The 43,118-nt window shown below is 47.8% G+C and carries 34 protein-coding genes; 26 read left to right on the top strand and 8 right to left on the bottom strand.

Translation table 11 applies throughout. From position 1 onward, the window contains the following. Positions 1-186 (bottom strand): LacI family DNA-binding transcriptional regulator (locus tag C805_RS26035; protein ID WP_016216025.1); only part of this gene is annotated, 186 nt, incomplete at its 3' end. 286 nt (positions 187-472) lie between these two features. Between C805_RS26035 and C805_RS21005 the strand changes: the two genes are divergently transcribed. From C805_RS21005 to C805_RS20995, 3 genes are all read left to right on the top strand, one after another. Further along, the gene (locus tag C805_RS21005; RefSeq protein WP_016216024.1) at positions 473-2,476 is read left to right on the top strand and encodes a thioredoxin domain-containing protein; all 2,004 of its coding nucleotides are present in this window, start codon (positions 473-475) and stop codon (positions 2,474-2,476) included. A 137-nt stretch (positions 2,477-2,613) separates the two neighbouring features. Further along, positions 2,614-3,405, top strand: coding sequence for an RNA polymerase sigma factor RpoD (locus C805_RS21000; protein ID WP_016216023.1), 792 nt, complete (start codon positions 2,614-2,616; stop codon positions 3,403-3,405). A 2-nt stretch (positions 3,406-3,407) separates the two neighbouring features. Beyond that, positions 3,408-3,596 (top strand): hypothetical protein, encoded by a 189-nt coding sequence (locus tag C805_RS20995; protein WP_016216022.1) that lies wholly within the window; start codon positions 3,408-3,410, stop codon positions 3,594-3,596. A gap of 25 nt (positions 3,597-3,621) precedes the next feature. Here the strand turns inward: C805_RS20995 and C805_RS20990 are convergent, their stop codons facing one another. Genes C805_RS20990 through C805_RS20980 form a run of 3 tightly spaced genes read right to left on the bottom strand, consistent with a single transcriptional unit; the run spans position 3,622 to position 6,535 of the window. Beyond that, complete coding sequence (locus C805_RS20990; RefSeq protein WP_016216021.1) at positions 3,622-4,998, bottom strand: MATE family efflux transporter; 1,377 nt, start codon at positions 4,996-4,998, stop codon at positions 3,622-3,624. 60 nt (positions 4,999-5,058) lie between these two features. Then, complete coding sequence (locus C805_RS20985) at positions 5,059-5,673, bottom strand: dipicolinate synthase subunit B (RefSeq protein WP_016216020.1); 615 nt, start codon at positions 5,671-5,673, stop codon at positions 5,059-5,061. Continuing rightward, positions 5,663-6,535: a dipicolinate synthase subunit DpsA gene (locus C805_RS20980; protein WP_016216019.1), complete on the bottom strand. Its 873-nt coding sequence runs from the start codon at positions 6,533-6,535 to the stop codon at positions 5,663-5,665. The genes C805_RS20985 and C805_RS20980 overlap by 11 nt, the downstream gene beginning before the upstream one ends. 197 nt (positions 6,536-6,732) lie before the next feature. Here C805_RS20980 and C805_RS20975 point away from each other — a divergent pair, with 197 nt between their 5' ends. From C805_RS20975 to ptsP, 10 genes are all read left to right on the top strand, one after another. After that, positions 6,733-7,473 carry a M48 family metallopeptidase gene (locus C805_RS20975; protein WP_016216018.1) on the top strand — a complete coding sequence of 247 codons (741 nt, stop codon included), beginning with the start codon at positions 6,733-6,735 and terminating at the stop codon, positions 7,471-7,473. 56 nt (positions 7,474-7,529) lie between these two features. Further along, positions 7,530-7,910 (top strand): DUF3783 domain-containing protein, encoded by a 381-nt coding sequence (locus tag C805_RS20970; protein WP_031201610.1) that lies wholly within the window; start codon positions 7,530-7,532, stop codon positions 7,908-7,910. 1 nt (position 7,911) lies between these two features. Next, complete coding sequence (locus tag C805_RS20965; RefSeq protein WP_016216016.1) at positions 7,912-9,375, top strand: deoxyguanosinetriphosphate triphosphohydrolase; 1,464 nt, start codon at positions 7,912-7,914, stop codon at positions 9,373-9,375. A 76-nt stretch (positions 9,376-9,451) separates the two neighbouring features. Continuing rightward, the gene (locus C805_RS20960; RefSeq protein ID WP_016216015.1) at positions 9,452-13,711 is read left to right on the top strand and encodes an InlB B-repeat-containing protein; all 4,260 of its coding nucleotides are present in this window, start codon (positions 9,452-9,454) and stop codon (positions 13,709-13,711) included. Then, positions 13,698-13,823 carry a hypothetical protein gene (locus C805_RS27370; protein ID WP_016216014.1) on the top strand — a complete coding sequence of 42 codons (126 nt, stop codon included), beginning with the start codon at positions 13,698-13,700 and terminating at the stop codon, positions 13,821-13,823. The genes C805_RS20960 and C805_RS27370 overlap by 14 nt, the downstream gene beginning before the upstream one ends. Before the next feature lie 87 nt (positions 13,824-13,910). Continuing rightward, positions 13,911-14,666 (top strand): DeoR/GlpR family DNA-binding transcription regulator, encoded by a 756-nt coding sequence (locus tag C805_RS20955; RefSeq protein ID WP_016216013.1) that lies wholly within the window; start codon positions 13,911-13,913, stop codon positions 14,664-14,666. A 21-nt stretch (positions 14,667-14,687) separates the two neighbouring features. Beyond that, positions 14,688-15,599 carry a 1-phosphofructokinase gene (gene pfkB / locus C805_RS20950; protein ID WP_016216012.1) on the top strand — a complete coding sequence of 304 codons (912 nt, stop codon included), beginning with the start codon at positions 14,688-14,690 and terminating at the stop codon, positions 15,597-15,599. Positions 15,600-15,670: 71 nt separating this feature from the next. Then, entirely contained in the window at positions 15,671-17,599 is a 1,929-nt protein-coding gene (locus tag C805_RS20945; RefSeq protein ID WP_016216011.1) for a PTS fructose transporter subunit IIABC, read from the top strand. 91 nt (positions 17,600-17,690) lie between these two features. Further along, positions 17,691-17,948 (top strand): HPr family phosphocarrier protein, encoded by a 258-nt coding sequence (locus C805_RS20940; RefSeq protein WP_016216010.1) that lies wholly within the window; start codon positions 17,691-17,693, stop codon positions 17,946-17,948. A 107-nt stretch (positions 17,949-18,055) separates the two neighbouring features. Next, the gene (gene ptsP, locus C805_RS20935; RefSeq protein WP_016216009.1) at positions 18,056-19,684 is read left to right on the top strand and encodes a phosphoenolpyruvate--protein phosphotransferase; all 1,629 of its coding nucleotides are present in this window, start codon (positions 18,056-18,058) and stop codon (positions 19,682-19,684) included. 71 nt (positions 19,685-19,755) lie between these two features. Here the strand turns inward: ptsP and asnA are convergent, their stop codons facing one another. After that, a complete protein-coding gene (gene asnA / locus C805_RS20930; RefSeq protein WP_016216008.1) occupies positions 19,756-20,766 on the bottom strand; it encodes an aspartate--ammonia ligase in 1,011 nt (336 codons plus the stop codon). 153 nt (positions 20,767-20,919) lie between these two features. On the opposite strand from asnA, the gene C805_RS20925 reads away from it, so the two are divergent. Together C805_RS20925 and larE are read left to right on the top strand one after the other, a co-directional pair. Further along, complete coding sequence (locus tag C805_RS20925; protein WP_016216007.1) at positions 20,920-21,609, top strand: MgtC/SapB family protein; 690 nt, start codon at positions 20,920-20,922, stop codon at positions 21,607-21,609. A 54-nt stretch (positions 21,610-21,663) separates the two neighbouring features. Then, positions 21,664-22,485 (top strand): ATP-dependent sacrificial sulfur transferase LarE, encoded by an 822-nt coding sequence (gene larE, locus C805_RS20920; RefSeq protein ID WP_016216006.1) that lies wholly within the window; start codon positions 21,664-21,666, stop codon positions 22,483-22,485. 108 nt (positions 22,486-22,593) lie between these two features. Here the strand turns inward: larE and C805_RS20915 are convergent, their stop codons facing one another. From C805_RS20915 to C805_RS27195, 3 genes are read right to left on the bottom strand one after another with little or no spacing between them, the layout of a single operon-like run. Further along, the gene (locus tag C805_RS20915) at positions 22,594-23,007 is read right to left on the bottom strand and encodes a response regulator (protein WP_016216005.1); all 414 of its coding nucleotides are present in this window, start codon (positions 23,005-23,007) and stop codon (positions 22,594-22,596) included. Then, positions 23,004-24,122 (bottom strand): response regulator, encoded by a 1,119-nt coding sequence (locus C805_RS27200; protein WP_242832705.1) that lies wholly within the window; start codon positions 24,120-24,122, stop codon positions 23,004-23,006. Before C805_RS27200 ends, C805_RS20915 begins: the two co-directional genes overlap by 4 nt. Next, positions 24,029-25,651: a histidine kinase N-terminal 7TM domain-containing protein gene (locus C805_RS27195; protein WP_016216003.1), complete on the bottom strand. Its 1,623-nt coding sequence runs from the start codon at positions 25,649-25,651 to the stop codon at positions 24,029-24,031. The genes C805_RS27200 and C805_RS27195 overlap by 94 nt, the downstream gene beginning before the upstream one ends. Positions 25,652-25,840: 189 nt before the next feature. Between C805_RS27195 and C805_RS20900 the strand changes: the two genes are divergently transcribed. From C805_RS20900 to cas2, 11 genes are all read left to right on the top strand, one after another. Further along, a complete protein-coding gene (locus tag C805_RS20900; protein WP_016216002.1) occupies positions 25,841-27,583 on the top strand; it encodes a phosphoadenosine phosphosulfate reductase domain-containing protein in 1,743 nt (580 codons plus the stop codon). Between the two features lie 11 nt (positions 27,584-27,594). After that, positions 27,595-28,494, top strand: coding sequence for a DUF4007 family protein (locus tag C805_RS20895; protein WP_016216001.1), 900 nt, complete (start codon positions 27,595-27,597; stop codon positions 28,492-28,494). Between the two features lie 30 nt (positions 28,495-28,524). Next, on the top strand, positions 28,525-32,097 hold the full coding sequence (locus tag C805_RS20890; RefSeq protein WP_016216000.1) for a hypothetical protein: 3,573 nt from the start codon (positions 28,525-28,527) through the stop codon (positions 32,095-32,097). A 38-nt stretch (positions 32,098-32,135) separates the two neighbouring features. Continuing rightward, entirely contained in the window at positions 32,136-33,296 is a 1,161-nt protein-coding gene (locus C805_RS20885; protein WP_031201603.1) for an aminotransferase class V-fold PLP-dependent enzyme, read from the top strand. Between the two features lie 37 nt (positions 33,297-33,333). Continuing rightward, the gene (locus C805_RS20880; RefSeq protein ID WP_016215998.1) at positions 33,334-35,172 is read left to right on the top strand and encodes a DUF262 domain-containing protein; all 1,839 of its coding nucleotides are present in this window, start codon (positions 33,334-33,336) and stop codon (positions 35,170-35,172) included. A 39-nt stretch (positions 35,173-35,211) separates the two neighbouring features. Then, positions 35,212-35,364 (top strand): hypothetical protein, encoded by a 153-nt coding sequence (locus C805_RS26840; protein WP_016215997.1) that lies wholly within the window; start codon positions 35,212-35,214, stop codon positions 35,362-35,364. A 55-nt stretch (positions 35,365-35,419) separates the two neighbouring features. After that, a complete protein-coding gene (locus tag C805_RS20875; RefSeq protein WP_016215996.1) occupies positions 35,420-37,438 on the top strand; it encodes an AAA family ATPase in 2,019 nt (672 codons plus the stop codon). Between the two features lie 3 nt (positions 37,439-37,441). Beyond that, positions 37,442-37,960, top strand: coding sequence for a hypothetical protein (locus C805_RS20870; protein WP_016215995.1), 519 nt, complete (start codon positions 37,442-37,444; stop codon positions 37,958-37,960). A 219-nt stretch (positions 37,961-38,179) separates the two neighbouring features. Further along, entirely contained in the window at positions 38,180-41,581 is a 3,402-nt protein-coding gene (gene cas9, locus C805_RS20865) for a type II CRISPR RNA-guided endonuclease Cas9 (protein ID WP_016215994.1), read from the top strand. A 91-nt stretch (positions 41,582-41,672) separates the two neighbouring features. Next, entirely contained in the window at positions 41,673-42,578 is a 906-nt protein-coding gene (cas1, locus tag C805_RS20860) for a type II CRISPR-associated endonuclease Cas1 (protein ID WP_016215993.1), read from the top strand. Further along, positions 42,571-42,891, top strand: coding sequence for a CRISPR-associated endonuclease Cas2 (gene cas2 / locus C805_RS20855; RefSeq protein ID WP_016215992.1), 321 nt, complete (start codon positions 42,571-42,573; stop codon positions 42,889-42,891). The genes cas1 and cas2 overlap by 8 nt, the downstream gene beginning before the upstream one ends. Positions 42,892-43,118: the final 227 nt, after the last annotated feature.

The raw sequence follows: 43,118 nt of genomic DNA, 5'->3' as shown, positions 1-43,118 counted from the left end.
CATGCCTTTCGACGACCTGCCGCCGAAGGGAAGCGAGGGGCGCCACCACTTTCGGGCTGTTTCGATTACTTTTCTGCGGGTTTTGTCTGAAATTTTCTGATTTGGATTCTTATTCAGCACATAAGATACGGTAGTGTGTGAGACGCCTGCGGCAGCGGCGATATCTTTAATGGTTGTTCTTTGCATGTTTTATTCCTTTATTTGATTAGGATGTCAAAAGGGTGCAACGCACCCGCTCTATACCATATATTAATGTGCAAATTTATTTGCAATAACAATATATGGTATGAGCGTAGCACCAAAGGTGCTTTTGACACCCTAATCTTTATTTATAATATAGAACTTTCTTTGATAATATCATTTTTTGGACGCGCTTTCAAGTGATTTTGCAGGAGAATTGCGCATACAGGCTAAAAGTACCATAACTTTACAGTTTTGGAATTACAGAAAAAACAGATACTAAAAAGCAGGTATGACCGAAGTATTTCAGACTGGGGTGATAAAACTGAGAAATCATTTAAAAAATCAGACAAGTCCGTATTTATTGCAGCATTCCGAGCAGCCGGTAGACTGGTATCCCTGGTGCGAGGAGGCCTTTGCACGGGCGAAAACAGAAGATAAGCCGGTTTTTCTGAGTATTGGCTACAGCACCTGTCACTGGTGCCATGTGATGGCCCATGAGAGCTTTGAAGACAAAGAGGTGGCGGAGGAACTGAACCGGAATTTTATATCCATAAAAGTGGACCGGGAAGAACGCCCGGATGTTGACAGTATTTATATGGAAGCATGTGTTATGTTTAACGGAAGCGGCGGCTGGCCTGCCAGTGTTTTCCTGACGCCGGAGCAGAAACCTTTTTATGCGGGAACGTATTTTCCGAAATATGGCTCTTACGGGCGAATCGGGTTCCTGGATTTGCTGCGTGCGGTGAAAAACCGCTGGCAGCAGGACCGGGAAGGACTGCTCCGGTCGGCCGACGCCCTGAAAGGACAGCTTCAGGAGGAGCAGGCGTTCAGAAGCTCGGATCTGTCCTGGCAGCATCTGTCCCTTCAGGCTGTTCGTTGGTTTAAAAGAAATTTTGATGAGATAAACGGGGGCTTTGGAGATGCGCCCAAATTTCCCATGGCTCATAATCTGCTGTTTCTGATGGAATATTACCGGGTGAACCGGGACAGACGCGCCCTTGAAATGGCGGAAAAAACCCTGATACAGATGTATCGGGGCGGGATTTTTGACCATATTGGAGGCGGATTTTCCCGGTATTCCACAGATAAATATTTTCTGGTGCCCCATTTTGAAAAAATGTTGTATGACAACGCACTGCTGCTTATGGCATATACCCAGGCTTATTCCCTTACAGGAAAGGAAATTTACCGGGAAGTGGCGCGGAAAACAGCCCAGTATATTCAGCGGGAAATGACGGATTCTCACGGAGGGTTTTATTCCGCGCAGGATGCGGACTGCCAGGGTGTGGAAGGGAAATATTATGTATTTGCCTGTGAGGAGCTTACTTCTCTGCTGGGAGAGTCTGCCGGAAAAAAATTCAATGAATATTTTAATATTACCGGAGAAGGAAATTTTGAAGGGGGAAGTATACCAAACCGCCTGAATGATGATCTGGAAGAAGAAATGCTGCAGGAGGCAGAAGGGGATTACTCCCACACAGAGCCGGAACGGCTTCTGCCCAAAGTATATGCCTATCGGAAACATCGTCACAGCCTGTTTCTGGACGATAAAATTCTCACCTCCTGGAATGGGCTGATGATTGGGGCTTTTGCCAGAATGTACCGGGTATTCGGACAGGAAAGCTATCTGCGTCAGGCCAGGGCGGCCCTGGAATTTCTGGAACGGAAAATGACGGGAAAGGATACTCTGTTTGTGAGCTGCCGTCAGGGCAGATGTCAGGGGAAAGGCTTTCTGGCAGATTATGCTTTTTATATTTTCGGTCTGATTGAGCTGTATGGCGGGGCGCTGGAGCAGAAATATCTGGAGCAGGCGGAACTATACTGCCGGAAGGCTCTGGAACTTTTTGAAGATCGGGAAAAAGGGGGATTTTATTTCTGCGGAAGGGAAAATGAAACATTGATTGCCAATTTTAAGGAAACTTACGACGGGGCTGTTCCCAGCGGCAATTCCGTTATGGCATGGAATCTGGTGAAATTATGGCAGATTACCGGAAAAGAAACCTTCCGGGAAGCGGCAGTCCGCCAGCTGGGCTATCTTTCCGCTTTTGCGGAGAAATATCCGGCGGGGCAGTGTTTTTCCCTGCTGGCAGCGCTGCAGTATCAGAATCCGCCGGAACACATCACAGGGGTACTGAAAGAAGAAGCAGATTTGAAAAAACTGCGGAAACAGTACGGGAGAGAGGCGGATATTGTGGTACTGTGGGAAGAAAGCCGGGAATATGAAAGGATTAATAACCGGGCCACTCTGTATATCTGCCGGGACGGAAGCTGCAGACCTCCGGTGAATCTGTAAGCAGAAGGCAGCTGCACGGGCATCCAGGCCAATTGCACTCTTGTTATGAAATTTCCAATATGTTACTATAGTATAAAACTCAGATTTATGTATTACAGGGAGGATTGTATCAGATTTGACAGAATCAGGAGGGAGTTATGGTAGACAGAAACATATTCATGGAAACGCTTCGTTCCGTACAGGAGATTGCAAAGGCTGCTCCGGAGCCAATGACGCGGGAGGAAATACAGGATTATTTCAGGGACATGGAATTGTCTTCCGAGCAGCAGGAGATGATTTATCAGTATCTGCTGAGGCCGCAGGAAGATTCGGAGCAGGAGGGAGCCATTGAGGAAGCCGGGAAGGAGAAACAGCCAAAAGGGCGGAAATCTGCAGGAGGCGGAAAGAAGGCTTCCCATTCCCGTCATTTTCAGCTATACCTCAGTGAAATCGGGAAAATCCCGGATTTGCCTGAGGAAGGGAAAATGGAACTGTACCGGAAATTGCTGGCCGGGGAACGGAATGCGGTTTCAGATATTTCCACCCAGTGGCTGAAAAGGATTACGGAGATTGCCGCAGATTACGTTACGGGCCGGGTACTGGTGGAAGATCTGGTGCAGGAAGGAAATATGGGACTGCTGATTGGGATGGAAGAACTGCTGGGAACAGGGGAACAGAACGAAGAACTGCTGCATGACAGGCAGGCCCTGGAGGACAGGCTGGAATCCTTTGTGCGGGAGGCCATGAAACAGTATCGGCAGGAAACCGAAGGCATGGATAACAGCGAACATACCATTCTGGCCAAAGTCAATCTGCTTCATGAGGCACGGAAAGCGCTGGCTGAGGAGAATGGTACCATTCCGGCCATGCAGGAGCTCAGTGAGTATACCAGGCTTCCTCTGGAAGAAGTTCGTGATATTATGGCCCTGTCTCAGAAGAAAGGAGAATAATCATGAATTTTGGCCCCATAGATTATAAAGTAGCCCGTATTGACGGAGATTATGCCTATCTGCAGCAGGTGGACAATCCCCAGGAAGAACTGAAATGTGTGGCGCGGGCGCTGCTTCCGCCGGAAATTGCAGAGGATTCCATGCTCCGTTATGAGATGATGGAATATACATCTGCCGCCGGCAGAGACTGAAACAGCATCTGCAAAAAGTGCAGGCTCAGCCCTGCCACTGAAACCGCTGCTGCCGGAAGACCAGCAGCAGTCCCCGGACGCACAGCTCCACACACATGGCGAACCAGACGCCCTGGAGTCCCCACTGCCTTACCAGCAGGACAGAAAGGGGCAGACGCACGCCCCAGATACTGGCCAGATTTAAAAGGCATGGAATCAGAGAATCTCCTGCACCGCAGAGGGCTCCGGAGGCCACGATGGACGCGGCAAAGAGAGGTTCTGCAAATAATTCAATCCGCAGTACCTCTGCAGCCAGCTGCTGTACCTGAAGGTCCGGCGTCAGCATACGGAAAATAGCCGGACATAGAAAATACATCAGGATTCCCGCCGCTGTCATAATCAGGCAACCCAGCAGGATGGATAAACCGGAAAAACTTCTGGCCAGATTTTTTCTTCCTGCGCCGATGCTCTGGCCCGTCAGAGCAGTTGCCGCTGCGGCAATGCCGTAACCGGGCATATAGCAGATGCTTTCGGCTGTCACTGCAATGGAATTTGCCGCTATGGCAACGGTACCCAGGGGAGCAATAATACGGGTGGAGGCAATCATGGCTCCGCAGATGGCAATATGCTCAAAGCCCATGGGAAGTCCGATGCGGACCATACGGTACAGAATGTTTTTCTGAAACATCCGGGGTTCTTTTCTTCGGATATTCAGCGTGGAGGAACGGAAAGTTACAATCCACAGTTTTACGGTACATATGACAAGGGTGGCAAGAGCAGTGCCCAGAGCCGCTCCAGGCACGCCCCAGAGCCAGATAAACAGCAGATTGAACAATACGTCAAGGCCGCACATAACAGCATCCAGTATGGCCGGGGTCCTCATGTTTCCGCTGCACTGCAGCATGGAACCGGCCAGGCTGTTCAGCTGAAAAGCCGGAAGGGAGCAGGCGTAAATCAGAAAATAGCCGGAGGCATTTTGCCGTATGTCTTCTCCTGCACCCAGCCACAGAGGCAGAGAACCGCTGACTGCAATACCTGCTGTCATCAGTATTCCGGAAAAAATCAGTGCGGTAATCAGTGCATGTTTTAAAATCAGTCTGGCTTCCTGTTCCTGTCCGGCTCCGATTTTCTGGGCAGCCTGAACGGAAAAGCCGGTGGACAGGGCGCTGCACAGGCCGTTTAAGAGCCATGTGGTGGTAGAAACCAGACCAATAGCCGCTGAAGCTCCTGCGCCCAGATTTCCCACCATGGCAGTGTCGATGTACTGCATCATAATGGAAGTAAGCTGTGCCAGAATGGCCGGGATACTCAGACGCCAGACCACGGACAGCTTCTGTGCCCTGCCGGGTTCTTCCTGCTGCCTGAGTATGGCAGCAAGGAGTTTTTCGTTATCTGTGTTCTTTTTCATATCTGTATTTTTCATTCTGTTCCTTTTGAAATTTTTTCTGATACAGTTTCATTATACATAACAGGAATCAATAATTCAAATTTTTACGGGATTCAGTCCATGGGGACTGCGGATAACCGGCTGAATCTGTTTGCCCAAAAGGGCGCAGTCAATGGTTTCTGCCAGAAGTTCGGTGAAAGCAGTCATGGAATTGGGTTTTGCCTGATAGTCATCCTGTCCGAAGGGGACGAAATAGATGTTCTTGGTGTTCAGCAGGATACCGATGTTTTTCAGGTTCATGCCCAGCGCGTCGTTGGTGGACAGGGAGAGTACCAGAGGCCTGTTGTTGCGCAGATGGGATTTGGCCGCCATCAGCACCGGGGTGTCGGAAATTCCGTTGGCCAGTTTGGATAAGGTATTTCCGGTACAGGGAGCAATCACCAGGATATCCATCAGACCTTTGGGGCCGATGGGTTCTGCACCCGGAATGGTGGTAATGGGCTCCTTTCCGGTGAGGGCGCGGGCCCGTTCCAGAAAAGAGGCGCTGGTGCCGAATCTGGAATCCAGACTGGAAGCATTTGTGGAAAATACCGGGAGCAGGCTGGCTCCAGTGGTTTTTAACTCTTCCAGTGCGGTGAAAATTTTTTCGTAGGTGCAGAAGGAACCGGTAAAACCGATGCCAATGGATTTATCATGAAAATCATAAGACATAATCTGTGATCCTTTCTAATATTTTTCCCATAAGCTGTCCGGAGGTGACAGGGGAAAACCTTCCCGGAAGGCCTGGAAGGCGGAAACAGGGCAGCAGGTATTTCTCTGTCATATCATCCGGAAAACCAAAGGGCGGGGAGGCAATGTCGAATATATGGCAGGAGCCGGGAAGCTCTTTTATCTGCTCAGGTTTCAGAACCTCTGCAGGTATGGTGTTGATTACCATATTGCAATGGGGCAGGACCGTGGAGAAGTCTTCTTCCTGAATGGGACAGATTCCCTTTTTTTCGGCCATTCTCTGTTGTTCCGGATTCTGTTCCAGCACATAAATGCTGCGGCACAGCGGATGAAGAAGATCTGCGGCAGCGCTGCCGCAGCAACCGTATCCCAGCAGAAGAATCCTGGCAGAAGACAGGGAAAAGGGTGTATATCGAATGAGTTCCGACAGAAGGCCTTCTGCTGTGAGCAGAGCATTTTCTCTGGAAAACAGCGGAAGCCGGGAGAACTGGAATGCCTGACAGTTCCTTTCTTCCAGTATCAGGGTCTGTGCCGGAGAAAGGCTGTAAGCGGCAATAATCTGGCCGGAATGGAGAGAATCCCATAATTCTTCCAGAAGACAGGGAGGTTTTTCTCCGTCTGCCTGAAACAGAGAAACGCCGTCTTTGGAAACAGGTGTGGGAAGCAGTATGATATCTGCCTCTTTCAGTGCCTGAGGCAGAGAATTTTCCAGAATGATACCGGAATCGCAGGGGAAATTCAGGGTATGGAAGCAGGTTACATTCCAGCCGCAGCTGTGAAGATACTCTGCGGCATAACATTGCCGCAGGTCGCCGCCCAGGATTGCAATGGATAATATTGCCATATGCTTCCTCCAATTTAAGTTATCCCTACAATATATGAAAAAGGAGGGAAAAAGGTGTATGCTGAAAAATAAAGGATACAATGAAAATGTACCATACAGAACGGGTATCCGTTATTTGCTTTTGACAAGGCAGGTCATTAAAGTTATAATAAACCATATATCTGAAGGTTTATAAATAATATCAACAGGACAGGAATATGGAAACATATCAGTTAAAGAGAAGTAAACGAAAAAGCCTTTCCATTGTAATTGGAAGGGATGGAATCATACAGGTGAAGGCGCCTGACTGGCTGCCGAAGCACCAGATTGACCAGTTCATCCGCCAGAAATCGGACTGGATTGAAGAAAAACGGTCTGAACTCCATACGCGTCAGCAGCAGAAACCGGTTCATACGTTTCGGGAAGGAGACTGTTTTCTGATTGGAGGAGAAACTTACCGTCTGGAATTCTTAAAGTCTTTTCCATCTGAACAGCAGACAGGAAAACCCCCTGGGGTTATTTTGGACCATGAGAAAAAAATGATTCTGATGGAAGCGGCAGATTTTGGCCAGGTGAAACGGAAGCTGGAAGAATGGTATATTCAGCAGGCCAGACAGATATTTTCCAGGCAGGTGGGATTATATTATCCGCTGGTGGTTCAGCTGGCCTCAGCTTCCGGAAAAGAAATCGGGCCGGTAAACCGCATTGCCATCCGCAATCAGAAGACCAGATGGGGAAGCTGCAGCAGCAGGGGAAATCTGAATTTTAACTGGCGGCTTGTGATGGCTCCAAAGGAAATACTGGATTATGTGACAGTGCATGAACTGTGTCATCTGGCGTATCTGAATCATTCGGTACAGTTCTGGAAGCTGGTGGAACAGATTCTGCCTGACTGCCGGGAACGCCGAAGCTGGCTGAAAACTAACAGTATGCTTCTGGACTGGGAGGAGAAAGGGTGAAAAATCTGTTCTTTCACTGCCTGCCTGTGCGGAAAGCTCACAGAATGGAGGAAATCATGAGAGAGACAATTTTACTGTTTCATTTTTCAGATAAAGACAGACGGAACAAACTGACCAGGGCCCTGCTTCCCCTGGGCATGAAAATCAGGGAAGTGGTACGGGAAGATTATCTCCAGCCCGCAGGTTATCTGGCGGGAAATAAAGAGATTCTGCCTGTGGATGAAATCTATACCGGAGAAGAACTGGCAGGAGAAATGATTCTGATGGCAGGCCTGTCCAACTCCAGGGTGGATGGGGTGTTAAAGGCAATCCGCAAATCCGGAATCGGCCCCGTACCTTATAAGGCGGTGCTGACTCCGGCCAATCAGGAGTGGAATGTGATAAAGCTGTTTCAGGAAATAAAGTCGGAACACGAACAGATGGAAAAGAGGGAATAAAGTGGAATGGAAAAAACTGCTCTGCGATGAAAGAATGAGAAATTACAAAAGCTCCGGGGCCGGTGATTTTCGGACGGAATATGAGAAAGATTATCACAGGATTATCGGAAGCGCTTCCTTTCGGCGTCTGCAGGATAAGACCCAAGTATTTCCCCTGGATAACAGCGATTTTATCCGTACCCGGCTGACCCATTCTCTGGAGGTGTCCTCTTTTGCAAAATCACTGGGGCAGAACATCAGCAAACGGCTGCTGATGGAAGGCATCGATCCGGAATTTCTGCCGGAGTATCAGAACGTTCCTGGCGATATTCTCCAGTGTGCCGGCCTTTTGCACGATATGGGCAATCCCCCTTTCGGACATTTTGGAGAAACTGCCATCCGGGACTGGTTCCGGACAAATCTGTCCCGGATTTCCTATGAGAGGAAAAACGGAGAAGTTCAGCTTCTCAGCGAAATTCTGACAGAACAGATGCGGCAGGATTTTTTCAGTATTGAAGGAAATGCCCAGGCCCTTCGGCTGGTGGCCAGGCTCCATTACCTGGTGGATGAGAACGGAATGAACCTGACAAAGGCTTTGCTTGGCGCCGTCATAAAATATCCCGCTTCTTCTCTGGAAATCAAAAAGAATGCTCATATCAGATATAAGAAAATGGGCTATTATTATGCGGAGCGAGAATTGTTTGCAGACTTACAGGAAAGCCTTGGAACTTTCGGAAACCGCCATCCCCTGGCCTTTGTACTGGAGGCGGCAGACGATATCGCCTATAAAACGGCCGATATCGAAGATGCGGTAAAAAAGGGCTGTCTGTCTTACGGGGAACTGGCGGCAGAACTTAAGCAGGCGGCAGAGAAGCTGCCGAAAAATCAGAGAGAAAGTTTTGATAAGATGAGGGAAAGCCTGGAACGGAAATATGAGAGGGCAAAACAGCGGGGGCTTAAGCAGCCAGGTGTGAATGCGGTGCAGAACTGGACGGTCTATATTCAGGGCTGGATGATTAATGCCGCCACCGACAGCTTTATCCGAAATTATCATGAACTGATGGCGGGGACTTACGGAGCCCATGGGGAGGATCTGCTGACCGGAACGGATGGAGAGGCAATGATGGAGGCCCTGGGGGATATTGCGTATCGGTATGCCTTTCAGATAAAGCCTATTCTGAAACTGGAAATTGCAGCCCAGTCGGTGCTTGATTTTCTGCTGGAACATTTTGTTCAGGCGGTATTGTATTATGATACCAAAAAAGATATGACGCAGGTACAGCGGAAAATGATGGCCCTGGTGTCTGATAATTATAAAGCCATTTATCACCGCTTTGCAGACGAGGCGGATGCTTCCCCTCTTTCGGAGGAGGAGAAGGAAAGGGAAAAACTGTATCTGCGTCTGCTTCTGGTAACCGACCATATCTGCGGCATGACAGACAGCCATGCAAAGCGGCTGTATCAGGAACTGAACGGGATTGACTGAGGGAACCGGCTGCGCGGTGACGCGGCTGTGCCCATATTACATAAGAATAAAATTTTAACAGGGAGTGTGTCACGATATGAAAAGGACGAAGAAAAATTTTCCGGAAAAACCATTAAAGCCCGGAAGACATCCAATCCGGCAGAAACTGCTGTCATGTGTGCTCTGCATCTGCCTGCTTCTGGTGTCCCTTCCGGTGGAATCTTATGGTTCTGAAGTTCAGGCAGAAGAAAGTGTAACAATGGAACATGCCGGTGTTATGGTTCCGGGAAAAGAATCAGCTCAGACTTTGCAGGAGCCGGAAGAAAATCTTCTGGAGGAAAGTAAATCAGACCGGGATTTTGCGGAAGACATGGATCTGCAGATGGATAAGATTCCGGAGGAAAGAATTGCTGTAACTGCAGAAGGAGAAGAAGGGGAAGAAGTGGGAGAAGATCCAAAGTGCGGCGTGATTACCCAGGATACGGTATGGAAAGCAGGAAATCTGGGAGGCGGGGATCTTGTATTAGAGAACAATGCCACACTGACACTGACCGGAATGGTAACAGTGGAAAGGGATATCAGAATAACAGGGGAAGGAACCATTGTAAAAGCGGCTGAAAATGCTTATTTTGCTCCGGGAAAAGATTTTGAAATAAACGGGAAAATTACCCTGGATGGGAAGAATATTCCTGGTGGAATGCCCTTTATATACTGTTATGGAAAAGTCACACTGGATGGAGGATGTATCATTCAAAATATGAAATCTAAAGAAGGTGTGGCATTTTCAGCTGTTTCTTCAAAAGGAGGTGTATTTAACGATGTAACGATAAAAGACTGTTCCACACCCTGGAAGGGTGGAGCAGTCGGAAATGATGGTTCCGGTTATGTGGGCGGCAGTGACTTAATCATAAATGGAGGAGTATATGAAAATAATGCAGCAGGAGAAGCAGGAGGCCTGATTTATAATGACGCCGGAACTGTGACTGTAAACGGGGGAACTTTTCGTAATAACAGTACGGCAAAAGAAGGGGGCTGTATTCATAATGGAAACAGGAGCAGCAATCGTATTATTATAAATGGAGGAGTGTATGAAAGTAATACAGCGGGAGAAAAAGGAGGCTGCATTTATAACAGTTTTGGAACTGTAACCATCAACGGAGGAACCTTTACGGATAACTCAGCCAGGCAGGGAGGCTGTATTTATAATAAAAAAAACCTGACGGTGTCAGGAGGTGTTTTCAGCAATAATACCTCTCCTGACCCTGGCGGAGCCATTTATTCTGAAGGTTCTGACGGAAAGTTTTATCTGGAAGGAGATGTGGAGTTTCAGGGGATTGATGATTCTCTCATTTCTTATACAGACAGCATAGAGGTGTTTGGCCCGGCTAATTTCATGTATGGCAGAGAAGCGCTGGTTCATCCTGTTAAAGTGTTTACTTCTTTATGGGAGGGAAAGCCCATTATAAAAGGGGAAGATGGATATACGGTTCAGAAAAAAGACAGGGAGAATATAAATATTTATAATACCCAGGATGATAAGGGCAAGTGGTATGCAATGGTGGGAGAAAAGAATAATGAAATCTATGCAGTAAAAGAAAAACCCGATATTTTTAACGTCTTCTATCACAGCAACGGAGCCGAAGGTACGCCCGTAACCGATGACACAGACTACCATACCGGTGAAACAGTAACGGTAAAAGAACCCACAGGCTTAAGCCTCACAGGCCAGACCTTTAAAGAGTGGAACACACAGCTGGACGGAACGGGAACCCCTTATGCACCGGGGGCTGAAATTACAGTAGAGGAAGAAAATATAACCCTGTATGCCATCTTTGAACCGGAAGTAAAAGATACCTTTACCGCCCGTTTTTATTCAGGAGGGGAGGGTCTGTATGAAGACCGGACCTTTGCAGATGGAACCCTGACGGCCCCGGACCTGCAGGAACTGTCCGGCTGGACACCCCTTGGCTGGAACCGGAAACAGGATGATTTCGAGAAAAATACAGTTGCTCCCAATGCAACTCTTACACTGACAGATGCCCTGACGGAATTTTACGGGGTTTACCGGAAAGAAGTGACCCTTGCCTATGAAATGGACGGGGAGGGCAGTGCACCGGAATCCGGGAAGGAATTCTGTTATGCCAGTGTATATCATGATGTGAAAATAAAGAATGCGGTATTTACCATTGACGCCGGGCCTTCCCGGAACGGATACCGGTTTGTGGGATGGAATACACAGGCAGATGGGAACGGGACTTTTTATCAGGAAGGCGAGCTGCTGGCAGCGGAGCAAAGTGTGACCCTGTATGCCTGTTATGAAAAAGAAGCAGATGGGAAAAAGACGCTGATTGCAGATTTTTACTCCGGAAGTGAGGGAGGAAAGATAAGCAGGACGGTGGAAGTGAACGCTGCCGGGCAGGAAGGGACCATTCATACGCCGGGACTGCAGGAAATGGCCGGGTGGACGCCCCTTGGCTGGAGCCATTCGGTTTCTGAATATAAAGGGATCGTGGAGGCAGACACGGATATTCAGATAAAGGAAAATATATCTCTGTATGGCGTGTATCAGAAAGACATTACCCTTACCTATGACGGAAACGGAAGCGAGGATGTGCCGGAGCCGGAGACGAAAGCGCGATATGCCAACGTTCATGGAACTGTCACTTATCAGGAGGCAGAATTTATTCCTGAAGGGGTATCCACCCGTGCAGGTTACCGGTTTGTGGGATGGAATACGCAGCCAGACGGAAAAGGGACAGGTTATGGAAAGGAAGATGTGGTCAGTCCCGAAGAAAATATGACGCTGTATGCCATCTGGGAGGAAGACTCTGAAGTGGTGGATTACCGGGTGGAATACTACTGCCAGAACCTGACGGGAGAGGATTACACCAGAATGGACGGAGACACAAAACTGCTGGCGAATCTTGTGGGAACGGAAGTGGAAGCCAGACAGAAAACATACACCGGATTTACGCTAAACCTGTCCCATCCTTCCGGGAAGCCCAAAGGGAAGGTGGAAGCAGACGGAAGCCTGGTGTTAAAGCTGTACTATGACCGGAATGTATATGAAGTGGACTTCAATTTGAACGGAGGGTACGGGAAAGCCCCGGACACACAGAAAATACGTTACGGAGGCCTGCTGCATCCGGTGTCCGATCCGCTAAAATCCGGGTACAGCTTCAAAGGCTGGTATGTGGATGAGGATGGTCTGGAGGCCGGGCTGTGGGACTTTGAAAGCCCGGTGGAAAACAATACAGGGGCACTGAAAACAACCCTGTATGCCAGATGGGCGGACGAGCTGGCCCCTGAGATGGGAAAAGCCTCCTTTCACAGAGGAAGCCGGAACTTCCTGGACTGGCTCATACAGAAAGAGAGCATGGTCATTACCGTTCCGGTGACAGAGGAAGGGAGCGGTCTTTCAAAGGCCGAATACCTCCTTGTGGCGGAAGACGGGACAGAACGGGACGGACAGGCGCTGCTTACAGAAACCCATACCCCCGATACCATGGCGGCATACGGAAGCTCCGCAGCCATCCTCCGGGGTATCCGGGGAGAGGCGGAGAAAGGGAGCTATGAAGCCCGGATATCCATTGAAGAAGAATTTAAGGGAAAAGTATACCTGACCTGTACCGACCATGCAGGCAATGTATCCCCGCAGAAGACACTGACCGCAGAAGGGGGAGGGGTGATTGTGGAAGACAATGCCCCGGAAATCCGCTTTGAGGGAACAGAGGAGACCACAGGAGGAAAACCTCTGGAAATAAAAGTGAAAGTCCGGGATAACAGGGAAGACCGGGTGACGTCAGGGATTGCCGGAATCCGGTACCAGGCGGACAAAGGGAAAAAGGTCAGCCTCCCGGAAGAAGACTTTGCCGGGGACTTTGTGGATACATATGAATTTACCGTGAAGATAAAGGGAGAAGGGAAGCACACTCTCCGGGTGGAAGCAAAAGACCAGGCGGGGAATGAAAGCGCAGCGGAAGTCACCCTGAACATCAGCGGAAAGAGGGAGGTGCCGGCGGAAGTCCCAGGAAATTCTGAACCGGGAAATCCGGGAAGGCCGGGAAGCCCCCCGGGAAGAGAACCGAAGACGGGGGACAGCACACAGATACAGATCTGCGCCACCCTGGCCATGATTGCGGGATTTGGCTACCTGCTCCTGTACTTTGAGGGAGAGAACGGAATCACAGAAGAGGAGAAAGAGGAGATTATCAGCCGTCTGGTGTCCTGGGCGAAACAGGGAGGAAGGATACGCAGGCTCCTTGGAGTGGCCATTATCTTCCTGTTCCTTGCATACTACCACAGCATCGGAAAGAGTGTGGATGTGGAGTGGAAGGAAGTGTATGGGAGAAGCTGAAAACCAGGCAGAACCTGAATATGAGATTACAAAAGGCATTCAGTACAAAGGTGTACTGAGTGCCTTTATTATCTTGTTTATTATCCACAAAAACACTTCTTTATTTTTGTGAAATATATTGATTGAAAATGACTGAAAATGATGGTATCATACAATTACAATCAAAAACAATCAAAATCAATCAAGTGAGGAAACGAAAATGCTGTTGGAAAAAAGACTGGAAGAAATACTCAAACTTGTGGAAAAAAATGGCAGCGTTACAGTACAGGAGCTGACAGAACACCTGCAGGCTTCCGAGTCCACCATCCGCAGAGATCTGTGTCTGTTAGACGAAGAAGGAAGGCTGAATAAGGTACATGGAGGAGCCACCGCTATCAATGCTTATTATGCAAGCGGCAAAGACGTGGAGGTGGAATACCGCAAGAACCTGAACCGGGAGGAGAAGACAGCCATAGCCAGATATGCGGCTTCCCTGATTAAACCCGGAGATCTGGTGTACCTGGATGCGGGAACCACCACAGAGCGGATGATTGATTTCATTACGGAAAAAAAGGCTGTTTACGTGACAAATGCCGTCGGCCATGCCAGACGACTGGTGGAAATCGGCTGTGAGGCCCATATTCTGGGCGGGAAATTCAAGCTGTCCACGGAAGCCATTGTGGGAATTGAGACCGTGTCCGAACTGGAGAAATTTAATTTTACCACAGGATTTATCGGAACCAACGGAATCAGCCGTACCGCAGGGTTTTCCACTCCGGATATCGAGGAAGCCATGGTAAAACGCAAAGCCGTCATACAGTGCCGCAGGCCTTACATTCTGGGAGATCCCGCCAAATTCAATCAGATAGCGCCAGTAACCTTCGCAGGAATCGAGGACGCCGAGCTGATTACCACAGAAATCCGTCATGACAGTTTTCGGGATTTGAAAAATATTATGGAAACCACAGTAAAATAACAAAAATGGAAAGGAGCACAAATGATTTACACAGTAACCTTTAATCCAAGTCTGGACTACATCGTGAGCGTGGATGATTTTACCCTGGGGCGGGTGAATCGAACCACAAAAGAGCTGGTATATCCCGGCGGAAAAGGCGTAAACGTTTCGCTGGTGCTGAAAAATCTGGGAATGGAAAATACCGCTCTGGGATTTACGGCAGGATTTACCGGAACAGAAATCGAACGGGGGCTGAAAGAATGGGGCTGTCTGACAGATTTTATCCGGATTCCCCAGGGCATGTCCAGAATCAATATGAAACTCCGCTCCAGGGAAGAGAGCGAAATCAACGGACAGGGACCTGAAATTTCAGAAGAAGCGCTGGAAGAACTTTACCGGAAGCTGGACGTTATGAAACAGGATGACGTGCTGGTGCTGGCAGGAAGCATCCCAAACAGTATGCCGGATTCCAGTTATGAGCAGATTCTGGCCAGAGTACAGGACAGACAGATTCGTACCGTGGTGGACGCCACCGGGGATTTGCTGGTAAATGTGCTGAAATACCACCCCTTTCTGATAAAACCCAACAACCATGAGCTGGAGGAGATTTTTAACGTGCCCATGGACAGCCGGGAAACCATTGTCAGATATGCAGGAAAACTGCAGGAACAGGGAGCCGGAAATGTGCTGATTTCCATGGCGGGAGACGGAGCCATTCTGGTGGCAGAGGACGGAAGCGTTCAGGAAAGCCCTGCCCCCGAAGGGACCCTGGTAAATTCCGTTGGAGCCGGGGACTCCATGGTGGCAGGATTTATTACCGGATATTTAAAGAGCAGAAGCTATGAAGAAGCATTTCACATGGGAATTGCCGCAGGCAGCGCCAGCGCTTTTTCCGAGCGGCTGGCCACCCAGGCAGAGGTGGACGGAATTCTGGAACAGATGGGATGGAAGTAAAGCCCTGTATGAAATGCAGAGTCAGGAATTCAGTCTTTTAGCAGTCAGGAAAATAAAAAAGGAGGTCCATAATGAAGATAACAGATTTGCTTGTAAAAGAAGGAATTGAGCTGAACGGGCAGGCAGAATCCAAAAAGGAGGCCATAGATAAAATGGTGGATCTGATGGCAGCCACCGGAAAACTTGCCGACAGGGAGGCCTACAAAGCACAGGTGCTGCGCAGGGAAGAAGAAGGAACTACGGGAATCGGAGAAGGAATCGCCATTCCCCATGGAAAATGTGATGCGGTAAAAGCGCCGGGGCTGGCAGCCATGGTCTTAAAAGACGGTGTGGATTACGAGTCTCTGGACGGAGAACCGGCAGACCTGATTTTCCTTATAGCGGCGCCCAATACGGAAGATAATGTACATCTGGACGTGTTAAGCCGCCTGTCCGTACTTCTGATGGACGAAGAATTTACCGGCAGCCTGAGAAATGCCCAAACGGTTGAAGAATTTCTGCATTATGTAGATGCTGCAGAGCAGGAAAAACTGGCGGAGGAAGAAGAAAAGGCAGAGCCGGTGCAGCAGGAAGCCGAAAAGAAGAAAGGACTGAAACTGCTTGGAGTTACTGCCTGTCCCACGGGAATTGCCCATACTTATATGGCTGCAGAGGCACTGGAGAAAAAAGCAAAAGAACTGGGATTCTCCATGAAGATAGAAACGAGAGGTTCCGGGGGAGCCAAAAACGTGCTGACAGACGCGGAAATAGCAGAGGCAGACTGTATCATTGTCTGTGTGGATACCAATGTGCCCATGGACCGTTTTGACGGGAAAAAAGTGATTGTGCGGCAGGTATCAGACGGTATTAATAAGGCGGAAGAGCTGCTGCGCCTGGCAGAAAGCGGAAATGTGGAAATCTATCACTCCGGAAATAAAACAGCGGCCGCACCTTCCGGCGGAAGCGGAAAAGAAAGCGTCGGACACCGGATTTACAAACACCTGATGAACGGAGTTTCCCATATGCTTCCCTTTGTGGTGGGCGGCGGTATCCTGATTGCCATAGCATTTCTCATTGACGGTATGAGCGTGGATTTGTCAGCCCTTTCACCGGAAGAACGTGGGAATTTCGGAACCATTACCTCCGGGGCGTCCTTATTTAAGGGAATCGGCGACACAGCCTTTGGATTCATGCTTCCCATACTGGCCGGATTTATTGCCATGAGTATTGCAGACCGCCCCGGACTGGTGGTGGGATTTGTGGGCGGCTCCATTGCAGCTGGCGGAAAAAGCGGTTTTCTGGGTGCGCTGGTGGCTGGCTTCCTTGCAGGTTATTTGATTATCGGCCTGAAAAAATTACTGGAAAAGCTGCCGGAGAGTCTGGACGGAATCAAAACCATACTGCTCTATCCGCTGCTGGGCGTGTTTTTCATGGGAGTGATTATGAATTATGTAATTGAGCCTCCGGTGGGCGCTCTGAATACACTGCTGAACAACGGGCTGTCCAGTATGAACGGTACCAGCTCCATCCTGCTGGGAGTGATTCTGGGAGCCATGATGGCGGCAGACCTGGGCGGGCCCATCAACAAGGCGGCTTATGTGTTTGGCTCCGCGTCTATTGCGGCAGGAAATTACAATATCATGGCGGCAGTTATGATTGGCGGAATGGTACCGCCCTGCGCCATTGCACTGGCAACGCTGTTATTTAAGAAGAAATTTACGGAAGAAGAACGAAAATCCGGACCAACCAATTTTATTATGGGACTGTCCTTTATTTCAGAAGGAGCCATTCCCTTTGCAGCCTCCGATCCCCTTCACGTGATTCCGGCTCTGGTGGTGGGCTCCGGTGTGGCAGGAGCTGTGTCCATGGCTTTTAACTGTACCCTGATGGCGCCTCACGGTGGAATTTTCGTGTTCCCGGTGGTGGGAAATACCGCCATGTACCTGGTATCTCTGGTAATTGGAACCATTGTGGGAGCGGTTCTTCTGGGCATGCTGAAAAAGGATGCGGCAGAAGGCTGATTGCAGAAAAAAGAACTCAGTTCAGGCGCCGGATTTCTGCCGGCGCCGGGATTCAGATAATAATAATGAAAAGATGAAAAGGAGAAAAAACATGAAAACATTCGAGTACATAATCACAGACCCCGAAGGAATCCACGCAAGGCCTGCAGGACTTTTTGTAAAAGAAGCAGGAAAATTCGCCAGCAAAATTACCATTGCCAAAGATGGAAAAGAAGTGGACGCAAAGCGGATTTTCGGTATTATGAGCCTTGGAGTAAAAAAGGATAACCTGGTAACCGTGAAAATTGAAGGGGAGGACGAGGAGACAGCCTGCAGTACCCTGGAAGCATTTTTTCAGGAAAACCTGTAAACAGTAAGCTGGAAACAGGCAGTTGTGAAGCCCGGTGAATGGTTCTTCAGAATTGGGCCGCAGCTTCACAGCTGCCGGAATCTGTCCGTGTGGAAAGGAGCGGCCTAATGATAAAATTCAGTGGAAGCAGTGCATTTGGCGGGGTAGCCGCAGGCAGGCTTTTTATTTTTCAGAAAAATGAAAACCAGGTGGAACGTCGCCATATTGAGGATGTGGAACAGGAAATGGCCCGGTTTGAACAGGGCAGAAAGCTGGCTTTGCAGCAGCTTCAGGAGTTGTACGAAAAAGCCCTGAAAGATGTGGGGGAAGCCAATGCCATGATTTTTGAGGTACATCAGATGATGTTAGAGGATCTGGACTATCTGGAATCCATCCACTATATGATAAAAGAGCAGCAGATTAATGCGGAATATGCAGTAGCCCAGACCAGCGATAACTTTGCAGAGATGTTTGCGTCCATGGACGACGCCTATATGCAGGGGCGGGCTGCGGACGTACGGGACATTTCCGAGCGGCTGCTGGGGATTCTTGGCAATACCCAGAGCAGTACGGAGGTATTGAAAGAACCGGTGGTGATTGCGGCGGAGGATCTGGCTCCCAGCGAAACGGTGCAGTTTGAAAAAGACAAACTGCTTGCCATTGTGACCAGACAGGGCTCTGCCAATTCCCATACAGCCATACTTGCCAGAACCATGGATATTCCGGCGGTGATTCAGGCTGATATGGTGCTGGATCCTGAATACGACGGGAAATATGTGATTGTGGACGGTTTTACCGGAGAAATCTATGTTGACCCGGATGAGGAAACCAGAAAACGCATGGAAGAAAAAATGGCGGAATGCATGGCGGAGAAAGAGCTGCTTCAGGAGCAGAAGGGCAAAGAAGACGTGACACTGGACGGAAAACCCTTAAAACTCTACGCCAATATCGGAAATCCTTCTGATGTGGCCAATGTGCTGAAGAATGATGCCAGAGGAATCGGGCTGTTTCGAAGTGAATTTCTGTATCTGGAAAGCAGCGATTTTCCCACAGAGGAGGATCAGTTCAAGGCTTACAAAGCAGTGGCGGAAAATATGGCAGGCAAGAAAGTGATTATCCGCACATTGGATATCGGAGCAGATAAGACGGTGGATTATTTTAATCTGGACAAAGAAGAAAATCCGGCCATGGGCTATCGGGCCATCCGTATCTGCCTGAAACAGCCGGAAATTTTTAAAACCCAGCTCCGGGCCCTGTATCGGGCTTCTAATTATGGTCAGATTGCCATTATGTTCCCCATGATTACTTCTGTGGAAGAAGTGAGAAAAATCAAAGAAATTGTGGAGGAAGTGAAACAGGAACTGACCGAACTTTCCGTTCCCTTTAAAGAGGTGGAACTGGGGGTTATGATAGAGACGCCGGCAGCGGTGATGGTCAGTGATGAACTGGCAGAAGAAGTAGACTTTTTCAGCATCGGAACCAACGATCTGACCCAGTATACCCTGGCTGTGGACCGGCAGAATGCAAAACTGGGAGACTTCTATAACCCTCATCACAGGGCAGTTCTGCGTATGATTGAGATGGTGGTGAAAAATGCCCATGCAGCAGGTATCTGGGCAGGTATCTGCGGAGAACTGGGGGCAGATCTGAGCCTGACAGAAACCTTCCTGAAGATGGGTGTGGATGAATTGTCAGTATCTCCGTCCATGGTGCTGCGGGTAAGAAAAATTGTCCGGGAGACATGTATAGAGCAGTAAAAAAGAACCCCGTAAAGGGGCCTTATTGAGGAGGAGCATCCTGTTTTGCCGGATGCTCCTCCTGATGTCTGCTATAACAGGGGAATGCCGTGTTTTTCTGTTTCCTGTATCACGTCTTCTTTCCAGAGAGAGGACTGCACCTCGCCGATATGGGCTTTCCGCAGGAAAAACATACAGATACGGGACTGGCCGATGCCGCCGCCGATGGTAAAGGGAAGCTCTTCCCGCAGGATGGATTTCTGGAAGGGAAGTTCGGCCCGTTCCGGACAGCCGGCTTTTTCAAGCTGCTCAAGAAGAGCCTGACGGTCTACCCGGATTCCCATGGAGGAAAGCTCCAGCGCAATGTCCAGAACCGGATAATATACCACAATATCAGCGTTCAGGGCCCAGTCGTCATAGTCCGGAGCTCTGCCGTCATGGGGTTCCCCGGAGGCCAGTCTGTCACCAATCTGCATAATGCATACAGCGCCCTTTTCTCTGGCAATCAGCAGTTCCCGTTCTTTGGGGGCAGATTCCGGGAACCGGTCTTCCAGTTCCTGAGTGGTGAGAAAGAAAATATCAGGAGGAAGGATTTCCTCTATGTAATCATAGCGGATAGCCATATATTTTTCTGTTTTGCGGAGGACTTTGTATACATTCCGAACCGTTTCTTTTAAATATTCCATATTCCGGTCTTCTCCGGAAATGACTTTTTCCCAGTCCCACTGATCTACAAAAATGGAATGGATATTGTCTGTTTCTTCGTCCCGCCGGATGGCGTTCATATCCGTGTAAAGCCCCTCTCCCAGGGAAAAACCGTATTTTTTCAGTGCATAACGTTTCCATTTTGCCAGGGAATGCACAATTTCCGCAGCTTTTTCATTCTGTTCCTTAATGCCAAACGTAACCGGGCGTTCCACACCGTTAAGGTTGTCGTTCAGGCCGGAATCCGGGTCAACAAACAGGGGTGCGGATACACGCTGCAGATTCAGACGCTCCGACAGCAGATTCTGGAAGAAATCTTTCACTGTCTTGATGGCAACCTGGGTATCGTGTAAATCAAGCTGAGGCTGGTAATTGTCCGGTATTATTAAATGTTTCATAATGATCTCCTTACTGTGAGGTTCTTTTCAGGTCCGAGTATCATTATATGCCTGCAAATGCATTTTTTCAATAAGGAATTCAAAAGGACAGGGAAGTTTCCTGCCAAAAGCAGAGAGAAATGTGGTATACTTTCCCACAGAAGGAGGGATGATATGAAGCTGACAGATTTCATACGGCAGACAGAATGGATGGCCAGAATTTTGCTGGCAGGCTTCTGCGGCGGTCTGATAGGTTATGAGCGGGAAAGCCGGAAGAAAACAGCGGGCCTTCGCACCCATGTGATTGTGGCCGTTTCCTCGGCATTGATGATTGTGCTGTCCAAATATGGATTTCAGGACGTGGTGGGGCAGTATGTGCGGGTGGATCCTGCCAGAATTGCAGCGGGAGCAGTGGCCGCCATTGGATTTCTGGGTTCCGGGGTTATTTTTTCCCGCAATAAAAATGTAAGCGGAATCACCACATCGGCCGGAATCTGGGCTACGGTAGGCGTGGGCATGGCAGTGGGAGCAGGCCTGTATCTCATCGGAATCTGTACCACGGTTATTGTGGTGCTGGTGGAAATTTTTCTGGGGCGTCAGGGCAAACTCTCCCATATTATAAAAGATGTGTACGAGGTGGAGGTGGAATATATTTTCACCACGGATGCAGGAAGCCGGATTGGCGGAGAGATAAAAAAGGAACTGGAAGAGACTTACCAGTGCCGGATTCTGAAATTCCGCACGGTAAAAAAGGGAAACCGTATCCGCCTGGAAATGCTGGTGCGGACGTCTCAGGGAAAAGAACTGTTTCATCTCACGGAATTTGCAGAAAAATATCAGGAAATCAGAAAGATTACGATTTAAGCCCAGGTGTTTTTACCGCCTGAGGCTGTCTGAACCGGAAAAACGGAGGAAATTATGACAGAAAAAGCAAAAGAAGCAGCAAATAGAAAACTGGAACGGTTAAAACAGAATCTCAGCTCCATGGGCAGTGTGGCCGTGGCCTTTTCCGGCGGCGTGGATTCCACTTTTCTGCTGAAAGCAGCTAAGGAGGTTCCTGGTTTACAGGTACTTGCGGTTACAGCCAGGTCTTTCGCCTTTCCGGGACGGGAACTGGAGGAAGCAGAGGAATTCTGCAGGAAAGAGGGAATCCGCCAGATTGTTTTTGAATTCCGGGAACTGGAAATTGAGGGTTTCTGGCAGAATTCTCCCAACCGCTGTTATTTCTGCAAAAGAACGTTCCTTCAAACAGTCAGGGAAATTGCAGAAAAGCAGGGGATAAACTGCGTGGCGGAAGGCTCCAATGTGGATGATGAGGGGGATTACAGACCCGGTATGCAGGCAGTGGCAGAGCTTGGCGTCAGAAGCCCTCTGCGGGAAGCCGGACTGACCAAAGGGGAAATCCGGCTGCTGTCAAAAGAAATGGGACTGGCTACCTGGAAGAAACCGTCCTTTGCCTGTCTTGCTTCCCGGTTTCCTTATGGAGAAACCATCACAGAAGAAAAACTTGCCATGGTGGAACAGGCGGAACAGCTTCTGCTTAAGCTGGGATTTTCCCAGTTCAGAGTCCGGATACACGGTACCATGGCCAGAATTGAAGTGCTGCCTGAAGAGTTTACCAGACTGTTTCAGGAAGAAATCAGGGAGGGGGTTATCAGGCAGTTTCGGGAATACGGATTTACCTATGTGTCCCTGGATCTGGAGGGATACCGCACCGGAAGCATGAATGAAATCCTGTGAAAATACTTTGACTGAAAGGCAAACAGATGAATAAAAGGGCCCCTGCGGGTTATGCAGGGGCAGAGACCGTGTAAAAAACAATGACTGTTTATATCACAGGGTTTTATATCATGATTCCACATTTGCGGTATTTTCCGGCTCAAAGACCCGGCGGATTCTTTTAATCAGATTATCAGTACTGAAAGGCTTCAGTATGTAATCGCAGATTCCCAGTCTGGCGCTGGACAGGACAAAGTCCTTATCTTCCACGCCGGTAAGCATGATAACCGGTATGTCAGCCATATCATCCATTCCGCGTATTTCCTGCAGGGTTTCGATACCGTTCTTCTGTTCCATCTGAATGTCCAGGAGAATCAGGTCCGGTTTTTCCATTTCCAGATACTTTAAAGCCCGTATTCCTGAATTGACCGTGATTACGTCATAATCATTCTGCAGGATATTTGAAATTCTTGTTAAGACAATAGCATTATCGTCTACCGCTAAAATGCGTTTTCTGGAATCGCTGCATTCTGTTTGACTCATTTGACTTCCTCCTCCTTTTTGAGTATGCTCAGAAGCTGACTCAGCAAATCTTCCGCATTGTCATCCTCATATAATCTCAGTTGCTCCCGTATCTGCAACAGTCGTTTTCCGACTTCTTCCGGCAGTTCATGGAGCAGCATTCCCTCCACTCTTTCCGCACAGTTCCGGGAGCGAAAATGCTTCAGTTCTTCCAGAGCTGCCTCAGTCTGTTCTGCCAGCTCCTGAATCGGCAGACCGGGAAGTTTTTCTGCTCCGTCATCTTCCTGTCTGCGTCCTTCCAGAAACTGTTCGATATTTGCCAGAAGGGTTTCATATTCAGCCATCAGCACCGGAAACTGTTCCGTGATAAATGCGCTGTCTCCCTGTGCGGCGGCATTTTCCTGTGCACGGGCCATGGCTGAAACCTCCATGGCTCCGATATTGGCAGAAGCGCTCTTAAGTCCGTGTACCTCTATCTGATAATGTAAAATATCTGAATCCACAAGTTCATGCAGAAGCGCTGTTTTGCGTTTTCCATCCATGCAATAAAGCTCCAGCAAATCCACAAAGCTGTCTTCATCGCCGGAAAAATATTCCATGGCGGCGTTTATGTCCAACCCGTCAATCTTAAATTCTGACGGGTCCAGAGGTCTGGCTTCTTCCGGAAGCTCTTTTTGCTTTCTGTGTTTTTCCGGAATCCAGCGCAGCAGAAGCTGGTTCAGCTCTTTTCTGTCCAGAGGTTTGGAAATGAAATCCTGAAAACCGCATTTCAGGAAATGCTCCCGCATACCTTCCATGGCATTGGCGGTCAGTGCAACCATAACAGGTGTGGTTCCGTTTTCCCCACAGTCTCTGCGGATAATCTCCGCCGCCTCAATGCCGTCCATGCCGGGCATCATATGATCCATAAAGATAATATCATATCGGATATTGCGCACCAGTTCGATGGCTTCCGGTCCGTTTTCTGCTTCTGTCAGATCAAAGGCGTAATTTTTCAGAAATCCTCTGGCAACCTTGCGGTTGATGACATTGTCGTCCACAATCAGTACCCGGATACCAGGGGCGGTAAAAGTATCTGTGAGTTTCTGTTCTGTCTGCGGAAGTTCCGGCATTTCCGAAATCGGGCGTCTGTCCACGATTTTCTGAGGAATGGTAATTGTAACAGTAGTTCCTTGTCTGCCCCTGGTTTTCCGCTTATATATACCCGTACATATCCTTTTTTCGTGAATTTAATGGCATTGTTGAGAATATTAATCAGAATCTGCCGGATTCTTCCGTCATCGCCGTTGTAGCGGCAGGGAATCGTCTGGTCGCACTCATATTTGAGGATAATTCCCCGCTGGGAAGCCGCCATATCCATGATTCCCACAATCTCGTTTGCAATCACTTTTATGTAGTAATTTTCGTACACCAGTTCCATTTTACCGGCTTCCACTTTGGAAAGGTCCAGAATGTCATTGATAATTGCCAGCAGATTTTTTGCCGCAGACTGCACATCTTTGGCATGGGCATAGATTTCCGTATCCCCGCATTCTTCCATGATAATATCATTCAGGCCGATAATGGCGTTCATGGGGGTGCGTATCTCGTGGGACATATTGGCAAGAAATTCACTTTTTGCAATGCTGGCTTTTTCTGCCTGCTGGCGTACGCGCTTGATTTCATTGATATAGGCCTTTGTATCGGTCATATCCAGAATTAAAATAGTACAGCCCTGTATTTTGCCGTTTTCATCCACAATATGCCTGCTGTGGCTTTCATAATGCCGCCCGTTGATGGAAAAACTCCGGGTAACGTTTTCATTCAGCATTTCCTCCTGAAAATCTTCCACTACCCGGATATTTTCTCCCAGCTTGTGGGCAGGCAGACGGGTGAAGATTTCTGCCGCCGCTTTGTTATAGCTGACCAGCCGGTCATGGTCGTCCAGGGTGATTACGCCGTCGCCCAGACTTTCCAGAACCTTTGCCGCCGCCAGATGGCGGAAATCATAATTACGCCGGCTCCAGACCACGATGACCACAAGAGACATGGAAATGGTCAGTGTCACCGGTGTGAAATCGAATATTTTTACCAGTTTAAAGATATAGGCGATCAGTACAATAACAGGAAGGGTGGAAATTCCAAGAATTGTCCAGTACTGGCGGTTGACCTGCTGATCCGACCGTCCGCGGATGGCGCTCAGTAATGTAAAGATACAAAGTGCATAGGGAATGACAATACGGCTGAACAGAAAAAACACATACAGCGGGCCATAGGTAATACTGACATAATGAAATCCATCCGTATCTGCCAGCCATCGGACCTCCTGATAGAAAAGGCCGTTCCAGTTAAAAAAGACTGTGGGCAGAAGAAAGAAACTGATTACGCTGAGAACGTTTAAAAGTGTCTTCGGAGGAGTGATATAACAGTAAATATAAATAAACCAGCAATAACCCAGGGGAACAAAGGCAGAACCCATATTTTCCACCGTTACTGCCGTCATGGCAGCTTCCACGGTGGGGGCCGTCAGTTCCAGTAAATAACCTGCGTTCTGTATCAGTGAACCGCACAGAATAAAGATTAACAGTTTCTGTTCTCTTGTGCCATCTCCGTTCAGGAGAAGCAGCAGCGCTATTACAGTCAGGCAAATGCCAAAACATTCCAGAAAAATAACAAAATTTACCATATTGTGTTTTGCTCCGGTGTCAGGAAATAGCATATAACAGCCTAAATGGCACACTGGCAGGGCGCCGCGGGTAATCCGTCCGGCAGAAATAAATTCTTTTGTAAAAGGAAAAATACAGGTTGAAATTCTCTTTAAAAGAGAATAAAATAAATGCTGTATAACGAAAGAAAAGAATTATGAGGAATCGGTATGATTACATATACATGCAGAAACAGGAAGCAGGAAACAGAGGAGCCGCTGCCCTGCACCAATACACGATGTGAGACAAGTCGCTGCCCCTCCTGTGGAGGAAGGGCGGAAGCAGAGTCGGAGATTTACTGGTGCAGCCAGTGCCTGGTTCCTCTGTACGAAAAGAGATGCAGTCTGTGTGGCCAGGAGGGGAAACGTCTGGCCACCGATGTCCGTCCGGTGTTTCCGGAGGAACGTCTTCTGGTGGAAATTATTTTGGGGAAACCCTTTGCATATGCGGAGGCGTCTGTGTGGAACGGGGCCGGCAACTATTATTTCGTAAACGGCCGTAAGATTCCCTTTTCTGTCAGCAGTCTGAAAGAAGCGGACTGCCATGCCATAAGGAGCCAGTATGAAGATCTGAAACACCAGAACACAGAAGAGTATTTTGAAAAACACCGGCAGCGGTTTGTAAAAGCCAACAGTCTCAGGTATGAGAAAATCCTGGAGGAAGCAGGCTCTTATATCCGGGAAAAGGCAAAAGATACGCCGGTTCTGGATATGTTTGTATCGTTCAGCGGAGGAAAAGATTCCACCGTCACTTCGGATCTGGTCATCCGGGCGCTGGGCCATCCGGAAATCATGCATATTTTCGGAGATACCACACTGGAATTTCCCTCTACTTATGAATATGTAAAACGGTTTCGGAAAACCCATCCGAAAACACCCATGGTTTCTGCCCGGAACAGAGAAAAGGATTTTGAAGGGCTCTGTAAGATGATTGGGCCGCCCAGCCGGGTAATGCGCTGGTGCTGCACCGTTTTCAAAACAGGAGTCATTCAGAAGAAAATCAGATCTCTGTTTCGGGAAAAAAACCAGATTCTCACCTTTTACGGAATCCGCCGCAGTGAATCTGTCAGCAGGAGCAAATATGACAGGGAATCCGACAGTCCCAAAATTACAAAGCAGAGAATTATTTCTCCCGTCATTGACTGGATGGATTTTGATATATGGCTGTACCTTTTTACCGGAGAAATTGATTTCAATGAAGCGTACCGCCTGGGATATGCCAGAGTGGGCTGCTGGTGCTGTCCCAATAACAGTGACTGGTCAGAATTTCTCTCCTCCGTGCACATGCCGGAGCAGTCGGAGCGGTTTCACCATCTGCTGGTGGAATTTGCGGAAAGCCTTGGCAAGGAGGATGCGGAAACCTACGTGCGGGAGGGAGGCTGGAAGGCCAGACAGGGCGGAAACGGTGTGGCCTATGCAGAAAAATCTGTGGTGGCTTTCCGGCCCTGCGCCATGGAAGAAAATACCTTTTATTATGAGTTGCAGCGTCCCGTTTCGGAGGAACTGTACGAGCTGTTCCGGCCTTTCGGCTATCTGAATTTTGAGATGGGACACGCCGCAATGGGGGAAGTATATGTGCTGAACAGACAGGGCGAGATGCTGTTAAAGCTGCAGGGCCGCAAAGGCTTAAGGGAATTGAAAGTAACGATTCTGAGTGTCAGAATTGCCGGGGCCAGGGATTTAAAAACCGCGGAAGAACGGGTAAAATGCCAGCTTACCAAATATCAGATGTGTATGGGCTGTCTGGCATGTGAAAGTGTATGCAGATACAACGCCCTTTCTGTGAAGGAGAAGAAAGACGGCGGAACAGAATACCGGATTTCAGACGAAAAATGCCTGCGGTGCGGAGCATGTGTGAACCACTTTACCGCAGGATGTTACATGAGAAAAGTGCTTTCCATTAAAAGAACATGAGGAGACAGAAAATGAAGGATTCCGTTCGTTTCAGAGGACATGAAAGTTTTATTATAAGGGAAGGATGGCTGAACAAGGGACTGCGGGAGGTCAAAAGAAATCCCAGAGTCTTTTTTGAAAATTATGGTGCGGACGCCCTGGGCGTGGGGCCCAATATGGCAAAATCCATCCGCTACTGGCTTAAATGCAGCGGACTGTCAGACGAGAGCGTCCGAACGGTGGTAAGGCTTACAGATCTGGGAGAAATGATTTTGCAGAAGGACCCGTATTTTGAGGAAATGTTTTCTCTGTGGACCGTTCACTGCAATATTGCCCGGAACCGAGGCCAGGCCACTGCCTGGCAGATGTTTTTCAATGAATTTGACTATACGGAATTTACCGGGGAAGAATTGGAGCGGAAAATGATGGAACTGGCGGGAAATGCGTCGGGGGAGCAGAAAGTATCTCCCCGTTCCGTAAAAGATGACTGCGACGCCATTTTGCGCATGTACAGCCGAAAGACTGCAAAAGGCACAAGTCCGGAGGAAAAGAATGTCAGTCCCTTTGGAGCGCTGGAACTTCTGAAACAGACAGAGGATGGCTACGAGAAGGTGCAGCCCCGGCTGAATAAGCTGCCGGCGGAAACGGTACTGTATCTTATGGCCGGCCGGGCCGGAAAAGAGAGAGGAATCCATATGGAGGATCTGCTGGTGCGGCCGGGAGGACCGGGAAAGATACTGAATCTGAAACGCACCGGCCTGATGGAACTGCTGGAACAGCTGGAGTGGGCCGGGAAGATTATTCTCAACCGGACTGCCGGGCTGGATATGGTATATCTTCCGGGAAACACAACATCAGACCAGGTCCTGCAGGAATACTATTATGGAAATTCCGGCGGCAGGAAATCGGCCGCCTGGGTTTGCGGCAGATAAAGACCGGGAAAGGGCAGAGAGGGAAGCAGAATGAAACAGTTAAAACAATATATCAGCATTAACAGCAGGTTTCAGAAATCTGTAAATCTGAGTCTGGACCTGGGAAATGCAGACCGGATTGGCAGCTATATTCCCACCCGTTCTTCCATTCAGATTTTAAAATACTATCTGAAAAATATACTGGAAGAATCAACGGAGAATGCAACAGTCCTGATGGGGCCTTATGGAAAAGGAAAATCCCATCTGCTGCTGCTTCTGCTGGCTTTTTTACAGGGAGAACAGAAAGGTACTGCGCCGGTGCTGGCCCGGATATCGGAGACAGACCGGGAAGCAGCAGACATGGTGAACCGGTTATACCGGGAAAAAAAGCGTTTTCTGCCTGTACTCATAGGGGGAAGGGCATCGGATCTGAACACTGCTTTTCTCTATGGGTTAAAAGAAGGGCTGGAGCGGGAAAATCTCAGGGATATTATTCCCGAAAGCGATTATTCGCAAGCATTGAAGACCTTAAAGCTGTGGCGGCGGGAATATCCTGAGGTGTACGGTAAGTGGCAGGAGTTTCTCACAGACCAGGGGGAAACTCCGGTAAATGTAAAAAAGGGACTGGAGCGGATGGACGAAAGGGCCATGAAGCTGTTTCTGGAATGCTATCCCAGACTCACAGCCGGAAGCCGGTTTCTGCCCATGCTTGGGTCGGACGCCATGAGAGTTTATCAGGAAGTGGGGAGAAAGCTGACAGAACAGTACGGTTATACAGGAATGGTACTGGTGTTTGATGAGTTCAGCAAGTATGTGGAAGGCCATGGAAAAGAAGGGTTTGCCAGAGATATGAAGACACTGCAGGACATGTGCGAACTGGCCAATAACAGCAGGGAGCAGAAGCTGCAGATAATACTTGTGGCCCATAAGAGTATTCATGAATATGAAAAAGGCCTGGACAAATCGGTAAAAGACGCCTTCCGGGGTGTGGAGGGGCGTCTCAGGGAAGTGAGATTTCATGGCTCTGCCAGAAATCATTACGAGCTGATTGCCAGCACACTGCTCAAAAAGGAGCCGGAATTTTCGGAATTATTTTCTGAATATGAAAAGCAGACCGGATATCAGGAAATTCTGGAAAAATCCTGCAGCCTGCACTGCTTTCTGGGACTGTTTCCGGACTATGATTTTTATAAGCAGGTCATGGGCAGAGGCTGTTTTCCCCTGACGCCTGTGTGCGCCTGTATCCTTTTGCATATCAGTGAACGGGTGGCCCAGAATGAACGTACAGTTTTCACCTTTCTGGCCGGAAGGGAGCGCGGGAGCCTGCCGGAAATTCTGGAGGAATCAGAAGAATACTGGGTGGGAGCAGACGCGGTGTACGATTATTTCAAACCCCTTTTTCGGGAAAACAGCGATCAGCCCAAAATCCACAGTGAATGGCTGAAAGCAGATTATGCCTTAAGACAGACAAAGGATCCGGCGGAACAGAAGATTATAAAGGCCATCGGGCTGCTTCGGATGATTCATCAGGAGGATGAGCTTCCGGCAGTGGACGCTTCCATACGTCCGGCGCTGGGGATGGAAGAAGGAACCTACCGGAAGGCCCTGGAATCTCTGAAACAGCAGGAACTGATTTTGTTTCGGAGCAGCCTTGGGGTCTATGCCTTTAAAAATCATACCGGGCTGAATATTGACAGGGAGATTGAGGCGGAGATGGCAAAACAGCCGGAACCGTTTCCTGTCTGCAGTTACCTGAGCCGGATATCAGATCTGGAATATGTCCTGCCTAAACAGTACAATCAGGAGCGGAATATGACCCGGTATTTCCGGTATGAATTTTTAACAGCAGAAGATTTTTTCCGCATGGAAACCCTTTCCTGGATGTTTGAAGAGCAGTTTTCGGACGGGAAAATACTGGCTCTGGTCAGCGAAAAGGAAATCGACAGAGAGCAGGTCAGAGAGAAAACAGAAGCATTGCAGGAGGACAGAATCGTGGTTCTGGTGCCGGAACAGCCCTTTGCCCTGGTAAAGCATATAAAGAAGCTGGCGGCAGTATACGCCCTGAAAGAGCGGCCGGGATTTGCAGAAGAACATAAGGTGCTGCTGCGGGAACTGGACCTGTATGAAGAAGATATTGTGTTTGAAATCAATACTTTGCTGGAGCGGGATTTCATGCCGGGATACGGAGCCTGCGGCGTGGCCAGAAAAGGGGAGCCGGTCCGTATCTTTGAAAATGATATGGAATTTAACCGAATGTTAAGTGAAATCTGTGAGCAGTATTACCGCTTTTCGCCCGTTGTGAATCACGAACTGCTGAATATTCAGCATGTGTCCGGACAATACCTGAGGGCCAGAAATAAAGTGGTAAAAGCTCTGCTGATGGATCAGGCAGAGACGTTCCGGCAGGGGACAGCTCCGGAAAATATGGTGTACCGGGCTGCCTTTGTGAGGACGGGAATTCTGGACAGCAGTTATGAAAAGGACAGGGGCTGCGGCAGGATTCTGGATGAAACAGACAGGTTCCTGGCACAGTGTATCGGACAGCGCAGAACCTTTCAGGAACTGTACCGGAGGCTTCAGGGAAAGGATTACGGCGTGCGCAGAGGGATTATGCCGCTGTTTCTGGCACAGCGTCTTGGGATGGCGGAAGGGATTCCGGTGATCTATCTTAAGAAAAAAGAACTGGAAGTCAGTGAGGAAGTGTTAAACAGCGTCAATGATTTTCCGCAGGATTACCAGTTATATCTGGAGCCGGAAAGCGGGAAAAAGGAACAGTATTTAAGAACGCTGGAGCAGTCCTGGCGGGGAGAGGGAATTGCGTTCAGCCGCCAGAACCGCTGGATAAAACTTATGGAAAACATGCAGAGATGGTATCGCTCTCTGCCAAAATATACCATGGTCACCGGAAAATTTCCCAGGGAAGAACAGAGGAAAACAGAACGGTTCCGGAACCTGCTGAAACGCAGCGAACTAAATCCCAGAGAATTTCTGTTTGAACGGATTCCGGAAATTATGACAGAAGAAGGGCAGGAGGCTGATTTACAGAAAGCAGCCGAAGAGCTGCTCCGTGTCAGAGCCCGGATGGAGCAGGCGTTTTTCCGTCTGCAGTCCTGTGTGGCAGAGGATATCCGCAGTATATTCCACGGAAAAGAACAGGAAAGCCTGAAAGGATGTCTGCTTTCCTGGTATCGGAAACAGGAGGCGGCGAAGCAGGAATATATTCTGAATAAAGACGCCCGCGGATTCCTGGAATATCTGAAACATCTGGAAACCAATGATGAGCAGGAAATTATCTTCTGCCTGTCCAGGCTGGTGATGGATTTGTCCATGGAGGACTGGAATGACGATACGCCGGAACGGTTTCGGGAAAAAATACGGAATGTAAAGCAGGAAGTGGAACAGGCGGCGGGAGACAGCGGAGAACGGGGAAAGAAAACCATTATACTGATGGATGAACAGGGGAGGCGCATCAGGCGCAGTTATGAGGCCGAAACTTCTGATTCTACCAGCAGTTTTCTGAAAAACATGATTGACGAAGCCATGGAGGATTTTGAGGATACACTGGAAACCAGCCAGAAAGTGGCAGTGCTGGCAGAGGTGCTGCAGGAGCTGATAAACCGATGAATGACAGGGAAAATGGCTGGCCCTGTTATGGAGGAGATATGAAAGACTTAATATATTTTGATAATGCGTCAACCACATTTCCAAAACCGGAGCCCGTTTACCGGGCAATGGAGGAAGCCGGAAGACATTTTGCAGTGAATGTGGGAAGAGGCGCTTACCGGCTGGCACGGGAGGCCTTCCGGCTGACAGAGGACACAAGGGAGGAAATCCTTCATCTGGTTCAGGGAAATTACGGGGCAGAGACGGTTTTTACTCCTTCTGCCACCATTGCCTGTAATCAGGTGCTGGGAGGTCTGGAGTGGAAACGTGCAGATGTGGTTTATGTAACTCCTTTTGAGCACAATGCTGTAATCCGGGTGCTTCATCATCTGCAAAAACAGTATGGATTTGAAGTGGAAGAACTGGCTGTTCACCAGGAATCTCTGGAGATGGACAGGGAGAAAATCAGATATCAGTTTTTACGGAAACCACCGGCTGCGCTGATTATGAACCATGTCAGCAATGTAACCGGGGCCATCCTTCCCTGGCAGGATATTGCAAAACTGGCAGAGGAATATAAAGCTGCTGTGATTGTGGACGGTTCTCAGGCCCTTGGACTGGTGCCGGTGTGCCTGAAGCATACGAATGTGGACTTCTATATATTTGCAGGCCATAAAGCCCTCTGCGGGCCTCTGGGAATCGGAGGTTATGTAAATAACAGCGGCAGGAAACTGAAACAGATTCTGTTCGGGGGAACAGGAAGCGATTCCCTGAATCCGGAGGTCAGTCCGGAAGATGTGAGAGGATATGAACCGGGAAGCATGAATATCACAGCCATTGCAGGGCTGGAGGCGGCCATAAAAGAATCTGTCCGGTCAGCAGCAGAAGAAAGGCTGAGAGAAGAACAGCGGCTGCGGGAAGGGCTCCTTGAGAAGCTGAACAGGATACCGGAAATCCAGCTGTATCCGCCACTGCACTCAGCGGCTGCGGGAATTGTATCTCTGAACGTAGAAGGGTATCAGGCCGAAGAAGTGGGGATTCTGCTGGACGAAAAGTATGGGATTGCTGTGCGGACAGGGTATCACTGTGCGCCTCTGATACATAAATATCTGAAAGATAAGGAATATGGCGGTACGGTGCGGGTGAGCCTGGGACCTTTTACCACAGAGGCGGAACTGGATGTTCTTGCAGAGGCGTTGGAGGAGATTGCAGCAGGATGACAGATTTTATGTGAAGCACGAAAGAGGAGGGTTTTTTATGAAAGCGGAGGCAAAGTCAGTAAAAGAAATTTTTGGCGGAGGGCCTCAGAAGCTGGTTGTGCCGTTTTTTCAGAGAAGGTACGTCTGGAAAAAAGAAAACTGGAAAGAATTACTGGATGCCATTGAAGGGAACCGGGAAGTCCAGGTGTTTCTGGGCTCCATTATTATCAAATGGGGAGAGAGCAGAGAACCGTCGGAGGCGGCCATTGTGGACGGGCAGCAGAGGCTCACCACAATCTCACTGCTGACCAAGGCAATCTATGATGAATTTGACGATGAAATGCGCCAGAATGTAAGGGATACCATACAGAACGTGCTGTTTTACAAAAGGAACACCACAGATTCCCTGAAAAACAGTGAAATTAAAATTTCCCATTCCAGAGTGGACAGGGACAGCTATGAGGCCATTATCAGGCAGGGGGTGTTTGAGGGAAGCAGGCCCCGGACGGAAGCAGAGAAAGAAGGATCTCCCCAAATCAGACAGTGCTATCACTATTACCGCAGGGTGCTCCATGAAAAAGACCAGCAGGAACTGAAGGATATTTTTGACATTATGTACAATGACAATAACAAGATGCTGGTCAGAATTGAACTGACAGAGCACGACGTGAACGAACAGTCTATTTTTGATACCATCAACCGGGCGGGAGCCCGCCTGAGCACCGCGGATATTATCAAAAACAATCTGTTTCAGGGATTTATGGAAAGCTGCGGAAATGACCGGGAAAAGCAGCGCCGGGTAAGCGAAATTTATAATGAGAAGTGGGACAGGATTTTTTACTCGGAGGACGGGGAAAACGAATGGGATCTGAAACGGCGTTTTGGAAATGTGGACAGAAATAATCTGGAATTTCTGCTGTACTGCGTGGCCTGTATCAAATGGACGAAAGAAGATAACAGGGATTTTTTCGGAAATCTGGATAATGCTTATACCAGAGAAACAGCCGCTTATGATTTTTCAGAGTATGCCGCACTGATAAATGAGATTTATGAGTATGCCGGTCTGTTCAGCAGATATATCACCGGCCTGAATCAGATTATGAGTGATAAAGACAGGGCGGAAAGAGAATATTTTTCCTGGCAGGAGGATGTGAGGCGGCTTCTGCTGGTTTTAGAGGAATTCGGCATACAGATGTTTTATCCTTTTATTCTGAAAATCCTGAAAGAGTCCGGAGAAAATCTGCAGGATGAAACCATAAGGAAGCAGTGCCGGATACTGGAATCTTTTGTAATCCGGAGAAGGATTATGGGGACGAGTGTTTCGGATTATGCGTCCAGATGCAGTCTGATTCTGAATCAGGGTGCGGAAAAATTATTTTCCGCAGCAGGAGAAAAGGCAGTCAATATCAGTGACGGAGAAGTCAGAAGACAGCTGACGAAGATGAAAAGCGACACAGCCAAAATGCTTTTATTTCTGACAGAGCTTTCCCGCAGAAATAAAAACTCAGACGAAAAGGCCCTGACCTATACTTATACGCTGGAGCATATTATGCCCCAGAAATGGCAGGAAAACTGGCAGGTTTCGGAGGATGAGGCGGAGAACCGGCAGAATCATATTGACGATCTGGGCAATCTGACCCTTTTGAGAAATTCTCTGAACAGTTCCGTAAGGAACATGGATTTTAAGACAAAAATAGAAGGCATTCCAAAATCGGGAAAGCAGAAGGCCAGAGAGGGGTACAAAGGGAATGTAACACTGAAAATCACCGGGGAAATCATTGAACAGTACGATGCAGGCAGGACAGAGTGGAATGAATGCAGGATTGATGAGAGAAGAGAAAAACTGGCGGAGGAAATACTGGCATTATGGCCTTTCTATACAGGAGAGGCGGAGTGAAAGAAAGGGAAGACCGGTTCTGCAGGAAGGAGAAAGAAAATGAAGGAGATCAGTAAACAGTTATTGCAGGAAATCACCCTGCAGGTACTGCATATGGAGCGGAAAAATCTGCGGAGCAAAGCCAGGAGCGACCAGAAAATGTCGGAGGAACTCCAGAAAGTCATTGTGGAGTATGCCAGAAGAAATCATTGAGCATCCCTGTCCGGGCGGGTTTATAACGGTGGCAGGATAAAGGAGAAGATGTATTATGCGGTTTGAGCGTGTTACTCTGTATAATTTTATGCGCTATAAAGGCGAAAACAGAATAGAATTCAGCTGTGAGAAAGAGAGAAATGTAACGGTTGTTCTGGGAGATAATACCGTTGGGAAAACCACCATTGCCCAGGCATTCCGCTGGTGCCTGTATGGAGCTGTGCTCACGGAACGGGGAAAGAGACAGGAAGATTATCAGCTTTTGAATACGGATGTGCTGGCACTGATGAATGCGGACAGCAGGGCCAGTGTCCGGGTGGAACTGGTTGCCTCAGATGAGGAAAAGCGCTATACCATCCGCAGGGAAATTGTCTGTACACGGGCATATCCCCGGCTGACAGCAGAAACATTTCAGAAGAAACTGACCATGTATATTTCAGATATTTGCAGCAGCCAGTCGCTGATTGAAGTGGAGGAACGGAAGGTGGACGAGCTCATCAATGAGCTGTTCCCCGGAAATCTGTCCCATTATTTTCTGTTTGATGGGGAACGGTGGAATGACATTACCGTAAACGGGGTCAGGGAAAATATCAGAGATTCCGTACATATCCTGACCGGTCTGTCTGCATACCAGGCAGCCATGAAACATCTGAAGGATATGGGTTCTTATTCTGTTATCAGCAAATTTAAAAAGAAAATAACAGGCTCCGGGAATCTGTATGACAATCTGGAAGGGGAATACAGAAGATGCGGGCGGGAAATCGAAGGCTGCAAAAAAGAACTGGAAACCATAGAAATCAATCTCAGCAACAGCCATAAGAAATGTCAGGAAGTGCAGGAATATCTGGAGACGAACCGGAATACGGAAAAGCTGCAGAGCCAGTACCGGAATCTGGGAATTGTCAGAAAAACCCAGGGAGAGAGATGTATCAGCGAACGGAAAATGATGGTGGGTGAATTCAGTGACAAGGCTTACATGCTTTTTGCAGAACCACTGACAGAAGCGTCCGGGGCACTGGTAAAATCTGTGGCCGGAGAACGACGGGATATTCCCCATATGCGTCAGGCGACCATAGATTATATCATGAAAAGCGGAAGATGCATCTGCGGAACTGAACTTACACCGGGGACGACGGAATGGGACTGTCTGCTGGAGCAGAAAAACTATCTTCCGCCGGCAGATATCGGCTCCCTGCTGGGAGAATTTGAACGAACTGCTTTAAGGTGGAAAAACCGGGTAAAAAATTTGCCGGAAGAACTTCGTGCAATGGCAAAACAGACAGACGACTGTGTGAAAAACTATGAAGAAACCTGCAATGAATATATTATGCTGGAACAGCGGATGGACGCCCATATAGATTTTGCGGAACACAGAAAGAGGCTGGGAAGTTATCAGAAAAACATACAGGAACTGAATTACCGGAAAGGGCAGATACAGGGGAAAATACAGACGTTCCTGCGTCAGCAGGAACATCTGGCAGAAGAAATGAAAGGGCTGGAAGCAAAGAACGAGGAAAATCAGCGCTGGCGGGAACGGGTGGAGCTGGCGGAAGCACTGTATAAAAAGCTGTCCCACGATTTTTCCATGGAAGAAAAGAAGATATTTCTGGAGCTGAATGAGCAGATACAATACAATTTCCGGCGGATGTTCAATGCGAAAGAGAAAAAGATAGAGCTGTCTGACCAGTATAATATTCAGATGTACTATAAAACAGACCTGGGGTACAGAGAAGAAAAGAACCTGTCCGAGGGAGAAAAGATTGCCAGGAATTTTGCATTTATTGTGACGGTTATGGATTACAGCAAAAAGAGGAAAGCAGAAAAAAATCCTGACATTCCTCAGGGAAATGACACTCTTCCCATTGTACTGGACGGCCCTTTTTCCAAGCTGGGAGCGGAGAATATCCGCTTAATTGCAAAAGTGCTCCCGGAAGTGTCAGAACAGGTGATTATCTTTATGCTGAAAAAAGACTGGAAATACACAGGGCTGGATGACTATGTGGGAAAAGCGTATTACATTGACAAAAAAGCGGATCAGTCATACGCAGCTATCCGGGAAGTGGAGGAATTTTAACTGATGGCAGCTTTTGAATTTTTCAAAAAGGAATTTGAATTTCGCGGAAAACATGCCAGAATGGCAGGAGAACTGTGGGTGCCCAATGACTATGAACATACATATTTCCGGCGGCTGATTGACCTGTATCTTACTGCGGCTGTTATAGGATTCCGCGTGGACCGGAAAGCAGAGGCGGATTATGCCCCCAACGAGTCAAAAAGTATTTTTCCGGAACAGATGATGGGAGCCAAAGAAGATCTGGATTTTATCATGCAGATGATTATGATTCTGGAAAACAGAACCGGAATGTCGCCGGAAGACAGTGTGAAAAAAGCATTTCGGGGAGCGGAAACACAGGAAGAATTTGAATATTACAGAGACTTGTTTAATTCTTATGTACGGGGCGGCCTGGAAGAACTGTATGAAAGGCTGGTATTGCGGAAAGCAGAGGTAGATGAGGAATTTTATGATGAAAAAACTGCCAATACCATGGCGTTGATGGAACGGTTTGGGACCTCCTTCCAGGTTCCTGCGGAATAATGCAGATATCCCAAATCCGGACAACGCTAAGAAACTGCTAAGAAATGAAAACTTTCTGACAGATATTTACAAAATGGGACAAAAAGGATATAATAAATGCGTATTATATCATACCAAGAAATAATATGGTTCCTACAATAAGGTAGAACACCAAAAAGCTCTAATCCCATTCCTCGGAATGGGATTATCTTTTTATAAAAATGAGTAAAGGAGCAGGGTATGGATTTGAATTACAGAATAGGGTTGGATATTGGGATTGCATCGGTAGGATGGGCAGTGCTGGAGAATAACAGCAAAGATGAGCCGGTGAGAATTGTGGATCTGGGAGTCAGATTATTTGAAGCGGCGGAAGTGCCGAAAACAGGTGCGGCTCTTGCGGAGCCAAGGAGAGAAGCCAGAACCACAAGAAGACGTCTGCGGCGGAGGAAACACCGCCTGGAGCGGATGAAGTGGCTGCTGCAGGAATATGGTCTGATTCAGACAGAGGAATTTATGAAACGGTATCATTCTGCGGGACTGCCGGACGTATACCGGCTGAGATATGAAGGGCTGGAACGGAAATTAAAAGATGAAGAGCTGGCTCAGATTTTAATACATATCGGAAAGCACAGAGGGTTCCGTTCTACCCGGAAAGCGGAATTAAAGGATAAGAATGACAAAGAAACAGGCGCGGTTTTGTCAGCCACCAGAGAAAATGAGAAGCTGATGGAGGAACATGGCTATCGTACCGCAGGTGAGATGATATACAAAGACGATAAATTCAGAACCGGATGTACCTGGAAGGAAGAAGGCTACCGCCTGACGCCCCGGAATAAAGAAGGGGATTATAAGAATACCATGCTGCGGGCCCTTTTGGAGGACGAGGTGAAAGTAATTTTCGACTGTCAGAGGAAATTCGGAAATCAGAAAGCCTCAGAAGAACTGGAGAAAGCATATCTTGCCATAATGACCAGTCAGCGCTCCTTTGACATGGGGCCGGGAAAACAGCCCGATGGAAGCGCGAGCCCTTACGCCATGGAAGGATTTGGAGACCGGGTGGGGCTTTGCGCCCTGGAACCCAGAGAAAAACAGGAGCCAAGAGCGCCAAAAGCCGCCTATACATCAGAACTGTTTGTGGCGTTGCAGAAAATAAATCATCTCCGCATTACGGAAAAAAATGGAAAGGGCCGGGGACTGACATCAGAAGAACGTGAGAGATTGTCTGATTTGCTGCATAAGAAAAAAGAATTAACCTATGGCGCCGTGCGAAAAGAACTGCAGCTGGATCTCAGATACCGTTTCAATACACTGAATTACAGCAGCAAAAAAATGACAGAAGAAGAAAAAATAAAAGATGCGGAAAAGGCAAAGTTCGTCAGTATGGTAAGCCATTATGAATACCGAAAGCGCATGTCCGGCATGTTGGAACAGCTGTCGCCGGAAGAACAGGCGGATTTGATGGATGAAGTGGGTAAAATTCTGACTCTTTACAAAAATGATGATACCCGCAGCAGGGAATTTCAGAAACTGGGTCTGGACTCAGAAATCACAGAAGAACTTCTGGAGCTGAATCCCAGAGGATTTCAGCATGTTTCTCTTAAGGCCATGAAAAAGCTGATGCCTTATTTGAAAGAAGGCCTTACTTATGACAAAGCATGTGCAGAAGCCGGATATGATTTTCAGGGAAGTGTACAAAAGGAAAGGTCCCGCTTATTAAAGGGAAAAGAAATCACGGATATTATCAATGATATCAATAATCCGGTGGTAAAACGTTCTGTCTCCCAGACAGTCAAAGTAATTAACGCCATTATACAAAAATACGGGAGTCCTCAGGCAGTCAATATTGAACTGGCCAGAGAAATGTCCAGAAATTATGATGAGCGCAGAAAAATGGAAAAACAGATGAAGGATCGCCAGTCAGAAAATGAAAGGGCCAAAAAGGAAATTCAGGAACTGGGAAATGCCTTTCCCACCGGGCAGGATATTCTGAAATACCGTTTGTGGCACGACCAGGATGGAATATGCATGTATTCCGCTAAAAGAATTCCACTAGCGGAACTGTTTACGGGAGCATATGATATCGACCATATCCTTCCCTACAGCATTACCTTTGATGACAGCTACCGGAATAAGGTACTGGTCACTTCTGAAGAGAACAGGCAGAAAGGCAACCGCATTCCATATGAGTATTTCGGCAGTGATTCCGAAAGGTGGAGTAAATTTGAAACACTGGTGAATTCCCGTATCAGAGATTACAGAAAACAGCAGAATTTATTAAAGCAGAGCTTTACGGAAGAGGAACGAAAGGAATTTAAACAGAGAAACCTGAATGATACAAAATACATTACCCGTGTGATTTACAATATGATCCGGGAGAACCTGGCGCTGGCCCCCTATAACAGTCCGGGAAAGAAAAAACAGGTTTTTGCAGTAAACGGAGGGGTAACGGCCTATCTGCGGAAACGATGGGGAATGTCAGCAAAAGACCGCTCCATTGATACCCATCATGCCAGGGACGCAGTGGTGATTGCCTGCTGTACAGATGGCATGATACAGAAAATCTCCAGAAACATACAGGGAAGAGAACTGCTGTATGCCAGAGGTTTTACGGCGGTTGATGTGGAAACAGGAGAGAAATTTACCAGAGATGATTTTACCAGAGACCAGTGGGACGAGATATTCGGCGTGCAGGTACCGAAGCCCTGGGAGTATTTTAATGAAGAACTGGATATTCGTCTGGGAGAAAATCCCGTAGAATTTATTGAAACTCATTCCGATGTTTCCAGAAAACTGGATTATCCGGCGTGGTTTTATGAAAATAATATTATCCGGCCTGTTTTTGTATCCCGAATGCCCAACCGGAAAGTGACCGGAGCAGCCCATGCGGATACCATCCGAAGTCCCAGGCACTATCAGGAAACCGGCTCTGTTCTGACTAAAACTGCCCTGATCGATTTGAAACTGAACAAAAAAACAGGAGAAATAGAAAATTATTACAAGCCCGAAAGTGATACGCTGTTATATAATGCCTTAAAGGAGCGCCTGGAATTGTATGGCGGCGACGGAAAAAAGGCATTCGAAGAGCCTTTCTATAAGCCTAAAGCAGATGGCTCCAGAGGAAATCTGGTAAGAAAAGTGAAAACATATGATAAACTCACCCTTGGGGTGTATGTGAATTCCCAACATGGGATAGCCGCCAATGCCAATGGCTCCATGGTGCGTGTGGATGTGTTCCGCGTCAGTGGAAAATATTATTTTGTACCGGTTTATATTGCGGATGTGGTAAGGAAAAGACTGCCCATGAAAGCGGTAGTCCAGGGAAAGCAGTATATTGACTGGAAGGAAATGGAAGATAAAGATTTTATTTTCAGCCTGTATACCAGAGATTTGATTTCTTTTAAATCCAAAAATGGGAAAAAGGTGACCTGTGTGGACGGGACATCAAAGGCAGTGAATGAAGAAATTGTTTATTATTATGGGGCGAATATATCAACGGCAAGTTTTAGTGGAAAGTCACATAATGGAAGTTTTGAGTTTACAAGTTTAGGAATTCAGGGCCTGGAATATCTGAAAAAATATCAGGTGGATGTACTCGGAAATGTATCGGAGGTAAAGCGGGAAAAGAGAATGGGATTTCGTTAGAGCCGGGTGCACAGTTTACGAAATATTGGCTGGTATGAAGGAAGAACAGGTGGTAAAACGCAGGAATGCCTGCTGGCAGCGGAGGTGATATATGGGATTTCGGAATATTAAAATCGAGGGCAGCAGAAAGCTGCATATTGAAAATCAGCAGCTGGTAATTGGAGGAGACAGAGATGTCAGGATTCCTTTGGAGGACATTAACAGTATTTTGATAGAAAATCATTCTGTGATGGTGTCCGCTTATATGCTTCAGAAATTTGCTGATATGGGAATTGCTTTGTATGTCTGTGATGAAAAGCATCTTCCCAATGGTGTATTGCTGCCGCTGGTAAGGCATAGCCGGCATTATAAACTGTTAAAGTGCCAGATGGAGATAAGTAAACCGCTGCAGAAACGACTGTGGCAGCAGATTGTGATACAAAAGGTTCGAAATCAGTCCTTATGTCTGAAACTGAGCGGCAGGACAGGAGACACAGAACTGCAGAAGATGTGCAAAGAAGTGCAGTCCGGAGACAGAACCCATGTGGAAGCAAAAGCGGCAGCCTTTTATTTTCGAAATTTGTTCGGACCGGAATTTTCAAGAGGTGAAGAACATATCATCAATGCAGCATTAAATTATGGATATGCCATTGTCAGAGGAATGATTGCCAGAAGCCTTGTATGTTATGGGATGGAACCTTCCATCGGGCTTTTTCACCGGAGTGAGTTAAACAGTTATAATCTGGCGGATGATTTTATTGAGCCGTTTCGTCCCATTGTCGATTTATATGTGGCTTCAAAGTTTGATATGTCAGAATCTTCCCATGCATTGACACCGGAAATAAAGCGTGAGCTGTATGGAATTGTAAATTTTGAAATGCAGATAAAAGGAGAAAAACGTATTCTGAGCAACTGTGTTGACGGAATGGCGGCAAGTTACAGCAGTGTATTGCAGGATAAGTGCGAAATGCTGAGTCTGCCGGAACTGATACAGCTGCAGGTACATAGTTATGAATAAATTTATGAGAATGATAGTATTTTTTGATTTACCGGTAGTTACTGCGAAGGAGAGAAAAGCAGCAGCGAAATTCCGTAATTTTCTGTTAAAAGACGGGTATCATATGATGCAGTTTTCCGTTTATACCAGGATTTGCAATGGCACAGATGCAGTGGAGAAGCATGAGGCCAGACTGAATCTGAATTTGCCGTCCAAAGGTTCTGTTCGTTTGCTGACAATCACAGAGAAACAATACGAATCCATCCATATTCTGTTGGGTAAAAAGACATTTGATGATACCGGAGAATCGGCAGAATTATTAAATATTTTTTAGAAAAAGAATAAAATTCAATCGTTTTTCCGGCAAAATCAGAGATTTTAAATTGAGAAAAATCCGCATAACCTTATTGGTTATGCGGATTTTCTGTTCCCTATTATACCATACCAAGAAATAAATGGGAACTACAACTAAGAACAAATAATATCTGGGTGTTTACCTATTATACCATACCAAGAAATAAATGGGAACTACAACTGTTATGTTTCACTTTATAGAGATTG

The organism is Eubacterium sp. 14-2, from assembly GCF_000403845.2.
Lineage (GTDB): Bacteria > Bacillota > Clostridia > Lachnospirales > Lachnospiraceae > Petralouisia.
The sequence above is the reverse complement of the archived record's forward strand: the minus strand, read 5'-3'. Positions and strand labels throughout refer to the sequence as shown.

Excerpts from the sequence above, each read along its gene's own strand:
- C805_RS20925 (WP_016216007.1), top strand. The coding sequence starts at position 20,920 with ATGAAGCTGACAGATTTCATACGGCAGACAGAATGGATGGCCAGAATT.
- C805_RS27195 (WP_016216003.1), bottom strand. The coding sequence starts at position 25,651 with ATGGTAAATTTTGTTATTTTTCTGGAATGTTTTGGCATTTGCCTGACT.
- C805_RS20945 (WP_016216011.1), top strand. The coding sequence starts at position 15,671 with ATGAAGATAACAGATTTGCTTGTAAAAGAAGGAATTGAGCTGAACGGG.
- pfkB (WP_016216012.1), top strand. The coding sequence starts at position 14,688 with ATGATTTACACAGTAACCTTTAATCCAAGTCTGGACTACATCGTGAGC.
- C805_RS20995 (WP_016216022.1), top strand. The coding sequence starts at position 3,408 with ATGAATTTTGGCCCCATAGATTATAAAGTAGCCCGTATTGACGGAGAT.
- C805_RS20890 (WP_016216000.1), top strand. The coding sequence starts at position 28,525 with ATGAAACAGTTAAAACAATATATCAGCATTAACAGCAGGTTTCAGAAA.
- C805_RS26840 (WP_016215997.1), top strand. The coding sequence starts at position 35,212 with ATGAAGGAGATCAGTAAACAGTTATTGCAGGAAATCACCCTGCAGGTA.
- C805_RS20895 (WP_016216001.1), top strand. The coding sequence starts at position 27,595 with ATGAAGGATTCCGTTCGTTTCAGAGGACATGAAAGTTTTATTATAAGG.
- C805_RS27370 (WP_016216014.1), top strand. The coding sequence starts at position 13,698 with ATGGGAGAAGCTGAAAACCAGGCAGAACCTGAATATGAGATTACAAAA.
- C805_RS20885 (WP_031201603.1), top strand. The coding sequence starts at position 32,136 with ATGAAAGACTTAATATATTTTGATAATGCGTCAACCACATTTCCAAAA.
- cas1 (WP_016215993.1), top strand. The coding sequence starts at position 41,673 with ATGGGATTTCGGAATATTAAAATCGAGGGCAGCAGAAAGCTGCATATT.
- C805_RS20870 (WP_016215995.1), top strand. The coding sequence starts at position 37,442 with ATGGCAGCTTTTGAATTTTTCAAAAAGGAATTTGAATTTCGCGGAAAA.
- C805_RS20980 (WP_016216019.1), bottom strand. The coding sequence starts at position 6,535 with ATGGCAATATTATCCATTGCAATCCTGGGCGGCGACCTGCGGCAATGT.
- C805_RS20880 (WP_016215998.1), top strand. The coding sequence starts at position 33,334 with ATGAAAGCGGAGGCAAAGTCAGTAAAAGAAATTTTTGGCGGAGGGCCT.
- C805_RS20975 (WP_016216018.1), top strand. The coding sequence starts at position 6,733 with ATGGAAACATATCAGTTAAAGAGAAGTAAACGAAAAAGCCTTTCCATT.
- asnA (WP_016216008.1), bottom strand. The coding sequence starts at position 20,766 with ATGAAACATTTAATAATACCGGACAATTACCAGCCTCAGCTTGATTTA.
- C805_RS20900 (WP_016216002.1), top strand. The coding sequence starts at position 25,841 with ATGATTACATATACATGCAGAAACAGGAAGCAGGAAACAGAGGAGCCG.
- C805_RS20960 (WP_016216015.1), top strand. The coding sequence starts at position 9,452 with ATGAAAAGGACGAAGAAAAATTTTCCGGAAAAACCATTAAAGCCCGGA.
- larE (WP_016216006.1), top strand. The coding sequence starts at position 21,664 with ATGACAGAAAAAGCAAAAGAAGCAGCAAATAGAAAACTGGAACGGTTA.
- C805_RS21005 (WP_016216024.1), top strand. The coding sequence starts at position 473 with ATGACCGAAGTATTTCAGACTGGGGTGATAAAACTGAGAAATCATTTA.
- C805_RS20915 (WP_016216005.1), bottom strand. The coding sequence starts at position 23,007 with ATGAGTCAAACAGAATGCAGCGATTCCAGAAAACGCATTTTAGCGGTA.
- C805_RS20955 (WP_016216013.1), top strand. The coding sequence starts at position 13,911 with ATGCTGTTGGAAAAAAGACTGGAAGAAATACTCAAACTTGTGGAAAAA.
- C805_RS20940 (WP_016216010.1), top strand. The coding sequence starts at position 17,691 with ATGAAAACATTCGAGTACATAATCACAGACCCCGAAGGAATCCACGCA.
- cas9 (WP_016215994.1), top strand. The coding sequence starts at position 38,180 with ATGGATTTGAATTACAGAATAGGGTTGGATATTGGGATTGCATCGGTA.
- C805_RS20875 (WP_016215996.1), top strand. The coding sequence starts at position 35,420 with ATGCGGTTTGAGCGTGTTACTCTGTATAATTTTATGCGCTATAAAGGC.
- C805_RS20985 (WP_016216020.1), bottom strand. The coding sequence starts at position 5,673 with ATGTCTTATGATTTTCATGATAAATCCATTGGCATCGGTTTTACCGGT.
- ptsP (WP_016216009.1), top strand. The coding sequence starts at position 18,056 with ATGATAAAATTCAGTGGAAGCAGTGCATTTGGCGGGGTAGCCGCAGGC.
- cas2 (WP_016215992.1), top strand. The coding sequence starts at position 42,571 with ATGAATAAATTTATGAGAATGATAGTATTTTTTGATTTACCGGTAGTT.
- C805_RS20990 (WP_016216021.1), bottom strand. The coding sequence starts at position 4,998 with ATGAAAAATACAGATATGAAAAAGAACACAGATAACGAAAAACTCCTT.
- C805_RS21000 (WP_016216023.1), top strand. The coding sequence starts at position 2,614 with ATGGTAGACAGAAACATATTCATGGAAACGCTTCGTTCCGTACAGGAG.
- C805_RS20970 (WP_031201610.1), top strand. The coding sequence starts at position 7,530 with ATGAGAGAGACAATTTTACTGTTTCATTTTTCAGATAAAGACAGACGG.